This is a genomic window from Algoriphagus sp. AGSA1 (genome assembly GCF_021390545.1).
Lineage (GTDB): Bacteria > Bacteroidota > Bacteroidia > Cytophagales > Cyclobacteriaceae > Algoriphagus.
This window is the reverse complement of sequence record NZ_JAJUWR010000002.1, coordinates 1-57671: the sequence shown is the minus strand read 5'-3', so window position 1 is coordinate 57671 and position 57671 is coordinate 1. Positions and strand designations below refer to the sequence as shown.

General features: G+C 39.8%; 50 protein-coding genes (1 of these 50 running past the window's edge). 34 read left to right on the top strand and 16 right to left on the bottom strand.

The annotated features are described in order from the left end of the window. The 3 genes in view from porU to LZF95_RS01395 are tightly spaced (each overlapping or abutting the next) and all read left to right on the top strand, a layout consistent with a single transcriptional unit that may run on beyond the window. Positions 1–716, top strand: the final stretch of a protein-coding gene (porU, locus tag LZF95_RS01405) for a type IX secretion system sortase PorU (RefSeq protein ID WP_233753202.1). 2536 nt of this gene lie to the left of the window's left edge; the window shows 716 of its 3252 coding nt (coding positions 2537–3252); its start codon lies beyond the left edge, outside the window; its stop codon occupies positions 714–716. Beyond that, a complete protein-coding gene (gene porV, locus LZF95_RS01400; RefSeq protein WP_233753201.1) occupies positions 713–1933 on the top strand; it encodes a type IX secretion system outer membrane channel protein PorV in 1221 nt (406 codons plus the stop codon). Before porU ends, porV begins: the two co-directional genes overlap by 4 nt. Further along, entirely contained in the window at positions 1933–3204 is a 1272-nt protein-coding gene (locus tag LZF95_RS01395) for a pitrilysin family protein (protein ID WP_233753200.1), read from the top strand. Before porV ends, LZF95_RS01395 begins: the two co-directional genes overlap by 1 nt. Here LZF95_RS01395 and LZF95_RS01390 read toward each other — a convergent pair whose 3' ends face one another. From LZF95_RS01390 to LZF95_RS01380, 3 genes are read right to left on the bottom strand one after another with little or no spacing between them, the layout of a single operon-like run. After that, positions 3205–4155 (bottom strand): glycosyltransferase family A protein, encoded by a 951-nt coding sequence (locus LZF95_RS01390; RefSeq protein WP_233753199.1) that lies wholly within the window; start codon positions 4153–4155, stop codon positions 3205–3207. Position 4156: 1 nt separating this feature from the next. Next, positions 4157–5086, bottom strand: coding sequence for a hypothetical protein (locus LZF95_RS01385; RefSeq protein WP_233753198.1), 930 nt, complete (start codon positions 5084–5086; stop codon positions 4157–4159). Continuing rightward, complete coding sequence (locus LZF95_RS01380) at positions 5058–5483, bottom strand: FdtA/QdtA family cupin domain-containing protein (protein ID WP_233753197.1); 426 nt, start codon at positions 5481–5483, stop codon at positions 5058–5060. The genes LZF95_RS01385 and LZF95_RS01380 overlap by 29 nt, the downstream gene beginning before the upstream one ends. 104 nt (positions 5484–5587) lie before the next feature. On the opposite strand from LZF95_RS01380, the gene LZF95_RS01375 reads away from it, so the two are divergent. Beyond that, positions 5588–6214 carry a YigZ family protein gene (locus LZF95_RS01375; protein WP_233753196.1) on the top strand — a complete coding sequence of 209 codons (627 nt, stop codon included), beginning with the start codon at positions 5588–5590 and terminating at the stop codon, positions 6212–6214. Positions 6215–6326: 112 nt separating this feature from the next. Here the strand turns inward: LZF95_RS01375 and LZF95_RS01370 are convergent, their stop codons facing one another. The 3 genes from LZF95_RS01370 to LZF95_RS01360 are packed head-to-tail and all read right to left on the bottom strand — an operon-like array spanning position 6327 to position 9563. Further along, complete coding sequence (locus LZF95_RS01370; RefSeq protein WP_233753195.1) at positions 6327–6926, bottom strand: 3'-5' exonuclease; 600 nt, start codon at positions 6924–6926, stop codon at positions 6327–6329. Beyond that, entirely contained in the window at positions 6923–8386 is a 1464-nt protein-coding gene (gene nhaC, locus LZF95_RS01365; protein WP_233753194.1) for a Na+/H+ antiporter NhaC, read from the bottom strand. Before nhaC ends, LZF95_RS01370 begins: the two co-directional genes overlap by 4 nt. A 49-nt stretch (positions 8387–8435) precedes the next feature. Continuing rightward, a complete protein-coding gene (locus LZF95_RS01360) occupies positions 8436–9563 on the bottom strand; it encodes an FAD-binding oxidoreductase (RefSeq protein ID WP_233753193.1) in 1128 nt (375 codons plus the stop codon). Positions 9564–9638: 75 nt separating this feature from the next. Here LZF95_RS01360 and LZF95_RS01355 point away from each other — a divergent pair, with 75 nt between their 5' ends. Next, entirely contained in the window at positions 9639–10118 is a 480-nt protein-coding gene (locus LZF95_RS01355) for a DUF962 domain-containing protein (protein ID WP_233753192.1), read from the top strand. A 76-nt stretch (positions 10119–10194) separates the two neighbouring features. On the opposite strand, the gene LZF95_RS01350 is transcribed toward LZF95_RS01355, so the two are convergent. Beyond that, positions 10195–12483 carry a patatin-like phospholipase family protein gene (locus LZF95_RS01350; protein ID WP_233753191.1) on the bottom strand — a complete coding sequence of 763 codons (2289 nt, stop codon included), beginning with the start codon at positions 12481–12483 and terminating at the stop codon, positions 10195–10197. A 208-nt stretch (positions 12484–12691) separates the two neighbouring features. On the opposite strand from LZF95_RS01350, the gene LZF95_RS01345 reads away from it, so the two are divergent. Next, the gene (locus LZF95_RS01345) at positions 12692–13189 is read left to right on the top strand and encodes a DUF4494 domain-containing protein (protein WP_233753190.1); all 498 of its coding nucleotides are present in this window, start codon (positions 12692–12694) and stop codon (positions 13187–13189) included. A gap of 327 nt (positions 13190–13516) precedes the next feature. On the opposite strand, the gene LZF95_RS27725 is transcribed toward LZF95_RS01345, so the two are convergent. After that, positions 13517–13789, bottom strand: a complete 273-nt coding sequence (locus LZF95_RS27725; RefSeq protein WP_368670758.1) for a DUF6515 family protein — start codon at positions 13787–13789, stop codon at positions 13517–13519. Between the two features lie 131 nt (positions 13790–13920). On the opposite strand from LZF95_RS27725, the gene LZF95_RS01340 reads away from it, so the two are divergent. Next, the gene (locus LZF95_RS01340; RefSeq protein WP_233753189.1) at positions 13921–14982 is read left to right on the top strand and encodes a PAS domain-containing protein; all 1062 of its coding nucleotides are present in this window, start codon (positions 13921–13923) and stop codon (positions 14980–14982) included. A 95-nt stretch (positions 14983–15077) separates the two neighbouring features. Here the strand turns inward: LZF95_RS01340 and LZF95_RS01335 are convergent, their stop codons facing one another. Then, positions 15078–15950, bottom strand: coding sequence for an SDR family oxidoreductase (locus LZF95_RS01335; protein ID WP_233753188.1), 873 nt, complete (start codon positions 15948–15950; stop codon positions 15078–15080). 95 nt (positions 15951–16045) lie between these two features. Between LZF95_RS01335 and LZF95_RS01330 the strand changes: the two genes are divergently transcribed. Then, positions 16046–16912 (top strand): hypothetical protein, encoded by an 867-nt coding sequence (locus tag LZF95_RS01330; RefSeq protein WP_233753187.1) that lies wholly within the window; start codon positions 16046–16048, stop codon positions 16910–16912. Between the two features lie 122 nt (positions 16913–17034). Here LZF95_RS01330 and ahcY read toward each other — a convergent pair whose 3' ends face one another. After that, positions 17035–18354 carry an adenosylhomocysteinase gene (gene ahcY / locus LZF95_RS01325; protein WP_233753186.1) on the bottom strand — a complete coding sequence of 440 codons (1320 nt, stop codon included), beginning with the start codon at positions 18352–18354 and terminating at the stop codon, positions 17035–17037. 82 nt (positions 18355–18436) lie between these two features. After that, positions 18437–19195: a biotin--[acetyl-CoA-carboxylase] ligase gene (locus tag LZF95_RS01320; protein WP_233753185.1), complete on the bottom strand. Its 759-nt coding sequence runs from the start codon at positions 19193–19195 to the stop codon at positions 18437–18439. A gap of 63 nt (positions 19196–19258) precedes the next feature. On the opposite strand from LZF95_RS01320, the gene rsfS reads away from it, so the two are divergent. The 4 genes from rsfS to LZF95_RS01300 all read left to right on the top strand — a co-directional run bounded on the left by rsfS (position 19259) and on the right by LZF95_RS01300 (position 23410). Beyond that, positions 19259–19606 (top strand): ribosome silencing factor, encoded by a 348-nt coding sequence (gene rsfS, locus LZF95_RS01315; RefSeq protein WP_233753365.1) that lies wholly within the window; start codon positions 19259–19261, stop codon positions 19604–19606. 64 nt (positions 19607–19670) lie between these two features. Beyond that, a complete protein-coding gene (gene ftsH, locus LZF95_RS01310; RefSeq protein ID WP_233753184.1) occupies positions 19671–21749 on the top strand; it encodes an ATP-dependent zinc metalloprotease FtsH in 2079 nt (692 codons plus the stop codon). Between the two features lie 60 nt (positions 21750–21809). Further along, positions 21810–22583: a UDP-2,3-diacylglucosamine diphosphatase gene (locus LZF95_RS01305; RefSeq protein WP_233753183.1), complete on the top strand. Its 774-nt coding sequence runs from the start codon at positions 21810–21812 to the stop codon at positions 22581–22583. Continuing rightward, on the top strand, positions 22580–23410 hold the full coding sequence (locus LZF95_RS01300; RefSeq protein WP_233753182.1) for a hypothetical protein: 831 nt from the start codon (positions 22580–22582) through the stop codon (positions 23408–23410). Before LZF95_RS01305 ends, LZF95_RS01300 begins: the two co-directional genes overlap by 4 nt. A 286-nt stretch (positions 23411–23696) precedes the next feature. On the opposite strand, the gene LZF95_RS01295 is transcribed toward LZF95_RS01300, so the two are convergent. Continuing rightward, positions 23697–24122 carry a peptidylprolyl isomerase gene (locus tag LZF95_RS01295; protein ID WP_233753181.1) on the bottom strand — a complete coding sequence of 142 codons (426 nt, stop codon included), beginning with the start codon at positions 24120–24122 and terminating at the stop codon, positions 23697–23699. Positions 24123–24303: 181 nt separating this feature from the next. Between LZF95_RS01295 and LZF95_RS01290 the strand changes: the two genes are divergently transcribed. Together LZF95_RS01290 and LZF95_RS01285 are read left to right on the top strand one after the other, a co-directional pair. Then, positions 24304–25686: a sigma-54 dependent transcriptional regulator gene (locus LZF95_RS01290; protein ID WP_233753180.1), complete on the top strand. Its 1383-nt coding sequence runs from the start codon at positions 24304–24306 to the stop codon at positions 25684–25686. Continuing rightward, positions 25676–27019: a PAS domain-containing sensor histidine kinase gene (locus LZF95_RS01285; RefSeq protein ID WP_233753179.1), complete on the top strand. Its 1344-nt coding sequence runs from the start codon at positions 25676–25678 to the stop codon at positions 27017–27019. The genes LZF95_RS01290 and LZF95_RS01285 overlap by 11 nt, the downstream gene beginning before the upstream one ends. A gap of 24 nt (positions 27020–27043) precedes the next feature. On the opposite strand, the gene LZF95_RS01280 is transcribed toward LZF95_RS01285, so the two are convergent. After that, on the bottom strand, positions 27044–27730 hold the full coding sequence (locus LZF95_RS01280; RefSeq protein ID WP_233753178.1) for a sugar transferase: 687 nt from the start codon (positions 27728–27730) through the stop codon (positions 27044–27046). Positions 27731–28147: 417 nt separating this feature from the next. Here LZF95_RS01280 and LZF95_RS01275 point away from each other — a divergent pair, with 417 nt between their 5' ends. The 20 genes from LZF95_RS01275 to LZF95_RS01180 all read left to right on the top strand — a co-directional run bounded on the left by LZF95_RS01275 (position 28148) and on the right by LZF95_RS01180 (position 50558). Further along, on the top strand, positions 28148–29164 hold the full coding sequence (locus LZF95_RS01275; RefSeq protein WP_233753177.1) for a Gfo/Idh/MocA family protein: 1017 nt from the start codon (positions 28148–28150) through the stop codon (positions 29162–29164). Position 29165: 1 nt separating this feature from the next. Beyond that, positions 29166–30098, top strand: a complete 933-nt coding sequence (locus LZF95_RS01270; protein WP_233753176.1) for a hypothetical protein — start codon at positions 29166–29168, stop codon at positions 30096–30098. An 844-nt stretch (positions 30099–30942) separates the two neighbouring features. After that, positions 30943–31716: a polysaccharide biosynthesis/export family protein gene (locus tag LZF95_RS01265; protein ID WP_233753175.1), complete on the top strand. Its 774-nt coding sequence runs from the start codon at positions 30943–30945 to the stop codon at positions 31714–31716. A gap of 38 nt (positions 31717–31754) precedes the next feature. Further along, positions 31755–34133: a tyrosine-protein kinase gene (locus tag LZF95_RS01260; RefSeq protein ID WP_233753174.1), complete on the top strand. Its 2379-nt coding sequence runs from the start codon at positions 31755–31757 to the stop codon at positions 34131–34133. Positions 34134–34158: 25 nt separating this feature from the next. Further along, a complete protein-coding gene (gene pssD / locus LZF95_RS01255; RefSeq protein ID WP_233753173.1) occupies positions 34159–34641 on the top strand; it encodes a PssD/Cps14F family polysaccharide biosynthesis glycosyltransferase in 483 nt (160 codons plus the stop codon). An 80-nt stretch (positions 34642–34721) separates the two neighbouring features. Then, a complete protein-coding gene (gene pssE / locus LZF95_RS01250) occupies positions 34722–35201 on the top strand; it encodes a PssE/Cps14G family polysaccharide biosynthesis glycosyltransferase (RefSeq protein ID WP_233753172.1) in 480 nt (159 codons plus the stop codon). Between the two features lie 13 nt (positions 35202–35214). Continuing rightward, on the top strand, positions 35215–35997 hold the full coding sequence (rfbF, locus tag LZF95_RS01245; RefSeq protein WP_233753171.1) for a glucose-1-phosphate cytidylyltransferase: 783 nt from the start codon (positions 35215–35217) through the stop codon (positions 35995–35997). Between the two features lie 17 nt (positions 35998–36014). Next, positions 36015–37145, top strand: coding sequence for a CDP-glucose 4,6-dehydratase (gene rfbG / locus LZF95_RS01240; protein ID WP_233753170.1), 1131 nt, complete (start codon positions 36015–36017; stop codon positions 37143–37145). 10 nt (positions 37146–37155) lie between these two features. Continuing rightward, complete coding sequence (rfbC, locus tag LZF95_RS01235) at positions 37156–37695, top strand: dTDP-4-dehydrorhamnose 3,5-epimerase (protein ID WP_233753169.1); 540 nt, start codon at positions 37156–37158, stop codon at positions 37693–37695. 9 nt (positions 37696–37704) lie between these two features. After that, complete coding sequence (gene rfbC / locus LZF95_RS01230) at positions 37705–38247, top strand: dTDP-4-dehydrorhamnose 3,5-epimerase (protein WP_233753168.1); 543 nt, start codon at positions 37705–37707, stop codon at positions 38245–38247. Between the two features lie 8 nt (positions 38248–38255). Continuing rightward, a complete protein-coding gene (locus tag LZF95_RS01225) occupies positions 38256–39539 on the top strand; it encodes an NAD(P)H-dependent oxidoreductase (RefSeq protein WP_233753167.1) in 1284 nt (427 codons plus the stop codon). Between the two features lie 26 nt (positions 39540–39565). Beyond that, on the top strand, positions 39566–40492 hold the full coding sequence (locus LZF95_RS01220) for a glycosyltransferase family A protein (protein WP_233753166.1): 927 nt from the start codon (positions 39566–39568) through the stop codon (positions 40490–40492). A gap of 137 nt (positions 40493–40629) precedes the next feature. Then, complete coding sequence (locus tag LZF95_RS01215) at positions 40630–42042, top strand: oligosaccharide flippase family protein (protein ID WP_262912207.1); 1413 nt, start codon at positions 40630–40632, stop codon at positions 42040–42042. Further along, entirely contained in the window at positions 42035–43324 is a 1290-nt protein-coding gene (locus LZF95_RS01210; protein WP_233753164.1) for a hypothetical protein, read from the top strand. Before LZF95_RS01215 ends, LZF95_RS01210 begins: the two co-directional genes overlap by 8 nt. Positions 43325–43327: 3 nt before the next feature. Continuing rightward, positions 43328–44485, top strand: coding sequence for a glycosyltransferase family 4 protein (locus tag LZF95_RS01205; RefSeq protein ID WP_233753163.1), 1158 nt, complete (start codon positions 43328–43330; stop codon positions 44483–44485). A gap of 4 nt (positions 44486–44489) precedes the next feature. Then, complete coding sequence (locus tag LZF95_RS01200; protein ID WP_233753162.1) at positions 44490–45605, top strand: glycosyltransferase family 4 protein; 1116 nt, start codon at positions 44490–44492, stop codon at positions 45603–45605. 146 nt (positions 45606–45751) lie between these two features. After that, on the top strand, positions 45752–46714 hold the full coding sequence (locus tag LZF95_RS01195; RefSeq protein WP_233753161.1) for a glycosyltransferase: 963 nt from the start codon (positions 45752–45754) through the stop codon (positions 46712–46714). A gap of 3 nt (positions 46715–46717) precedes the next feature. Continuing rightward, positions 46718–47656 carry a polysaccharide deacetylase family protein gene (locus LZF95_RS01190; RefSeq protein ID WP_233753160.1) on the top strand — a complete coding sequence of 313 codons (939 nt, stop codon included), beginning with the start codon at positions 46718–46720 and terminating at the stop codon, positions 47654–47656. A 152-nt stretch (positions 47657–47808) separates the two neighbouring features. Continuing rightward, positions 47809–49368, top strand: coding sequence for an asparagine synthase-related protein (locus LZF95_RS01185; RefSeq protein ID WP_233753159.1), 1560 nt, complete (start codon positions 47809–47811; stop codon positions 49366–49368). A gap of 266 nt (positions 49369–49634) precedes the next feature. Beyond that, positions 49635–50558 carry a class I SAM-dependent methyltransferase gene (locus LZF95_RS01180; protein ID WP_233753158.1) on the top strand — a complete coding sequence of 308 codons (924 nt, stop codon included), beginning with the start codon at positions 49635–49637 and terminating at the stop codon, positions 50556–50558. A 116-nt stretch (positions 50559–50674) separates the two neighbouring features. On the opposite strand, the gene LZF95_RS01175 is transcribed toward LZF95_RS01180, so the two are convergent. The 3 genes from LZF95_RS01175 to LZF95_RS01165 all read right to left on the bottom strand — a co-directional run. Further along, entirely contained in the window at positions 50675–51826 is a 1152-nt protein-coding gene (locus LZF95_RS01175; RefSeq protein ID WP_233753157.1) for a polysaccharide lyase, read from the bottom strand. A 319-nt stretch (positions 51827–52145) separates the two neighbouring features. Further along, positions 52146–55136 (bottom strand): LamG-like jellyroll fold domain-containing protein, encoded by a 2991-nt coding sequence (locus tag LZF95_RS01170; RefSeq protein ID WP_233753156.1) that lies wholly within the window; start codon positions 55134–55136, stop codon positions 52146–52148. A 1031-nt stretch (positions 55137–56167) separates the two neighbouring features. Beyond that, a partial coding sequence (locus tag LZF95_RS01165) for an Ig-like domain-containing protein (protein WP_233753155.1) occupies positions 56168–57671 on the bottom strand: 1504 nt, incomplete at its 5' end.

The window sequence follows — 57671 nt, the reverse complement described above, 5'->3', positions numbered from 1 at the left end:
GGGAAGCCTACGGAATGAAGATATCTACTGTTGGCGGTATATCCGATCATATTCCACAAGACTCCGAAGGCCCCGTTATTTCTGCTATTTTTGGAGGGGAATCCACCCCCCCCTATAAATTCCCTTCTACTACGATTATTATGGAAGCCTCTTTGACTGATTCCAGTGGGATAAATATCTCGGGAATTCTACCCGAAGAGAACTTAACTGTACAAGTAAACGGGCATGACCCCATAGTTATAAATGAATTCTTCAAATCGGAAAACAATACATTTATAGCTGGAAAAGTGATGTTTGAACTAAGGCAATTAAAAGAAGGGAGGAATTTGGTAACTATCCGGGCTTGGGATATATTAGGAAACGGAAGTGATTTCACCCAAGAAATATGGGTAGAAGGAAGCGGGCGTCTTCAAATATTAAATCATAAGACATACCCCAATCCTGCGCATATTGTAAGTCACTTTGAGGTTGAACACAATCAGACTGGAGAAAATCTGAATCTTACGCTTGCCGTTTACCAAACAGACGGAAAGATACTATTTTCGGAAAGCAGGCGTTTAGTGAAAGCTAATGCCCGAATTGGGGATTTGTCATGGTTTTTTTTACAAAACCAAACCAAATATCCAGCAAAAGGAACTTATATTTACAAAATAACGCTTCAGTCAGAGCTTGATAATTCTACTGATACGGTGAGCGGATTAATCGTGATTCAATGAAAAAAATAGCCTCTAGAAATAGGAAAAACGTACTCATTGCAGTTTTTACCCTGGCTACTTTAACTGTGCAAGCTCAGAACAGCATAATTATATCCGGTCAGGATCCTGATCGTAGAGTGATCACCACCGCCGTACCCTTTTTGAATTTTGCTCCTGACTCAAGGCACTCCGGCATGGGAGATGTGGGCGTGGCACTCTCCCCTGACGCAAATTCAGCCCATTGGAATGCAGGGCAACTTGCCTTTATAGAAGATCAGATGGGGTTTTCGCTTTCCTATTCACCTTGGCTGGGAAAGCTTGTCAATGACATGTCTTTGAGTTACCTAACGGGATTTTTTAGGATTGATGAAGTCTCGGCCTTTGGATTTGACTTGAGATATTTCAATATGGGGAATATCCAGCTTACAGATGGAAGAGGAAATCCGCTCGGTGAATTCAACCCTAGAGATATAGCTATTGGCGGAACCTATTCCAGAAAACTTTCAACATATCTAGGACTGGGTATCTCCGCTCGGTTTATCTACTCCAATCTATCAGGAAATATATCTTCCGTAGGAGGCAGTGAGGCAAAACCCGGTATCAGTGTAGGTACTGATGTGGGGCTTTTCTATTCAAAACCTGTATTTGCCGGGGCAAAGGACGCAAACTTCTCATGGGGAGTCAGTATATCCAACATTGGCCCCAAAATAACATATAATTCCGCAGATGATCTGGATTACATCCCGACCAATTTAAAGGTAGGCACAGCCTACTCTATTGATTTGGATCCCGTAAACACCCTTACGTTTGCCTTGGATCTCAACAAGCTATTGGTACCAACGCCACCAATCTACAAAACGAATGAAGACGGCACCTTAGAGACTGACGAGAATGGCAACCTTATTATTGAACCAGGTAACGGAAAAGATCCAAACCGCCCATTAATATCCGGTATGTTCGGCTCCTTTGGTGATGCTCCGGGCGGGTTTTCGGAGGAAATGCAAGAAATAATGGTTTCGTTCGGTGTAGAATACATCTATAATGATCTGTTGGCTCTTCGAACAGGGTATTTCTATGAAAACAAAAACAAAGGAGGCAGAAAGTATTTCACCATGGGAGTAGGCTTTGACCATAAGCGGTTCGGATTTGACTTTTCCTATTTGGTTCCACAAAAGCAAAACCACCCATTGGCCGAGACCCTCAGGTTCACACTGATGTATAATATCCCCAACGAATAATGATTTTAGACAGGTCAAAAGCTCCAGAATTTAAAATTCCTGAAGATTTTGAACTTTTACCTCCCCTGGAACGCACCCTTTCCAATGGATCTAAGTTCTTCTATATACCCACACCTGGCTTGAATGCAGTCAAAATTGAGGTGATGGGAAAAGGCAGGCGCACATCTCTTCCCTTAGTCCAAACGCTGGTCCCGATGTTTACTTTGCAAATGTTACATGAAGGCACCAAGCAGAAAACTGCTCGTGAACTAGCGGAGTTCTTTGATTTCTATGCCACCCAGGTTTATTCAAACCCCTCCTTTTCCCATGAAGGACTGGGGCTTCTTTCTACAAAGAAACATATTTTCACTGTTCTGGACGTGTTTTTATCCATGTTTAGCGAAGCTACATTTCCCCCGGAAATGCTGGAAAAAAGAAAATCGCTGATGAAATTAAGCATCCAGGTAGAACACGAGAAAACCGCATCTAGGGCAAACCAGGTTTTCAAAAAATGTCTATTTGGAGCCACTCACCCCTATGGAGTCATAGTCCAAGAAACACATGTGGATGCCGTGTCCAGAGACCTCCTACTTGATTACTACAACCATATGCTATGGCAGGATTTGGAGGTTTTCGTGGTGGGGGATTTTGATTCCCAGGAACTTGACCGATTGCTCAGTCTATTCGGCCAGCTACCTAATCGGATCCCCACGGACTCTGTGTTGTTACCAAATATAGATACCCTTTTGGCAGTTAAGGAACCCAAGGAAAAATCTGTACAGAGCAGCGTTAGAATTGGTCATTGTTCTGTTTCCAAAAAACACGAGGATTTTATACCTCTAACGGTATTCAACACCATTTTAGGAGGATATTTTGGCTCTAGGCTTATAAAAAACATAAGAGAAGACAAAGGACATACCTACGGGATTTATTCCGCACTTGCGGAAGTCATTGATTCCAATTATTGGGTAATAGCTGCAGATGTGCAAAAGGCTTATTACCCTGAGGTAATCAAGGAAATTTATCATGAAATAAGACTATTGACTGAAGAGGAAATCAGCTCTGATGAATTGGAAGTAGTGAGAAACTATCTGATAGGAAAGATGCTGATGCAGTTCAGTACGCCTTTTGATCTGCTAGACGGGTTTCAAGCCGTGCATCGATCAGGGTTGGCATTAGATTATTATTCCCAAAAACTGGCTTATTTGAAGACATTCTCTGCCGAGGACATTCTGACTATAGGACGGAAATACTTTTCCAATCCTCCTTTTATAGAAGTAGTGGTGGGATGATCAGGTAAATCTGGCATACAACCAGGACATATCCACCTTCAGAAGAAGCCAACATTTATAGAAAAAAAACTCAAATCCATTCATTTTCAACTTCTTGCCCAACTCAACAAATCCTTTTGCAACTTCAAAATTAGCTGACCAAACCGCATGCTTGAGTTCATATAAAATGCGCACTTTCAAAGCAAGATTTTCCCTTTGGGAAGTATTCATGCTGGCTATTTTCCAGCAAACTTTCAGTGTACTTGGCAACATTTTGGATCTATAGACCTGGTACTGGCCCGCAGAAAGGGAATCGCCATGCTTCCTCTTCACTACTCCCACATGTCCTGAAAAAACTACCGGATTGTTTTTTGCAAGGCGCAACTGTATATCAAAATCTTCATAGGAAAGTGTGGCGTCATACCCTCCGTTTTCTTTGAGAATAGCAGTCCTGAACACTACAGAGGGCGCACATATATAATTCTTCCTGATTAGGGTCTCATAGAGTTCCCCATTTTGAATTATCTTCTCTATTTCCTTGTATTGCCCTGGCCGATAAAAGGAAGACGGGTCACCCGATTCCTCCAAAATAGTCGCATCAGAAAATAAAAACGCTGCATCAGGCTCTTTCTTCAATTTTTTGACTGACAAAAAAAGGTGATGTGGGTACAGAAAATCATCACCTGATAAATCTACCACATATTCGGTCTCCACTTGAGCCAACAACTCATTGAATAGCTGACAATAAGATTCAGACTTGCTTTTATAAATAACTGAAACAGGGAGCTTCTCGGCATTATTTCCCACCCAATTTTCGATGATTTTTGCAGACTGGTCACTACTGCCATTGTCCACGACTATCAGTCTCCTATTTTCATATTCCTGGAACAATACACTCACCAATGCCTTTTCGATCCACTTTTCGTGGTTAAAAGCAATACAGATTACGGTGACAGCGTCGGCAATATACATTTCAGATGGTTTTTATCCACGTGACTTTGTTGGAGACGTCATTTGAGAAACGAGACTTAAAGAACATCAGGCTATGATTGGCCACGGCTATCAGATCTGAGGAACCTAAATCGATGAAATTCACTTTCTGTTCCACAGCTACCTTAAACAAGTCATTAAGCATTAGTTCACCTCCATTCTTCACATTCACCTGAGGATTGAGTGCCGATAAATAGTAGTATATGGAATCACTCGTGAGTTTGACCCCAAGACAGTATCCGATGTCCTCTCCATTATTGGCAAGCGATGTAAGAAAATATCGATCCGGGTATTCCGAAACCTGCCGGACCAACCTATCCTCATCTACAGTGATTTCATAGCCTTTTCTCATGTTCCATTCCCTGATGCTCTTTAAAAACTTAAAGTTGGAGATATTGGAATGACTGATCCTCAAACCTACCTCCCTGCTTTTGGACTGAAGCCTAGCTGTTTCTTTCTGCAGCTGTTTCTTAATCTTTTTTCTACCTATGAAGAAATGATGACTTACTAGTTTTTTCTGGACGAAACCACTTTTAAACAATAAGTAATTTATCAAATCACTCTGAATTTCATATGGTTTAGGGGCTTGTGTGATAGTAACCGACCGGATCCCTCTATGGCCCAGTTCTTCTAAAACCGCTGAAATAAACGCTTCTATTGAAGACGAACTTAAGGTTTCCATTATCCAAAACCCGCCAAATGGAGATTCAGGAAGAGAAACCGCCTCACCGGATTCAGAGATTGCGAAAGATATGACTGCCTTGCACTTTTGGCTTTTTTCCCAGATAAAATCCAGCTGCTCCTGATAGGCTTCGCAGAGAAAATTGCTCAAAAAATAATCCCTTGTTGCCCTCCAGGCAGGAATCACCCGAAGATTATGGGGCTCATTTATAACTTTCTTGAAGTTTTTCAAAATAATCAAAGTCTCTGATGTAGTCATCTTCCGAAAATACCCGATCCGACATTCCCAGCAACACCGCCTCCGGGGAAAACCTAGCCACCAGCCAGTTTAACGGAGGAATAAACAATGCTTGTTCTGGAGAAGTTAGATCAAACTTAAAAACCTGAGCCTGCACAGAATGCACTTCCAACTGAAGTGATCCTGAAAGAGCCACCAAAACCTGTGACTCCCGTCTATGGGCATGATTGCCTCGTGTCTCTCCTTCCTTCACCTGCGAGATCCAAAAACATCGCTGAATTCCATTGGGAAAAAGATCCAGATCCTCCCAAAAATGAATGTTTCCAGATGCATTACTAGTGCCTGGGATGGTAAAAACAAATGGGGATTGTGCGACAAGAGATCCAGACATCATCAGATTTTTTCTTCTAGTTAAAATTAAGGTTTTTCAGATGGATATTCTGTTACCCATCTGTTATTTTTCTAATTTCGCTGCTCATCAATGCCAAGCAAAACATGTCGGACTTCAGGAATGGTTCAACATTTGAGGATACTTATTTTACAATTTCCCATACCAGCGAGGGACTCTTCAAGGATAGAGGCAGCAAATTCTATTATTTTGCATTTCCTGTAAGCAATGAAGAAGAGATCAAAGAACACTTAACCGAACTTAGGAAAAAGTATTTTGATGCCAGACATCATTGTTTTGCATGGATGCTGGGTATAGACGGGAATCATTTTAGGGCAAACGATGACGGGGAACCCAACCATTCAGCGGGAGACCCGATCTTGGGACAGATCCGGTCTAGTAATCTGACAGACATCCTTATAGTAGTCGTCCGGTACTTTGGTGGGATCAAATTGGGGATCAGTGGATTGATCCATGCTTATAAGACCTCAGCGGCTTTGGCTATTGAAGAAAATGAAATCATAGAGAAATATGTGACTTCTTCAGTTCAGCTTGTTTTTCCCTATGTCGCATTAAATGAGGTCATGAAATTAATAAAATCCCACAACTTAAAGATTCTGACTCAGGAGATGGCGATGGACTGCCAAATGCACATAGAATTCAGAAAAGGTATTGAACAGTTGGTCATTCATGCACTGCAGGAAATCGAAGGGTTGGAATTCAAAGTTATCTAATCGGGACTTCCTGAAATGCTATAAAACCTTTCGCATGAAAAATACAAAATGAAAGCTTTTAATCTATATCTGGCGTTTCTCAACAGGCCTTAACCAGTGTATTCCAAGGTACTTATTTGAACAACTCATCCAAATACCCCTCACTCTTTAGTTTTTTGAAAATTTCCAGACATCCCCAAGCATCTGTGGCAGCATAGCGCTGTTGCTTTATGGTTAGTGTTTCTGCTTCCCAATTAGAGACTTGCTCCGACTTAGAAATCCGAATCCCCAGCACCATAGCACATAGATTCCTTACGCCTATGTTAACAAAACCCACACGCTTCAATTCGTCATTTAGGTCAAAAAAAGAATTGGGGTAAAAAGAATCCGTAAGCTTTGCCAGTCCTTTGATGTCATCATGCACCGCTGCCCCTATTTTCACAATACTCTCTTTTTCCAAAATATTGCGGATAGGATCAGGAAAACCAATCTCATTGAGCCGAAAAAGAAAGGCCTGGGTAGAAGTAGAAAGCTGCAGCAAGGAAACCTGATTAATCACTCCTTTCCGAAAAGCAGGTTTGGTCTCCGTATCAAAGCCGATGAAGAGTTGCTGGGCAAGAAAACCAGCCACTTCTTCAACATCCTCAACTTTATCTATTAAAAACATCTCTCCCTCAAACTGTCCCAGCGGAAGGGCGTTCACTTCTTCTTTTGTAATCTTAAATGGTATCATGCCAGATTTTCTTCTTCTACTTCATCGTAATAAGTGATCCCAATTTTGAAATATCCATATAAAATGGTCATAAAGGGACTGATAATATTGAAAAAACAATAGGGGGCATAAACCAATGTGGCAACCCCTAAAACAGAAGCTTGTGTAGCTCCACAGGTATTCCAAGGCACCAAAACTGAAGTCACAGTACCCGAATCTTCCAATGTCCTACTCAGGTTTTCAGGAGCCAAGCCCCTTTTCTTATAAACATCTGCATACATTCTCCCAGGCACCAAAATAGCAAGGTACTGGTCAGAGGTAGTGATGTTAAAGAAAACACAGGTAGCCACCGTAGAAGCAATAAGTGCCCCTATGCTATGTACTTTCTTGATAATAGCTTGGGCAAGTACTTCCAGCATGCGGCTTTCTTCCATAATACCTCCAAAAACCATAGCGGCAATGATGAGCCATATCGTATTCATCATCCCTCCCATACCGCTGGTCACGAGCAGTTCATTGACTACATCATTGGTAGTGCTGACACTTATTTCCCCGTAGAGGGACATCATCACTGCCTTAAAGCTCTGATAAGCATACGATGCATCCTCATCAGCGATCAGACGGATGATTTCGGGTTGGAAAATGACTGCGAATACCCCTCCCAATATAGCACCGGTGAGAAGTGCTGGTATGGCGGACACTTTTCGGACTATCATTACTATTACCAATGCCGGTACAATGAACAGCCATCCTGTCACATTGAATTTTTGCATGATCACACCTGAAATTTCCTGTACATCATTTAGCGTACCATTTACATCATAGTTCAATCCTACCACCACAAAAATAACAAGTGTAATAGTAATGGATGGAACAGTGGTCCTGGCCATATAGCGGATATGGGTAAACAAATCCGTGCCGGCCATAGCGGGGGCCAGATTAGTGGTGTCAGACAAAGGGGACATCTTATCCCCAAAATATGCCCCCGAAATAATCGCTCCCGCAATAATACCCTCCTCGAAGCCTAGTGCCTTCCCTATCCCCAGCAAGGCAACCCCTACAGTGGCTACGGTAGTCCAGCTACTGCCCGTGGCTATGGAAACGATGGCACTCACAATACAAGCCGCAACCAAAAAAATGATGGGGTTCAAAATCTGCAGACCATAATATATCATAGCAGGTACGATCCCGCTGAGCAGCCAAGTACCCGCAAGAGCCCCGATCAAAAAAAGAATCAATATACTTGACATTGCCGCACTGATGCTTTTGAGTATTCCCTCCTGCAGCGTTTCCCACTTATATCCTAGGCGGAATATGGCTATCAATGCCGCAACCATTGATGAAAGTATGAGTACAATCTGGTTAGATCCAGACAGGCCATCTGTTCCAAAAACCTGGATATTCAGCACTAATAAGACTATCAAAAAAACCAGCGGAATCAGTGCATCAGTGACTTTCGGCATACGGGTAAAACCTTGCATTAATTGGGGTTTGGTGATTTAAGAATCTGAATCTAACAAAAAAAATCAATTACATACTGGACAATAGCTCAGAAAGCTCCTGTCCTACCTGCCATCCTATTGCCACACCCATTCCACCAAGTCGAACCCCCACCGCAGTTTTACCTCCTACTTGTCGGATTATAGGGGATTTTATTCCGCCAAAAGCCATAATTCCAGTCCATTCTGTCTCCCAAACCACTTTTTTATCCGGAAAGATCACTTCAGCCGCAAGCTGTGCCAAGTGTGATTTTATTTTAGTATTGACGACAAATTCAGTGCTTTCCTCATTTTTAAAATCCTTATTTCTGGCACCTCCAAGTAGAAGTCTTCCCTCCACCTGTCGGAAATAGACATATCCTTCATCCATGTGGAATGTTCCTTGCCAAGGTATAGGGAAACCCAATGGTCTAGATAATAGAATCAAGCCTCTGCCCGGCTGAATAGCAATATGTGGCAATAGATTTTTGGTAAAGGCATTGGTACAAATAGCAATTTTCTCAGATCTAAATCCCAAAATCACTTTACCTCCTCCATCCTCCGCCAAAACTGTGCCCTCGTTATGCCTAATTTCCTTAACCGTAACGCCAGTAAGTATCCTTATTTGCAATTGCTGGGCTAATATCCAAAGTGAGGCCATGTATTTACCAGGATCCAGTTCCCCCTCAAATTTATTTTTTACAATCCATTTTATCTGATTAGAAAACCCCATTGATCCGGTTCCTTTTAAAAGAGAAAAAACATCTTCTTTGAAAATTGGACTGAGAAGGTCATTTACAGTATCCATCTGATTTAGAGCCTCCTCCTGGGATCCCTCCAATAGTTCATACCCAAAGGATTGCGAAAAACCGAGCTCTGAGTCACCGAAATGCGTTCGTATTGAGTTCAAGCCCTGATACCTCCTCTCAACCAAAGCGACTACTTCCTCCTCTGCCATGGATTTGAGATCACTCAATATTTCCGTAAGGCTGCCGAAGCAGGCAAAACCCGCATTTTTAGTACTGCCCCCCGAAGGAAACACCCCCTGCTCCAACACCAGCACATTAGCTTTCGGGTGCTTTTTCTTATAATGGATCGCCGTGGAAAGCCCCACAAAGCCAGATCCCACCACAATTAATTCGTAATCGAAAAAGTGTTTTTTCTCCCAATAACTGAACATTTCTGATTTTAGAAAAAAGAATTAAAATAGATTTAGTATTTTGAATAAATCTAAGCGATATAATCCCAAAATACCATGAAAAAAATTGACGCGTTATTCCATGAATACGGGCTGAGTCATCAAAACATGACAAATAAGCTCATACACTGGTTCTGTGTTCCAGCTATTTTCTTCAGTATTGTTGGGCTGATATTCTGTATTCCACCCGGCCCGCTTCCGGAGTTGATGCCGTTTTTGGGGAATTTTGCCAATTGGGCCACCATAGTTCTGGCCTTGGTTTTGATTTATTACCTCATGCTTTCAATTCCGCTCACGCTAGGGATGTTTCTTTTCTCAGCGCTCTGTTTATCAGTGGCCAATTTCGTGGATTTAATTTTTCCCGGCAAGCTCTGGATGATAAGTCTGGGTATATTTATCCTGTCCTGGATTTTACAGTTTTACGGCCACCAGATTGAAGGCAAAAAGCCCACCTTCTTGCGCGACCTTCAGTTTCTCCTAATAGGGCCCGCATGGCTGATGCACTTTATCTATAAAAAGTGGGGGTTTGCCTATTAATTTGGGGTTTAATTATTAAATAATCCCCTTACCATTCAGTTCATGTTTTGTGGGGAAGTACAAGTTCCTGTAGTTCTTATTGCTGGATAGTTTCTTTTATCGGCGACTGATCTTTGGCAAACAACTCTTCAAGCCGCTTCAGGGAGCTTTGGTTTTTCAGCGTATAAATACTTTCAAGAATCGACTTTTTCTCCCGTGCCGTTAGTCTCCAGTTTAACGATGCTCTCTGCATAGTCTCTTGGCTTTCCGTCAATTCACCTACCTGCACCTTCTCAGGGGCATATTCAAACTCAATTCTTTCCAAAGCAAAAGGCATGGATTCAGACATGTAGTTGAAAAGAACTTCATTTTGTATGGTTTGCACATTATCCCAATTACCATATATGTTTTTCAATGGCATAAATATTTTTTCAAATATCCTGGGGGGAAAACTGGGTGCTATCTCTGTGGATTTCTCGGAATCACGGATAGTAACCAGCACTACCCCATCGGTATTTTCGTAGATCCATGACTGAAAAACATACATAAACCGCAGTGCATCCTGAATCCCGAAATTGTCCGAAAGGCCTGTATCCATCGTCTCCATGACAGGATCTGAGGGTAGCTCGATGTTTGGAGTGACAAAGGGAAACGTCGCACTCATCCTCAAAGCTGAAAGGAATCTCAGGTTTTTGGAATCGTGTGCTTCGAAAAACCTCAAAAAATCTATTGTTTGCTTCTTCTCGTTGATGCCCAGCTTCCCCTGCATTGAGGTACCAAAAAAAGACATGGAATGCGGAGAGATCACAAGCTTCCTGCCATCATTGGTGATCAGCGTTGTCACGGGCAAAAGTGGGATACGGCCAGAAAACTCAGGTTCTTTATAGGCAGAGATAGGCTTGTCCAAAACACCTCCTGTATTCAGGTTCAGCTGATTTTCAAATGCGAACCCTCTATCCTTGAGGTATTTTTTGCCGTTGTAATGGAAATTTTGATTCCTGATCAGCAAGTCATTCACTAATAATGTGAAAATGATTGGGTTAAGATTATCGGAAGATATTTGATCAAGGTACTTTGTATCCATAGGGTTCACCGTAGAATCCTCCAAGGATCTCAAATATATCTCCCTGAAAAAAGCCTCACCCAAAACGCCTCCGGACGCCCCGGTAAACAATTCGGTATGCTTGATCACTTCTCCTGACTCTACAGCATAAATACTTTGCAGGATCCGCACAGTCCATAGCGCAGCCCGCTGTCCACCACCACTGGCAGCTACCATCACCAGTTTTGGTTTACTTTCATCTGGGAATTTTGCTTTCCAATTATCGAGGATCTCCAGTACATTATCCCTGTCCTTTTTGACCAGTTCGGGTGTCAGAAGGGAGTCCATGCGAGCTAGGCTATAGTTCACTGGTGGTAAGGAATAATCAAGACCAAAGGCCTCATGTGGCCGATTCAGAAAATTGAAATTGCTGAAATAATTTAAAAGTATAAGGAAAGAAAACACCACAAAGGTGGACCATCTCCTGAGCCAGAAACTCGCTGCTCCCACCAACATGATCAATATTGCCAACAAGAGTGTAGAACTCATAGCCGCTGGCAACTGCAGGTAGGGGTTTTCCTTGAAAAGACCCAAAAACAGCACAAATAAGATCAAGAAAATCTGGATAATAAATAGGTTGAGGTGATTCTGGTCAAAAACCCTCAACAGCATTGTACCCTCAAACCTAGAGATATCAGGCCTCACTTTTTTGGGTTTAAGAGAAGTACCCAGATAGTAAAGTACCTTGTGTTTCTGAGTTTTCAAGTCTTTATACTGACTGAGTACATTGGCCCTGGTCAGTCGTACTTTACGCAGCCTTTTATCCACCGTGCCTGCAAAAAGTATAAAGAAATCCTTGTTTGTAAATGCTGAGTAGCCAAAAATGACGGAGAAGGCCAATACACTGCCTGCAAAGAATCCTGCAAAGTAAACCAATACCACCCAGTCATTAGGCAGGTCATTTTCTAACTGGAACACAACAAACTTAACTATATAAGCAATATAAAAAATCGCGGGTATGGCCCCATTGTTGATACAATAATGGATAAAGGGTCTATTCTCAACAGCCAGGAAAGAGAAAAGCCTCCCATCCATAATGTAAGTTGACATATGAAATGCCATGGTCAATATGGCAAACCCGACTCCCATCAGAAAAAAACTGATCCATGATACTTGGTGGAGATACTCCGGGTCCAGAAAAAGGAATGGGATGCCTAGTGTAACGCCAAAATGTTCTAGAATCACTCCCATCAAAAGAACCCACACCAAAATAAGCCCAAGGTTTTTTCTCAGGTGTAAAAAGAATAACTGTATAGGAAAGCTGTACCAGATTTTATCCCGCATGAACTTGGTTTTGGGATAATTTACTTCTTTTCTGTATCCCAACCCAAACTTTTATTTTCCTCAAAGAACTATTTAGGTTCCTGAAATAATTCCAATTGAAAGTCAGATACTTAATCCCCTTAAAGGTCTAAGTACAATTGCTATTTCTACAGATAGCCTTGTCCTTAACAGGATATATTTTACCTTCGAGGCTCAAACAGAAAGAATTATGAGAACTTGGTTTTTGTGCAAAGTCAAATACGCTAAAGAAAACGAGCAGGGCTTACTAAAGAATATCTCTGAGCAATATCTAGTGGATGCTGTATCTTTTACTGAAGCAGAAGCCATATTATATGATAGGCTTGCTTCCCAGATCCGGGGTGATTTTCAGGTGACTGGTATCAGTAAGAGCAATATAGTGGATGTATTCTTTTATGAGGATGCAGATGTCTGGCATAAATGTAAAATATCTTACATGGTAGCTGACGGGGAAAGCGGCAAAGAAAAGAAAGTAACCCAATATATGATTGTCACTGCCGGTGATGTCAAAGAAGCTTACGACAGGATTCAGGAAAGCTTAGGCAATATGCTCGTAAGTTTCAGGGTTCCTGATATAGTAGAAAGCCCAATTGTGGAAGTATTTCCTTTTGAAAAAGACGAAGTAGCTGAACAACTACCGGAAGGCAATTTCAGACCTGTGTCAGAAGTCACTCAAGATGAAGAATAGGGGGTTAACACCGTCAATAACAATAAAGGCCGCATTTGCGGCCTTTATTGTTTATTCATCTGCATATACTATTCACCTTCTTCCACTTGTGCTGTTTCGTAGGTGGTAGGCAGTTGGCATCTCCATATTTCACATAGGTCTGATCTCCTCTTTCACATCTATTATAGTTCCTCCTGGTAGCTTATCCACAATAGTCCTGCCCGGAGGAAGAACAACGGTATATTTCACCATTTTCCCTTTGTGCGTCCCACCCTAGTAATAATTTTTGACCGTTGTGTTTACCTCCACGGCCTGGACATCACTTGGGCTCACTTTTACAGTTGCGACTTAAGGGGCTGTCGCCCTCCTCCGGCTCCTCATAGTCCCCTGGTCATAGTGACACTGTTGGTCTTCCACTGAAACTACGTTAGCTGTGGTCGCAAGGCTAGCTATGAAGAAACCCGAGGGATACCACAGTGACCCCAGTAAAATTGTGTAAAAGAATGATAGTACTAAGATCCAACTAATAATTCTGATATATGGAAGGAATATCAGGTGCCACTGGGTATCTGCTTCCCTGTCTGTGGGAGTAGCCTTTGCAGGGCTGGGAGATGAGGACAATATATTCAAACACCAACTGTTTTATTGTCTTTATCTTAACTAGGATTGATTTATAAAATAATTTTTTATGTATTTCAAATAGTTTTTTATGTATTTGAAGGTTAATTGACAAGTTTTACTAGCTTTGAATCATGAATTATTTTGATGCTATCCAGTCCTTAAGTCACTTGGCAGTTATATCTGAATATTTCCTTCAGATCACATTGGACAAATCTGGACGGGTCATCTCATCCGATTCTGGCTTAGGCCCCCTCCCTACTTTCTTTGACCGCAAAGAGAAGCCAATTTTTTTTGCCGATTGTTTTGCAGCTGACAACTGGGGAAAGTATGAAAGCCAGAGATTAAAGGCCTGGAAAAATTCCCATCAATCCTTCACTGTAAATCTTCAAAAAATAGTTCACCCTCAAGGTGAATTAGTTGACACCAAATGGGAGTTCTTCTTCATAACTGAAGACTTTGGGACATGCCTGGGAATAGGCCACCCAGTCACACAGTCCTCGCCCTACAATCTGGGACTAGGTGATTTTTTTGATAGCACTTCCAGGGAGGGGAAGGAAATCATCGACAGTATATTGGAAAATAAACTACTTGGTTTTTGGGAATTTGACCTGACCAAAAAAGGGGATAAAATAAGCCAAGGCTTAGGACAAATGCTCGGCTACACCCAAGATGAACTTGCAGGAGCTACCCCGATATCCTGGCAGAAACATATCCATGCGGATGATTTCCCCTACCTCATACGAGATCTAAGAAGCCATTTTAAGGCCACAGGAAATCTTCCCTTCAAAAAAGAGTTTAGGATAAATCAAAAGAATAACCAAACTATCTGGGCTCTGGGATTTGGTAAAACAATAGAATGGGCGGCCACAGGACATCCCACTAAAGTACTGGGATGTATTCTGGATATATCAGACCGAAAAAAACAAGAAACATGGTTAAAAGAACATCATTACTTTCTAAAAGAACTTGCCTTTGAGCAGTCCCATACACTGAGAGCCAGAGTAGCCAATATTCTGGGCATACTGGAAATCATGGATAACGAACCGCAAAATGATGAATCCAAGCGGCTGTTGCGATTAATTAAGAATGAAACCATGCTATTGGACCAATCGCTCAGGAAAAGTATCAAAGAATCTGTTCAGAAAAACAAATCCATTGAAAACAATTTGATAAGTGGGGGAGAAACGGAATAACACTACTGCTCAATTAACACCAACACCCAAACACCCTGTCTATAGATCTCTCATTTTCCACTTAGCTTTCAGGTAGCTCCAAGCCACTTTGGGGCTCAAGCTTTTTTTCCTCTTGAGGCTTCCATCATATCCCACATCGTTCCCGGGATCTGATCCAGGTTATTGAACTCACCTGCCCCTTTTAGCCACTCTCCACCATCTATGGTCATTACTTCACCATTGACAAAGGATGAATAATCCGACACTAGATAAGCGGCTAGGTTTGCCAGCTCCTGGTGCTCTCCCACTCTTCCGACTGGCACTTTTTTAGCTGGATCAAATTTTTCGGCCATTTCGCCGGGCAACAATCTGCTCCAGGCTCCTTCGGTCGGGAATGGTCCTGGAGCTATGGCATTAGATCGGATACCGTATTTAGCCCATTCCACAGCCAAGGAGCGGGTCATCGCCAGTACTCCCGCTTTGGCGGCAGCAGAAGGCACCACGTAGCCCGATCCTGTCCAAGCATAAGTAGTTACAATATTCAGAAATATACCAGGCTGTTTTTGTGCTATCCAATACTTGCCTGCAGTAAGGGTGACATGTGATGTCCCCTTCAGCACAATATCCAAAATGGTGTTGAAGGCATTTGTAGAAAGACGTTCGGTGGGACTTATGAAATTTCCGGCGGCATTGTTCAAAACGACATGGATTTGTCCCAGCCGATCTATTGCAGCTTTCCACATAGCCTCCACCTCATCGATCTCCCTTACATCACATAGCAATGGAATTACACTTCCGCCATTTTCATCCATCATTTTCCTGGCTGTTTCTTCCAGCACATCCAGCTTGCGGGAAGTAATCACCAAGTTAGCTCCCAATTGCAAAAAATACACTCCCATTGATCTCCCAAGTCCTGTCCCACCTCCGGTTATTAATATATTTTTCCCTTTGAGCGCACCAGGTTTAAGCATTCCTTCCGCTAAAATCATAAATTTGTGGTTTATCGTAGATCTCTAAGATAAGGATTTCGGCTTGGTAATTGAAGTAAGCAAAGACAACCAACTTTAATTTTTAACAGTCACCCATGAGAAAATTAATTTTCCCGCTTATTTGTCTGATACCGCTCTTAGTTAGCTGTAAGGAAGATGAAGAGAAAGTAATCCATACAGATCTTCCCGCGGAAGCGGGGCAGTTGTTCGGCATTTCGCAGGATTGGAATGAGAGCCTGTATTTTGCGATGCTGCAGTGGGAGGACTATATGGAAATGGACTCTTTGGGATTGCCTAGCTGCCCTGATATCATATTGGACAGTATGACAAAAGAAGTTATCCTGGATTTCGTATCAGGCGTGGAATGTACGCAATCTGGAAGCTACACCAGAAGCGGAAAGTTGATTATCAAATACGATACAACCAATCAGTATTCTGATAAAAAATGGTCCATGGAATATGTCGATTATAAGTTCGATGCCAGATCCCTGGACGGTATCCGATATTTTTCGAATACAGATTCCATTCACGTTTCTGAAGAATTCACAGACCTGGTCGAAAGGACTGAAAATGGCTTAAGCACCGAATTTTCAGGAAAATTCCTACATACAAAATCAATAGTCATCGATTCACTAGCTGCTGATTCACTTTCATCAGACAGTGCAGCACACCGTCCTAAATTGACTAGTCTCTCTTCTAGCGGTAGAATTTCCGGTGTAAATGCCGTAGGACGGGATTTCGAAATCAGTATGGACACCCCTGTCACCCATTCGGCAGAATGTTATGGACAAAATGAAATCCTCCCCTCCATAGCAAAAGAAAGCTGGACAGTATCTCGAGGGGGGACTTCCCATGTCACATACTCAGTACAATATGAACAACTACCAGAGGCATGCCAGGTCACCGCGATCGCTACTTTGCCTGATGGCAAACAATTATTATTAAATCCTTCTGAGGAATAAACTGACAGGTTCCCAGCAAGTGAAAGTTCAGTTAAATCCCTCTGTTTTGCCACAGTGGTTTTGGGAAAATAACCCATAAACAAAAAAGCCCCGGGGTCACCGGGGCTCTCTGGATTAAATCATCAATATCTGTAATAATCAGGCTTGAAAGGACCTTCAACAGTTACTCCTATGTACTCAGCTTGATCCTGGGACAACACTTCCAGTTCCACACCCAGTTTGGCTAAGTGCAAAGCCGCAACTTTCTCGTCCAAGTGCTTTGGCAAAACATACACTCCCGGTTGGTACTGGTCAGTATTGTTCCATAGCTCTAGTTGCGCCAAAGTCTGATTGGTGAATGAGTTGGACATCACAAAAGATGGATGACCCGTGGCACAGCCCAAATTCACCAGCCGGCCTTCAGCCAACACGATGATCTCGTTCCCTTCTATATTGTAAAGATCCACTTGAGGCTTGATCTCAACTTTAGTATTGCCATAAGTACCATTTAGCCAAGCCATATCGATTTCATTATCGAAGTGCCCAATGTTACAAACAATGGTTTTGTCTCTCATAGACTTGAAATGCTCCTCAGTGATGATGTTTTTATTACCGGTAGCTGTCACTACTATATCTGCCTCCTTCACTGCATCAGTCATTTTCTTCACTGCATAGCCATCCATTGCAGCCTGCAAGGCACAGATAGGATCGATTTCTGTGACGATTACCCTGGCACCAGCACCTCGCAATGAGGCAGCCGAGCCTTTACCTACATCCCCATATCCGCCTACCACAGCCACTTTACCGGCCATCATTACGTCAGTGGCTCTTCTGATAGCATCTACCAATGATTCCTTACACCCGTATTTATTATCGAATTTTGACTTCGTCACCGAATCATTCACATTAATCGCAGGCATTGGAAGAGTACCGTTTTTCATTCTTTCATAAAGTCTGTGAACACCTGTTGTAGTCTCTTCCGACAGACCTTTGATCCCGGCGACCAATTCCGGATATTGATCCAAAACCATATTGGTGAGGTCACCTCCATCATCCAAGATCATATTCAAAGGCTTACGGTCTTCCCCGAAAAACAAGGTCTGTTCTATACACCAGTCAAAATCCTGCTCATTCAATCCCTTCCAGGCATACACTGATATACCGGCCGCGGCTATGGCAGCGGCAGCATGATCCTGGGTAGAAAAAATATTACAAGATGACCAGGTAACCTCTGCACCTAAAGCGACCAAAGTTTCGATCAAAACGGCAGTCTGTATAGTCATGTGAAGACATCCTGCGATTCTTGCACCTTTAAGCGGCTGAGATGCCCCATACTCTTCTCTTAGAGCCATCAAGCCTGGCATTTCAGCTTCAGCCAGTTTGATTTCTTTTCTACCCCATTCTGCCAAGGATATATCTTTTACCTTGTATTGAATAAATTTCTCAGATTTAGTTTCTGACATAATATTGATAGTTAACGTATTGATTTCACTAAAAACTTGTGCAAAGGTACCGCATAAAGTTTGGAATTTAAAACTGGCCCTGTTAGAGAAAAGCCACCTCTTTCATCCCGAAAGTAACGTTTTCTCCATTTGCCAATTCCATTTCAAGCTTTCCTTCCCTTGTGACACCAACAATCTTCCCCGAAAATTGTTCTCCTTTGGCTAAATAAGAATCCCAACGATCCCTTCTGTACAAGGAATGGAGGTATTCCGATTTAATTTCATCAAACTTTCTTTTTTTCAGCTGTATGTACCCCAGCTCCATCTGTGTGACCAACAACCGAAACAACTCTTTCAGGTCAAACCGACTTCCGGTGATGGAATGAAGGGATGCGGCATTGTTGCTGCCAAAATGAAGTTGATTTATATTGATGCCCACTCCCACTATGGAATATTCCCATTCTTTTCCTGAAAACATATTTTCAATCAATATGCCCCCTATTTTCCCAAACCCTGGAACAATAAGGTCATTGGGCCATTTGACTTCCAAATGTGGCAAATAGTCCACAAGAAGCTTCCTAATACTGTTAGAAACAGCCATATTTAGATAAAATTGCTCTGAAATATCCATAAAACCCGGGCTCAGCACCAAAGAAAACGTGAGATTTTGTCCTGCTTCGGACTCCCACGCATTTCCCCGCTGCCCCTTCCCTTTGGTCTGATTGTGGCAGATGATGACACTGCCCTCCTGAGCCAGTCCCAGCCTGACCAGATGCAACGCATTGTCATTGGTGGAATGACACTCTGGCAGAAAATGTACATCTTTCCCTAAAAAAATCGTGTTGGCAAGAATTTTATACATAAATTTTGAATTCGCTGAAAATGGATATTTTTATCCTACCCAATGCAAAATTAAATGAATAATATGACAGCAGAAGAGCTGAGTAAAGTAATCATCAAAGGAATGGAAGAAAAAAAAGCTTCAGACATTGTCTTGATGGATTTACGACATATAAAAAACACTGTCACGGATTTTTTTGTTATTTGCTCAGGAAATTCGGATTCCCAACTTGATGCCATCGCAGATTCAATAGAAGAGGAAGTGATTAAAACAGGAGAAGGGAACCCATGGAAAAGTGAGGGGAAAAGTGGCAGACAGTGGATTTTAGTGGATTATGTGAACGTTGTAGCACATATTTTCCTTAAAGATAGGAGAGCATTTTATGGATTGGAAGACCTATGGGGAGATGCCAAAGTCACCAGAATTGGATAAATAAACCAAACTTTCATTTTGACTCTCCGTTAACGTTAAGTTTATGAAATTACCCTAATAAGAAATGAGCGATACTACGAATAAAAACAAAAAATTTGTACCTAAGACACCTCAAAAGCCCAATTTCCCCAAATTTCAACTTTGGCTGATCATCGCTGCGGTGGCGGTTTTACTTGGACTCACATATGTTCAAAACCGAAATGCCGTAGTGGATATTACCCAAAAGAGATTTGAAGACATGTATCTGGCTGGGGACGTGTCTAAGGTGACCATGGTAAAAAACATGGAGCGAGTGGACGTCACATTGAAATCTACGGCTCTGTCCACCGAGAAATATAAAACAGAGCTTGAATCAAATTCCACTTTTTTCAATCCTCAAGGGCCTCACTACTCCTTCCAGGTAGCTTCTGTAGATAAATTTGCCAATGATTTTGATGCTTTAAAAGAGCAGGTTCCGCAGGAGGACAGAATAGAATTATCGGTAGCCACAGAAGAAAACTGGAGCAGTTATTTTGGCAGCTTTGGTTTTTTGATTCTACTGTTTGTACTCTTTTGGTTTATGATGCGCCGCATGGCCGGCCCATCAGGCCCAGGCGGGCAGATATTCAACGTAGGGAAATCCAAAGCGCAGCTCTTTGATGCAGAAAACAAGGTCAAGATTACCTTTGACAATGTGGCAGGACTTGATGAGGCCAAAGAGGAAGTCCAGGAAATAGTTGAATTCCTTAAAAACCCAGGAAAATTCACCAAACTGGGCGGCAAAATACCTAAAGGTGCCTTGCTGGTAGGCCCTCCGGGCACAGGTAAGACCCTGTTGGCCAAAGCAGTAGCCGGAGAAGCCGGAGTGCCTTTCTTCACACTTTCAGGATCTGATTTTGTAGAAATGTTTGTTGGCGTGGGAGCCGCTCGTGTCCGTGACTTATTCAAGCAGGCAAAAGAAAAAGCACCCTGCATCATCTTTATAGACGAGATCGATGCCATAGGTAGATCGAGAGGTAAAGGGCAGATGCCAGGATCCAACGACGAAAGAGAAAACACCCTCAACTCCTTGCTAGTGGAAATGGATGGATTTGGAACTGACACCGGTGTAATCGTAGTAGCGGCGACCAATAGACCGGACGTATTGGATAGTGCATTGCTCAGGCCAGGACGTTTTGACAGGCAGATATCTATTGACAAACCAGACATTAACGGTCGTGAGGCGATTTTCAAGGTCCACCTGAAGCCGATCAAGACGGCGGATGATGTAGATCCTAAAAAATGCGCTGCCCAGACTCCAGGCTTTGCAGGGGCGGAGATCGCAAACGTCTGTAATGAAGCAGCCTTAATTGCTGCCAGACGTAATAAAACAGCCGTGGATATGCAGGATTTCCAAGATGCGGTAGATCGGGTGATTGGTGGGTTGGAAAAGAAAAACAAGATTATTTCTCCTGAGGAAAAGAAAATCGTTGCATTCCACGAAGCAGGTCACGCGGTAGCGGGCTGGTTCCTGGAGCATGCTGATCCTTTGGTGAAAGTAAGTATAGTACCTCGCGGAGTGGCTGCTTTAGGCTATGCACAGTACCTACCCAAAGAGCAGTTCCTATATCAGACCGAACAGTTAATGGATGAGATGTGCATGACCTTAGGAGGCCGGGCTGCCGAAGAGATTATTTTCAAGAAAATATCCACAGGTGCACTGAGTGACCTGGAGCGTGTCACCAAGATGGCCTACTCTATTGTTTCTGTATATGGAATGAACGATAAAATCGGGAATGTGTCCTTCTATGACTCCAAGGGAGATGGCTACAAAATGACCAAGCCTTATTCGGAAACCACTGCGGAAGTGATCGATGAGGAGGTTAGGAAGCTGATCCAATCGGCCTATGACAAAACCAAGGAATTGCTCACACATCGCATGAAAGAGTTGGAGATTTTGGCAAAGGAGCTTCTGGAAAAGGAAATTCTCTTTCAGGCCGATCTGGAACGCCTGATAGGTAAAAGACCATTCGATAAGGAAACCACCTATCAAGCTTTCACAAATAAAAAAGAGGTGATAAAAGAACCTGAATTGCCTTCTCAAGACAATGAAGAAGGCTCTGAATCATCAGACCCGTTGAAAGATCCAATTCCGGAGCCAAATTCTGACAATCGAATCATTTAATAGTTGCCCCGATTTACTCGGGGCTTTTTTTATATTGTCTCTACACGTCTATCTTTAATCATGCAATCTACCCCCTTGGATTTTCCACTGCATGGAAAAAAGCTTTACTTCGCGTCCGACTTTCACTTGGGAGCTCCAAATGAATCTGACAGTAAAACCCGGGAAAAAAAGATCGTACGCTGGCTCGATTTCATCGCTGAAGATGCAGCTGCAATTTTTCTGGTCGGTGATATTTTTGACTTTTGGTTTGAGTATGGGCAGGTTATACCAAAAGGCTTCATCCCTTTTATTTCTAAAATCCACCAACTGAGAGATCGTGGACTCCCTGTCGTGTTTTTCACCGGCAATCACGATTTATGGATGGGGGATTATTTCACCCATGAACTGGGAATCCCTGTTTACACTCATCCCATCGAATTAAAAGTTGAGGGAAAATCTATCCTTGTAGGTCATGGGGATGGTTTGGGGCCGGGAGACTATTCTTATAAATTCCTGAAAAAGGTGTTTACAAACCCTCTTGCCCAATGGCTATTCCGCTGGTTTCACCCTGACCTGGGTATCAAGCTCGCCAAGAGTTGGTCTGCCCATAGCCGTATCACCAATATGGAGAAAGAAGAAAATCATTTCCTGGGTGAGGGTGAATGGCTTTGGGCCTATTGCAAGGAAATTGAAGAAAAGAAACACCACGATTTCTATATTTTTGGACACAGGCATCTTCCGCTTGAGCTCAAAGTAGGTTCTGGCTCTACCTATTTTAACCTGGGAGAATGGGTGTCCCAATTCACCTACCTATCATTTGACGCTAGGGAAGCAAAACTTCTTACCTTCGAATGAGATCTCTGGGAATATTTTTAGTGTTTATTTACTCCTACTCCGGAAACGCCCAAAATCAGGGGATACTTGGCTCCCCTATTGCTGAAATCAGGATTAATGAGCTGGATTTGATTTCTTTTGACACCAAGGATCAATTATTTGTCAGCAACACATCAGGGGATATTTACCTGTTTAATAAGGAAGGAAAGCAGCAGAACCTCTTTTCTCCGGCCAGGCAGGGAAGACTGGATCAGCTAGAGGCCGCACGCACAGTGAGTGTTTTCAGTTTTTCATCAGACCTGCAAGAATATAGGGTTCTCGATAGATTTCTAAACCCATTGGCAGAAAATGGATTTTCCTTTTCTGAAGTCAACTTGGCCAAGGCTGCAACACTTGGGAACAACCATGTGGTTTGGGTCTGGGATGAATCTGATATGACACTGAAATCACTGGATTACTTAAGGGGTGCCCTCATCCAGTCACAGCCTTTGAATTTAATTTCAGGCTCCGAAGCACTAGATGTTACGGAGATAAGGGAATTTAAAAACCGTCTATTTATGAATGTCCCTGCTTCAGGCGTTTTCATCTTTGACAACCAGGGAAATCTAATGCGCAAAATTGAGGTAAAAGGGATCAGAAAATTGTGTTACTACAAAGAACACCTCCTATGGCTGGACGGAACCGTACTAAAGGCAATTTCACTCACCTCCTACGATATCCTTGTGATTTTTGAATTAGGCACGGAAATGCCTGATTACCTACAAATAGGTCAGGAAAGAATCGCACTAGTGTCTGACGGACGAGTGGCTCTCTACCCTATCCCACAAGCGTTAAGATCTTTGGAGTGAAGGGAGACCTTAAAATATATGAGCCAGTCCAACTTCAAGAGAGAGATGGGCGCCCCTGTGGTGTGCAAATGTATCCTTGAAAAACAAGCCCTGGACTTCCTGCCACTACCAAGGAACCCTCAGTGTGACTTCATCATGACTTACTCTCTTGAAAAAACAGCCTATCACAAAATCATCTCTTACCTGCGACTTCTTTGAGAAATCCTTTGTCCATTGTGAGCAATTCGGTTGGAAAAAAGGCCATTTCATTTCTGAAACAGCCCTTTAAACTAAGGTACGCTTTTGATTAGTTGACCTTAACCAATTCTATATCAAAAATCAAGTCTTTACCGGCCAACTGATGATTGGCATCCAAGGTAATCTTCTTCTCGTCCAAATCAGTTACGACCACAGGCATAGGCTGTCCATTGCCTCCTTGTAGGGTCAATTGCATCCCTATCTCCGGCTTGATATCAGCAGGAACCTGCTCGATAGGCACCTCGATTATCATATCGTCTCTGCGTTCACCGTAGGCCTCTGCGGCAGGGATCGTAACAGTCACCTTTTCACCAAGCTCCATTCCATCCACCGCAGTGTCAAAACCTTTGATCATATTTCCATCGCCTAAGGTAAATCCTAGCGGCTCACGATTTGCTGAGGTATCAAATACGCTTCCATCTTCTAATTTACCGGTATAATGCACTTGAACTGCATCTCCTTTTTTAGCTTGCATAGTCTTTTGTTTTAGTAAACAACAAAGGTACAAAAATCTCTTAGGGATGAAAATCAAGGTTTTCTGTCCGATTCCGTTATAAAACCGTACATTTTTGGACACTACTAGTGCAAAATCCTCCTAAATAGGCTAATATTAGGGTTGGCATCATTTTGCACCTAGAAAGACCAAACAATTTACCATGGAAAATCAAGATTTAGGCAAGATCCTTATTATAGACGATAATGAAGATTTACTCTTTGCCGCCAAGATGCTGTTGAAAAAGCATGCAAAAGAAGTCATGATAGAAAAGGATCCTCGAAGGATTCCTTTTTTGATCAATAACAATAATTATGATGTAATTCTTCTAGATATGAATTTCCGCGAGGATACCACCTCCGGCAAAGAAGGGTTTCACTGGTTGAAACAAATCAAAGAAATAGACCCAAAGGCTGTTGTGATCCTAATCACTGCCTTCGGGGATGTGGAAATGGCCGTACAGGCTCTGAAGGAAGGAGCTACTGACTTCATCCTGAAACCATGGCAAAACGAGAAGCTGATCGCCACACTTTCAGCTGCTATCCGGCTCAAAGAAAGTTACAATGAAGTCGATAAGCTGCAAAAGAAACAAAAGCAGATGCAGTCCGACATGAAAAAACCCTATACTGACATCATAGGGCAGAGTGCTTCCATGAAAAACATTTTTTCTATCATAGACAAAGTAGCCCAGACAGATGCCAACGTGTTGATCTTAGGAGAAAATGGGACAGGTAAGGAACTGATAGCCCGTGCCATTCATGACAGATCACTTCGTAAGGATGAGATTTTTGTAGGGGTAGATATGGGCGCGATCACAGAAACCCTGTTCGAGTCAGAATTATTTGGACATAAAAAAGGAGCCTTTACAGACGCAAAAGATGACCGTGCGGGCAGGTTCGAAATAGCCGACAAAGGCTCCCTGTTTTTAGATGAAATAGGCAACCTGTCACTGCCGCTACAGTCCAAGCTATTAACCGTATTGCAAAGAAGAGAAGTGACCAGAATAGGCACCAATAAAGCCATTCCGGTGGACATCAGGTTGATCTGTGCCACTAACATGCCTTTACATGAAAGCATTGCGGACAATACATTCCGTCAGGATTTGTTATATAGGATCAACACTGTGGAGATATTTCTTCCACCATTGCGTGAAAGACAGGACGACATTCCAGTCTTGGCAAACCATTTCCTAAAAAGCTACAGCCAGAAATACCGTAAAAACTTCACGGGCTTTACCTCCTCTGGAATGGATTTACTTCAGCATTATGCCTGGCCTGGGAATATCCGGGAACTCCAGCATGCCATCGAGCGGGCCATCATCATGGCTGAAGGCGATGTGTTGGATTCCAGGGATTTCTTCTTTCTGTCGGCAAAACCGGCATCTGACAAAGCGCCAACCTCCGTCACGCTGAACCTCGATGATATGGAAAAAACCACTATACAACGTGCCATAGACAAGAACGGGGGAAACATCTCAAAAGCAGCCAAAGAGCTAGGTTTGACGAGAGCCAGCTTGTACAGAAGGCTGGAAAAATATGGATTATAAAGTCGGCTTATTAGGGAGAATTGCTTTTTTGGCGGCTTCTCTCTTTCTTCTTGCTTATGCTATCATCGATAGCTGGGGTGTCTTTATGATTTCCCTTTTACTTGTTTTGGTGGTATTCCAAATCATCTATTTGTTGAAGTATTCCGAAGGTTCATTTAAGAAAGTGCGGGTGTTTCTGGACAACATCAAACAGGACAAATACTCTCAGCTCTATCCCGTTAAATTTGACGGCACAGAAACGGATGATCTCCATATAGAATTCAATGCCATTCTAGCCAAATTAAAAGAAGACCAGGCAGAGAAAGAGGCTAATTATCAGTATTTTAGATCGGTATTCAAGCATCTTAGCATAGGGCTGATCACTTTCGGTGAAAATGGAGGCATACAAATCGTAAATACCGCCGCAAAGCGGATTCTCGATGTGGACCAACTCCAAAATATCGCTGAAGTTGAACATATAAATAAAGAACTTCATCTGGCGATCAATAACTTAAGAACAGGTGGAAGTGAGTTGATCAAGATTGCCCACCCAGACGGCATCATGCAGATTTCAGTTTATGTGATCGAATTGTTGATGCGTGGAGAAAAATTCAAATTGGTTTCCCTTCAGAATATCCAGTCCGAACTGGAGGAAAAAGAAATGGAAGCTTGGCAAAACCTGGTCAAAATCCTTACGCACGAAATCATGAATTCCATCGCTCCCATCTCATCTTTGGCAGGAACTATACAAAGTGAGATCGAAAGCAAACTAGAAAATGTGGAACAAATCACCCCGAATGACATGGAGGATTACCTCATGGGTATCAGCACTATAGAAAAGAGAAGTCAAGGATTGATCAGCTTTGTGTCTGATTTTAGAAGTCTAGCGCATATACCCGCGCCAAAATTCAGCAGTATTGCTATCGCAAACCTTTTTCACCAATTGGAAGTCTTGTTGCAACATCAACTTGAGAATTTTCAAATCGAACTGATCAAAGAAATCAATCCTAAAGAACTAATCCTGTTCGGAGACCAAACCCAGATCGAGCAGGTTCTGATCAACCTTACCCAAAATGCCATTCAGGCGGTGGAAGATTCTGAGGTAAAACGGATTATCCTAAGGGCATTTATAGACGAGGCTGGCAAAATAATCCTGGAAGTGGCTGATACAGGGAAAGGAATTGAGGAGGAGGCCCTTTCGAAGATTTTCATCCCATTCTTCACCACTAAGTCAAAAGGATCCGGAATCGGCTTGAGCCTATCGAAACAGATCATGCGTCGGCATAAAGGCAATATTCAGGTAAGGTCTGTGCTTGGTGAAGGGACAACTTTTAAGTTGATTTTTAACGGATAGCTTATGTGAACCTTTTACCTTGAATTAATACGCATTCTTGTTCATAAAAAACAAACTGTGAAAAGTCAAGAATATTATTTTTAAATCAAGTAAAAAACTCCAGTTCTTAATATAGAACAGGTCATATCTCAAACGGGCATTCATATCGAATGTATCCCGAATTTCGCCTCGATAGCCCTTTGCTTGTGCAAGACCTGTAATTCCCGGCTTAACCATATGCCTGAACATAAAATTCTCTATTTTTTCAGCAAATTCTTTATTCATGGGAATTGCATGAGGCCTAGGCCCGACTATCGCCATTTCTCCTACCAACACATTCAATAGCTGAGGTAATTCATCTAAACTGCTTTTTCTAAGAAAAGCCCCGACTTTTGTAACCCTGGCATCGCCTTTAGTAGCTTGTTTAAAATCACTTTCAGGTTCAAATTTCATACTTCTGAACTTCAGACAATAGAAGGGCACATTATTTTGACCATGTCTTAGTTGTTTGTAAAACACGGGGCCATTCGATTCCAACCTTATTATCAATGCGATTATTGGAAACAACCAGCTTGCAATTAGGATAAGGAAAACACTTACAAGCAAAATTTCAAGAATCCTTTTGGCGATTGTCTGTGAACTATCCAATAGATTGATTGAATAGCTGTTAACAAAAAAATCAGGACTTATCGAAAAGTTTTGAATCCTATTGAGTTTTGAAATTGTAGCCATGGCAAGAGCGGTTTTTTTTATGAAAAATCACCTTCAGCGACTTGTTAAAATTTTATAGTCATTTTTCGGTATAAAGCTAGGGAATAAATAAGTGAAACACCAAATGAAACACATTTTTTTTTATTTGAAATACATTTTTTGTAAAAAACTAAATTTTCATCAACCACAAATTATTGAAAACGTGACCGTTACAATCGGCACGAGAATCCCATATATCAGAATGACATCCAATGGGGCTTAAAAATCACTTTAAAAGTAGGGGTAAACTGATTGCCGTTTTCCAATAAAAAAGATGAAAAAATAATTTTTACATACATTTTCTTGCTTTTTAAATATTAATTAAAGTAATTTGATCGAAAATAAGCGGGGTTAGGCCCGCAATAAACGGTAGGCTTTAAAACACTAATACGTGAAAAAATGGTAAAAATCGCTTTGATCGGGGCAGGAAAAATGGGATTATCCCATCTTTCAATTTTAGGAGCTCATCCTAATGTGAAAATCGTTGGAGTCTGTGATACCTCAAAAATGGTGGTTCAGGTTCTTGAAAGATACAGTGGCTATAAATGTTTCTCTGACTACATAAAGATGGTAGAGGAAACTCAACCTGATGGCGTATTCGTTTCGGTACCTACCAAGTACCATTATCCGATGGTCAAGGAACTTTTAATGAGGGGGATCAATGTCTTCACTGAAAAACCCTTTTGTCTGAACCCTGAAGAAAGTATTGAACTGGCCCAGCTTGCCATGGCAGCAGGTGTCATAAATCAGGTAGGTTACCATAACAAATTTGTGGGGACTTTCCGGGAGGTCAAAAGACTTGTAAAAGCGGGAGCGATTGGAGAAATCACCCATTTTCAAGGTGAAGCTTACGGGCCTGTGGTAGTGAAGAAAAAGAGTGAAACATGGAGATCCGACCCATCTGAAGGAGGAGGATGTCTTATGGATTACGCCTCTCATGTAATCGACCTGATAAATGACATCATCTCTCCAATTGAATCGTGCAAGGGATCAATCCTTAAATCTATCTATTCAAAAAATGTAGATGACTCTGTTTATGCTTTAGTTGGTATTGAATCTGGAGCATCCGGGGTCATTTCGGTAAACTGGAGTGATGAAACCTATCGTAAAATGTCAACTTCCATCACGATTATCGGTACGGAAGGCAAAATTGAATCAGACGCAAACGAATTGAAAGTATATTTCAAAGGCAACAAATTCCCCAAAGGATATTCAAAAGGATGGAATGTCAAGTATGTGACCGACCTCACAGATGAAGTCTCCTTTTATCTCAGAGGAGAGGAATATTCAGCCCAAATAGATTATTTCATAAAATCCGTGGAAGGTGAAAACAGCCATGACATCAATACATTCGATAGTGCATGGAAAACTGATAAATCTATTTCATTAATCAAAAAACAATCAAGCTACATTTAATATGGAACGAATAATTTTTGGAGACAACCAGTTTTTTGCTGTTAATCATATTTCAGACGAAAAATCACGTGCGCAGTCCATTAAATTTAAAGATGATTCTACAATCATCAAAACACTGGATATAGCAATAGCATCGGGTATAAACACCTTCATGTGTACAACCCACGACAGGATTGCCAATATCTGTGAACTAATACGGCGAGATCCTGAAAAATACAAGAACTTTAAAATCTATCCTTGTATGCCCTATGCCCACAAATACGCCAATGCCGTAACCGAATTGGGCATAGCCGGAACGCTGAAGCAATATGTGCCTGGTAACTTTGTCAGCTCATTGTTCAAAGGTGGTATGGCGTATGTATCCAAGGATTTCATTTCAATTATGGAATTAATGGTTGATGCGGAAATGAAAATGTTCAAAGGGATAAATACACCGGTTATATTTCTTCAAAATGTAATCACAGATCTTTTGTTAGGACTTGGAATGAATGAATTCTTACTCGGATTTGCCAATTATGTAAAGCAGAAATACAACGCAGAGCCTGGGTTTATCACAATGAATTTGCCAAAGCTTTTGGATGTGCTGGAAAATGGAGGGGTTTATAACCCTATAATCTGCACTTCCATAAATAAAGTGAACTTTAGAATGTCAGGAGGAAAAGAGCTATACGAAAAAACCCTAAAGGAAGGAAGATGCAGAGTCATCGCAATGCAGGTCCTTGGCGGAGGGGCAATTCCTGCAAATGAGGCATTGGAATACGTAAGTAATTTACCCAATATCGAATCGATATTGTTTGGAGCATCATCCAAACAGAATATCGAAAACACGGTGGAAACCATAAGATTCCACGACCAAAAAAACAAAGAGCGTATTATCACCAAATACAATATAACTGATAATCAGTTCGCCACACCAGTTTCCGTAGCGAACTAAAACTAATACGTCCGTCTGCTTTAGCTTGCTTCCTCTAGTCTAAAGCAGGCGGGTGTTGAGTTTAATTGTAACGAATAATAATCCCTCACTATACACTTAGACTCCAAAAAGCTCCAAAATCATGATTTGTGAGAGCACATTTACCTTCAAATTCCAAGCTATTGATTTGTGATTCTTGGGCAGATACAATAAATGTTTCTGGCCTACTCATTATGTCAAAGCTCTAAATCCCTCTCTTCAATCCCACGAAAGTACTATAATGGCATAGAGAACTTCCCATGACGCATACTCCCAAAAGCTGTCCATAATCGACCCTATCGGCTCATCCACAGTCAAAGGAAACAATCCTTGTTCAATCCTTTAACAACCAATTTTTTTTTTTGATCTGGTAAGCCATTAGTAGCCAATAGCCCGAAAAGACCTCTGAAATACAGAGGGTCCGGTATAACCACCTCCGCGCTGTAAGATGTACAAAAAAATTTACTTCCGGTTTTCACCGCTGAACCCAGTAGCGACAAACAGCTAAACCAGAAATCAAATTCTTCTGGGCCGCATAAAGCCAAAGGAATATCCAATAAAAATTAAAATGCAAAAAATATAATTTCAAATTTTCTAAAATGCATTTTAAATACATATATTTGCAATACACATTGTATCTGCCGTATATATTTGGAAACAGGGGATCCAGATGTGGAACTAGTTTAACAGCATCAAAAAACCCGTCTTCTTGAGGATTTTAGAAGTTTTGGCCGCAACAGTTAAGTGCAGAAAAGTGTGACTGAAAGGGCGAAGCTTTAAAAGCACAAAAAATCAACCTGAAAAAGCAAGCGAAAACCATATTTCCATGAAAAATATCCTAACCCTCTTAGCCATCTCATTACTAAGTCTTTCCTGTTCAAAAAGAGACTTGGTGTATTTCAGTGACATTGGCACAGATACGATATACACAACTCCAATTGACTCTGTAGTCGAGCAAAGAATTCAAGAAGATGACCTATTAAGTATTACGGTCACAAGTTTGAACGCAGAATCAAACATGCTGTTCAATGCAGGGGTATTGATGCCTTCAGGGGGAAATGTAAACACAGTTGTCTCCACCCCAATTAACGAAAGCTATCTGGTGGATAAAAACGGTTTTATCAATTATCCTGTGATCGGACAGATCAACTTAAAAGGCTTAACCAAGCTGGAGGCAGTGAATAAAATGTCACTCCTATTAGACGAGTATGTCCAAGACCCAATTATCAACATCAGGATAATGAATTTTAAAGTAACTGTTATCGGGGAGGTACAAAAGCCATCCACATTTATTATTCCGACAGAAAAGGTAACAATATTGGAGGCATTGGGACTAGCGGGAGATATGACTGCGTTTGGCAGGAGGGAAAATGTATTGGTCATCCGTGAAAAAGAAGGAGTTAGAACCACAACCAGATTAAACCTCAACGCAAAAAATGTCTTAGCATCTCCTTATTATTACCTGCAACAAAATGATGTTATATATGTGGAGCCTTATAAAACCAAATCCATTCAGTCTGACTCCAATCCAAGAACCTTTGCAATATTTACAAGCATAGTAACTTTATTAACGATAGCATTATTTCAAATTGGCAATTAGTAAAACAACATTCAAAATTCCAATTCAAATCCCGAAATATGAAATTATCAGATCTATTGAATGAGTTAGAAGAGGAGGAGAACAACTCTTCAAACGAGCAATCAGTCAACTATAAAATGCTTTTTTTTAAATACTTCAGCAAATGGTATTGGTTTGCTATTGGTGTGTTTATTTGTTTAAGCATTGCTGTTGTTTACACTTATTTCTCCACTCCCCAGTATCTGATAACAAGTAAATTACTCCTAAAAGACGAGAAAAAAGGAGCGGATTTCACCTCTAACGCCGTGGTTTCAGATATGCTTGGATTTGGGTCTTCCTCTTCCGTAGAAAACGAAGCTGAAGTGTTAAAGGCAGAGAACCTAATGGTAAAAGTCTTTAAGGAATTAAATATTGCAAATGGATATTTTATACAAAATGGGAAATTTAGATATAAAGAGATATATGGATCTGAAGTTCCCATTCAGGTAGTGATACACAGGAAAAATGAGTATTATGACGTAGAGGACAATTCAGTTGTTATACATATCAAAAACAACAAAGAATATGAACTAGAAACCCCTAGTGGGACAAGGAATACGTATTCTTTTGGGCAAAAATTAGTTAATTTCTATGGTGAATTTTCAATTATAAAAAACCCATTGCTGAGAAATCCCGGAGATTCGTTGGCCCCTCCCCATATATCGGACAGCGAACCCATTAGAGTGGAATTTTATGATCCGGCGGTAGTTGCAAAATATTATGCAGAGAATCTCAGTGTGGACATAGTAAATAAATTGGCCAGTGTTGTTGTTTTAGGTTTGCCTGATGCACATCCTCAAAAGGGGAAAGATATCATGCAAAAATTAATTGAGGTTTACAATCAGGAAGCAGAAAATGAAAAAAACACGATAGCCAGAAATACGATTACTTTCATCGATGATCAGCTCGTAGGGCTTACTGAAGAACTGAAAACCATTGAACAGGAAGGTGAGCAATATAAACTCAACAACTCAATAACAGACGTCAATTCGGAAGCTCAGTTGTATTTAAGCAGTGCAACTGCTAACAGACAACAACTAAGTGAATTTTCCATACAGATTGATGTCCTGGAATCCATTGAATCCTACTTGAAAAACCAAGGGACTGATTATGAGATGGTTCCAAGTACCTTGAGTATTCAAGATCCCACACTTTCCGGATTGATCGCAAACTTTAACCAGCTGCAAAGGGAAAGGGAAAGAATGCTGAGAACTACACAGCCAAACAACCCGATTGTCCTGAATATCAACCAGCAATTGACCAGCCTGCGCTCCAGCATCATTGAAAATTTAAGAAATATCAAAAACGGTTTGATAATTTCAAGGGACAATTTGCAGGCAACTGCAAATCAATTCCAAAACAGAGCATCCCAGGTTCCTACCATGGAAAGGGAATTATTGGATATTAGCAGACAACAGGGGATAAAACAGCAACATTATCAATATTTAGTACAAAAGAGAGAAGAAGCAGTCTTAACGTTAGCTGCAACCACTGTAAGCAATACTAAAATAATCGACCCTCCTACTCCATCTGATTATCCTGTTTCACCGAAGAAGAAATTGATCTTTGCTTTTGGCTTAATGGTAGGATTGGCGGTACCATTTGGACTAATATTTATAAAAGATCTCTGGCAGGAAAAAATACAGCTCAAATCAGATGTTGAACGAATTACATCGACAAAAATTCTTGGTGAAATCTCCAGAAATAAAGGAAGTGAGGGTGTAGTTGCTATATCAAAAAGCAAGAAGACGCTGATTGCGGAGCAATTCAGATTCATTCGAAGTAATTTGGCATTCTCCACCTATAAGCAGTCCAACAAAGTAACCATGGTTACTTCAGGAATCAGCGGTGAGGGAAAAACTTTTTTTAGCATCAATCTGGCAATCAGTTTGGGCTTGGTCGGCAAAAAAGTGGCGGTTCTGGAGTTTGACCTTCGGAAACCTGCCATGCTATCTGCCCTTGGCATGAAAATTCCGGTTGGAATCTCAGATTACCTGGAAGATGACCAATACACATTGGACGACATCATTAACCCCTTACCACTAGGTGAGAATGTTTCAATTTTGGGATGTGGCAAGATACCTGAAAACCCAGCTGAATTGATGATGAGTGATAGGCTTCACCAAATGATAGCGGAATTATCAGAACGATTCGATCATGTCATTATAGATACAGCCCCAATCGGGCTTGTTTCAGATTCATTCATCTTATCTGAAATTGCAGATACAACTATTTTCATGTTGCGCTACAATTATTCCACCAAAGCACAGGTAAAAACCATCGAAGACATTCGTAAAAACAACAAATTCAAGATGCCATTGATCGTATTGAATGATGCCAAGCTGGAAATGACTTATGGCTATAGTGCCACTTACGGAAAAAATTACTACCAGAAATAATTTTTCGAATTATCCAGGAAACCGTATGAGAGATCAAAAAAGAAAAATCCTGTTAGTATGTTCGGATGGAGGTCATTTGGCGCAGATCCTTGAGCTTAAGGAACTATTCGAAAACTACGACTACTTGTTGGTCACTGAAAAAGCCCCTTCAACTCTTCCATTGGCCAAACATTACAATGTAAAGTTCGTCCATGCACGGCCAGAGGGGAAAAACAGAAAGTTAGGTTTTTATTTATCCCTTTTGATAAACTCATTTACATCCCTACGTATCTTTTTGTCCCATAGACCAAAAGTGATAATCACTACGGGAAGCCACACGGCAGTACCTTTTTGTCTGCTTGGCAAATTAATGGGCATAAAGGTCGTATGGATATTATCTTATGCCAGGATAAATTCAAAGGCTGCTTCTGCTAACTTGATCTACCCTATAGCAGATAGATTTTTAGTACAGTGGCCCACTATGAAAAATCTTTATAAAGATTCTATTTATATGGGCTCTATATACTGATGATTACATTAATCACGGAAGTCAGCCTTATTAAATACATACACGTTAAAAATCCCATTATCAAAGCAGCATATTAAGTTATGATACTTGTTTTATTAGGTACGTTCCCCCTTCGCTTCGACAGGCCACTTATTGCTTTGGAACAACTTCTCCAAGCAGGGAAAATCACTGATCAGGTCATTGTTCAAAATGGTCATACCGTTTTTGACAGTTCATATATGACCTTTGAGCCATTTCTGCCTTTAGATCAGTTATTGGGATTATACGAGAAAGCAGACTTAATCATAACACAAGCGGGTACAGGCTCTATAATCAAGGGCTTAAAAATGAATAAAAAAATAATTGCCATAGCACGATTAGCTAAATATAAAGAGTGCGTGGATGACCATCAATTAGAACTTGTAAAAGAATTTGCCAGCGCCCGATATATTCTTCCTTGGTACGAGGGAGATAACTTAGAGGAAATCATCTCATTGGCCAATCGATTTGACTTCCAACCTTATAAATCAAGTAACAAGGAAATCGTCAATTACCTGATAAATTATATTGATACTATTTAACAACCAAAATATTATGAAAGCAGTAATTCTAGCCGGAGGTTTTGGCACCCGAATCAGCGAAGAAAGTGGTGTAAGACCCAAACCCATGGTCGAGATAGGTGGTAAGCCCATTCTGTGGCACATTATGAAGATATATTCCTCTCATGGAATTAATGATTTTGTTATATGCTGTGGATACAAAGGACATATAATAAAAGAATATTTTTCAAATTATTTTTTACATACTACGGATATCACTTTTGATCTTCAACATAACCAAATGGAAGTACACCACAGAAAATCCGAGCCTTGGAAAGTGACATTAATCGACACAGGTGAAAATGTCATGACAGGTGGGCGGATCAAAAGAGTGGCTGACTATGTGAAAGATGAGACTTTTTGCCTTACTTATGGCGATGGGGTAAGTGATATTGACATCAAAAAAACCATTGACTTCCATAGAGATCAAAACGCAGTAGTAACGCTGACCGCAGTACAACAACCTGGAAGATTCGGAGCCTTTACACTTGATTCTGAAGACACTAAGGTCACCAATTTCCGGGAAAAGCCTAAAGGAGACGGGACAAACAACGCCTGGATCAATGGCGGCTTTTTTGTAGTTGAGCCAAAAGCATTGGATTTCATAAATGATGATCAGACTATTTGGGAAAAAGAGCCCTTAGAAGAATTGGCCAAAACCAATAAACTGGCTGCTTTTAGACATAATGGATTTTGGCAGCCAATGGATACACTTAGGGACAAAAATGTGCTTGAGGACTTTTGGAACAATGGATCCGCACCTTGGAAAACCTGGTAAGCTAACTATTTAATAAAATGTCAGATACAAATTCACTAGCAGTTTTTTCAGGAAAGAAAATCTTAATTACAGGGCACACTGGTTTCAAGGGGTCATGGTTATCCCTTTGGCTTAGCCAGAAAGGTGCTAAATTATTCGGCATCTCAAAAGATATCCCTACCCAACCTTCCTTATTTGAGTCGCTGGGTCTCGAAAAGGAAATGGAACATATTTTACTTGATATCAGAGACCTGGCTTCTTTGAAATCCGAAATAAGAAAAATAGAACCTGATTTTATTTTCCACATGGCAGCTCAGCCTATTGTTTCTTTGTCTTATCTGGATCCCCTAGAGACATTCACAACAAATGCCATAGGCACGGCCAATGTTCTGGAGGCCGTACGCGATCTTCAGAATAAATGTGTGGTCATATGCATTACCTCTGATAAATGTTACGAAAATGTGGAATGGGTCTGGGGATACAAGGAAACTGATATGCTAGGCGGAAAAGATATTTATAGCGGATCAAAAGCTGCTGCTGAAATCATCATCCATTCTTACTACCATTCCTTTATCAAGAAAATGCCAAATATTAAGCTTGCCTCTGTCAGAGCCGGCAACGTCATTGGAGGTGGGGATTGGGCTGCCGACAGAATTGTTCCCGACTGTGTACGGTCCTGGAGTAATCAGGAAAAGGTAGAGATCAGAAATCCAGGTGCCACCAGACCCTGGCAGCATGTGCTGGAGCCTTTAAGCGGATACCTTGCTGTTGCTGCCGAGCTTTGGGACGGCGGTGAGTTTAATGGGGAGAGTTATAATTTTGGCCCGCCTGCTGAAAATAATATTACCGTAATGGAGCTACTCCAAAAACTTGGGGAAAGCTGGGGACTGAAAAATTCTCAGGACATCTATGCCCAAACAGGGGAGCTCAAATTTTCTGAGGCAGGCCTGCTCAAATTAAATTGTGATAAGGCACTGTATGATTTCAAATGGCAACCCACTCTTACCATAGAAGAATTGATCCGCTTTACCGGAGACTGGTATTATATGTATTACCATAATCAGGGAAATGTAGTTGAGTTTACTAAAAATCAGATTTCTTCTTATGAGCAAAAAGCATCTGACAAGAAAATAAGATGGGCGCAACAATCACAATTTTCAACCCTCTAGAATAATCATCATGCTATTTAACGAGACTAGCATCAAAGACTTGTATGTAATTGATCTGGAAAAGAAATATGATGAAAGAGGATATTTTGCCAGGACTTTTTGCACCTATGAATTTGAGGCTCAAGGTGTCAAGTTCTCCCCTATCCAGTCCAACATGTCCTTTAGCAAATTAAAAGGAACGCTAAGAGGATTACATTACCAGGTACCAACTGAGGAAGCCAAATTAGTACGATGTCCGCGGGGAAAAATTTTTGACGTTGTCATAGATATGAGAGCCGATTCAGAGTCCTATTTGAAAATATCCTGCAATGAACTAGCTAGCACTACCAGCCAGTTACTATACGTTCCTCCTGGATGTGCCCATGGTTTTTTAACGTTGGAAAACAACACTGAAGTCAATTACTTGGTCAATGCGCTCTTCAATCCTGCACAGGAAAGAGGTATCAGATACAATGATCCGGCTTTTAACATTCCATGGCCTTCAGAAATAACCATAATCTCAGAAAAAGACAAATCCTTTGCTGACTATGACGTACAAAATAAAATTTGATAGACTAGTATGAATTTAACACAAACCAAAATTCCGGGATGCTTTGAAATCCATCACAAAGTGCGAAAAGACGACCGGGGTAAATTGGTCAAAACCTTTCATGAAAAAACTTTTCAGGAATTGGGACTTCATAAAGACTTCCCTGAGGTTTACTATTCAGTCTCCAAAAAGAACGTGATTAGGGGGCTGCACTTCCAGGTGCCGTCCCAGCATCATATCAAAATCGTCCTTTGCCTAGAAGGGAGCATATTGGACGCAGTGGTGGATCTTCGGGTAGGCTCACCGACCTATGGAGAGCATATCATCATTGAACTAAACCCGGCTAAGGCCAATATGCTATATATTCCTGAAGGGTGTGCCCATGGATTTTATTCCCTTTCTGAAAAATCAATCTTTTTAAACCAAACCTCCACCATGTACAGCCAGGAGCATGATATGGGAATCCGATGGGACAGCTGCGGAATTGACTGGCCGACCAAAGACCCAATCGTTTCTAAAAAGGACAAAAACCTTATAGAATTCAGTTCATTTGACTCACCTTTTAGTTACTAGGAAACACTATGATAATTGTTGACACATCACTCAAAAAGAGGGAAAAAGAAGGGAAAATCCTTAAAGTCGGGATGATAGGCTCTGGCGAGATGGCCAAAGGCATGATAAATCAAATCATGAAATATACTCCCGGAATGACTGTAGCGGCTACTTTTAATCGCACACCAGAGCGGGTTGTGGAAGTGTTCAAGGAGCTAAAAATTGACAACTACCTGCTAACTGACAATCTAGAACAGGCAAATCTGGCAATTTCAAACGGAAAATCCGTCATCACCGGAGATATTGATCTTTTTTTAAATTTGGGTGACGTGGAAGTTGTAGTGGAATCCACAGGAGCAATTGCCTTTGGGGCAGAAACGATCCTCAAAGCCTTTGAAAAAGGTAAGCATGTACTATCTTTTAATGCAGAACTGGACTCTACCCTCGGCCCGATATTATATAGTAAAGCAAAACAGGCTGGTGTAAAATATGCGCTAGGAGATGGAGATCAGCCCGGAGTGACCATGAACCTCTACAGGTATGTAAAGGGGATGGGATTTGATCCTCTTGTCTGTGGAAATATCAAAGGGATGTTGGACTATTACCGCACCCCGGCTACACAAAAAGGTTTTGCTGACTCTTGGGGAATGCTCCCGGAAATGGCAACCAATTTTGCTGATGGTACTAAGGTGGCATTCGAACAATCCTGTATTGCCAATGCGACAGGAATGCGAGTGTCAAAAAGAGGCATGTACGGTTATGAGTCCACTGAGCATGTAGATAACCTTACCCATTTTTACGATGTGGATCAATTAAGGGAATGGGGCGGAATCGTAGAATATATAGTTGGTGCAAAACCCGGGCCAGGCGTATTTGTGTATGCTGCGGCGAAAGATCCATATTCAATCAAATATTTAAAATATGGCAAGTTAGGAGAAGGCCCCTTATATAGCTTTTATCAGCCCTATCACCTATTGTTTTTTGATATTGCAAGTTCTATTGCAAGATTAGTGGATTTTGACGATCCCGTGATCGTGCCCATAGGCCCATCTCTAGTAGATGTGGTAGCTACTGCCAAAACAGACCTATTTCCAGGTGACAGCCTAGACGGAATCGGCGGGTTCAAATCATACGGACTCTGTGAAAATCATTCAGTCGTGGCCGATGAAAATTTATTGACAATGGGACTTGCAGAAGGTTGCAAAATGAAAAACTATGTCCCTAAGGATACTGTCATTACTTATGACGATGTAGAAATTCCACGGGGCAGATTGATTGACAAATTAATGCTGGAACAACACAATATAAAATAAGAATTATTTCATAAATCATTTTTATTATGAGATTCACAATAGGATTGCCCATCACAAAAACAAAATACTTAAAAGAATCATTGGCTAGCATTGAAGCTCAAACTTTTAAAGATTTTGAAGTTATCATTCGAAACAACGCCAATACACCTGAAGTAAAGGCAGAAATAAAGGATCTGTGCAAGGATTGGATAAACCGACCGAACGTGACCTATGAAGAAAGCACAGAGCAATTAAATATGCCGGCCAACTTCAATAAAATAGTAGAAAAATCAAGAGGGGATTTTTTCACAATCCTAAGTGATGATGATGTCATAGATAAAGAGTTTTTATCTGAGATCAATATGTTAGCACTAAAGTACCCGGATACTAAAGTTTTTCATTGTAGGGTAAAACTGATTGATGGACAAAGCAATTTCATTGGCATAACCGAAATATGCCCAGAATGGGAAAAACAGGAAGATTTCGTTTTCCAGAGAATATACGAGAAGCGCGACTTCTTTTTATCTGACTTCATTGTAGATACAAAAGCATTGAAAGAAATCGGAGGGTTTTCTGAAAAGACCTCTGGTTGGGGTGTAGATGAAGTCACTTGGTCAACGCTAGCCTATAATGGGGTAGGATTCTCCAATAAGTTACTGCTGAATTATAGAATTTTTCCCGGAAACTACAGTCTCTCCTTAGAGAATCTAAGAAAAAGATTCAAGGATATTGAAGTCATGCATGCTAATTTCGAAAGAATAATACGCGAAACATGTAATGGAACTGAATCAATATATCCTTTGGATTATATGCTGGAATTAAACAGAAAAAGAACCCAGGGACAAAATGATCTGGTCTTTAAATTCCATGCGAAATCCGGAAATCTAATTCAAAATCTCAAATTTTACTTTAAGAATAAATCATTACTGACTAAAAAAAGAGCCCTAAAAGATCTAATAAAGACCAGCTTCTAAGGACTTTTTATTTTCTTTAGTTTTGTACTCTTAAAACCAAACCCGCAGTTTTCTTTCTGGATATCAACTACTCACATGAAAATAAAAAAAAACAAATACTCCCCATATAATCGATACTATCAGTTAAATTAATTTTAATGGTCTCGATTACGAAAATCACTACTAATAAAGTCGTACAAAATTTTTCCTTTATGACGGTGGGAAATATGGTTTCCCAGGTTTTGGCGCTTATTACTGTTCTTAAAATAACACAACATTTTGCTCCGGATGATTATGGACTATATACATTTATTACATCACAGGGTTTACTATTGTTAAGTATCAGCGATTTAGGCATTCAGCCTATAATCGTCAGATCTATTGCCCGGGATTCCAATAAGACAAGTGATTTGATTTTGAACGGGCTATTGCTAAGGATATTGACAATAGTTATACTAACCGGACTTTATATTTTATACAATCATTTGTTCGGAACACTATCAATTCAAGAAGTTTTATTGGTAAGCTTATGTGGGTTTGTCAATGCCCTCTGGACAGTTTTGGAATATGCTTTTTTGGGGAATCAAAAAATGTTCTTTGCTTCAGCGATCAAAATCATCTATGGTCTTCTTTGGTTTGGATTTGTTTTCTTGCTCCCAGAAGAGTCCTTTACCGTATATAATCTAATATTCATATTTGTTACCCTCAATATTCTGCAGGGACTGGGTTTGGCCATTTACCTGAGGAAAAATGGAATGATGAAGGGTCAAAAATCGCCCTTCCTGACCTCCACGAAAAGTATCCTAATACAAAGCTGGCCTTATTTCAGTGTTATGCTTATTATGATTCCTGTTCAGCAATTCTACAACATCTACCTGGAATTAAATTCTACAGTTGATGAAATTGGTTTTTTCAACCTTGCCAGGAGATTATTAGCTCCCGTTCAAATGATCCTCAACTATGCTGTACTTGCTGCTTTCCCTAGCTTGTCAGCTCTCTGGGTAAGTGATCAAAAAAAATTATATAATCTACTGACCAATGGATTTCAATACTTCTTGATAAGTGGGATATCGCTGGCATTTATGTTTAATCTTTTCATAGAAGACATCGTGATACTTTTGTTTTCTGAAGAATATCTCCCTGCAGTACGAGTTACACAAATGCAGGTATGGTTCACTTTTCTAATGGCCGTTAACTACACCATTTCGACTGTATTGGGTGCTATAAACAAGGAAAAACTCATGTTTAACCTTGCAATAATGAACGGGCTTATCTCCATACCCATGATGTACTACGGCAGCCAATTTGGAGCTTATGGCCTTTCAGTTGCCTATGTGCTGTCCTTTGCGGTTTTTGAAATCATACTATGGATGACATTCAGAAAACAATTGAACATAAAAATAAAAAAAGAATTTATCTGCTGGACGGCGGCTTTAGCCTTGTTTCTAATCAGCACTTTTTTGATCAATGACCTAGATATACAACTAAAAATCAGCCTTTCAGTACTAATCTGCATTGTAGTAGGATTATATTTCATTAAAAACTATAAAAAGGATTACCAGAATGAATAAATACCTACAAGCTATTGTTGCTTTTGTGATCATTCTCCTATCCCTTAAATTTTTCGAAGTAAGATTTTTGGGGGATTTAATTGGTATCAAAATACCTTTCTTATTTGTTTTTGTACTTGTACTAATTTCGATAAGATATTTCTTCGCTTGTAAGGGCGCCTTTGTTCTACCCGTTCAGCTATTGACTTTTTCCATGCTTTTTTCCGTGGTAAGCGCTTACCTGATCTGGCAGCAAGGTCTCATGGATAGCCTTGTGAGGACTATTCCCCTCACCGTAGTTCCAGTTTTCTTCCTGTTACATGCATTCAAATTTCAGGTTAAGGTATTAGAGAACGTTATTATTATTTTCGGATATTTCTATTTTGTGCTCAGTATATTTCAGCTTCTAAATCCCGAAACAGCCTATTTCGGTCATGCACTGGTAGATGAAACCGGAGGATATGCCGAAAGCAGAGGAGTTACCAGGGTTATATTTCCAGGCGGGGGAATATTCTGGCTTGCTTGTTTTATCTCTCTGAGTAAATTGATTTCAAACCGAGGAAATAAATATGTTCTGATACCACTTGCAATTTATGGACTGGTAGTACCGGTACTACAAGCGACCAGGCAATTAATCGCATTTATTATGCTCTTATATTTCCTGCATTTTGGATTCCAGCTGTCTGTAGTAAAAAAAGTAGTCATCTCCATTTTAATTATAATTTCGGCCATTTATATAGGCACCTTAAACTTACCTGTTTTTGAAGGGATCTATCAACAGACCATGGATTCAAAAAGCGAAGGAACCAAGTACATCAGGTTCATTACGGGTGCTTACTATCTGACTGAATTTTCCGATACTGTTTTTTCCAAAATTATGGGTAATGGAGTACCAAGTGAAAAAAGTTATTACGGAACAGTCACTATGCGATTGATAGACAAGGGAATGTACCTTGAAGATGTAGGTATTATTGGGCTATATTCCCAGGCAGGAATATTTGCCGTGATTGCCTGGATAATAATCTGGTACAAATCCTTCACAGTCAGACTTCCTAAGGAATATTATTATTGCAAATATTATCTTTGGATGATTTTATTTACCTCCCTCACATCAGGAAGTATTTATAATGTAAGTTATGCTATCAGTACAGCCTTAGTTCTATTTATTTTCAACCAAGTAGAATTGAATAAAAAAAATCAGCTAAAGAGAATAGTAAAATTGCTTTTAAAGAAAAAACTTCTTGAAAAACTACTCAAAAACAAAGAGCTCAATAAACAGCCCGATATCGTATCCCCTGCATAAGACATGAAAATAGCATATATATCAAATCCCTCGTTTTTTGACATGGACTTATCTCTTACTAGGGAACTGTTTAAACAAGCAGACTTACACTATTTCCTGGATCTTCCCACCTATTCCAGAAGTTCCACTGCACTAAAATTTAAAACCACTTTAAAAAAAGCTGGAATCTATCCTGCTATAATCTTTGACGAGCTAAAAGAATTTGATGAATATATTGACCTGAACAGAACTTCAATCATATATAGAACTTCAGAAAAAAGTTACTCAGCTTCAAATTTATTACTTCAATATAAGCTTGCTAAGGCGATCCGAAAAATAACCCCAGATATAATCCACTCAAACAATTTTCTTAATTTCAATTTTTCATATTTTCTGGCTACAGACAATACGCCCAGAGTCTTAACAGTGCATGATCCTTTACCTCATTCAGGGGAAACCTCAAAAAAAGACAATGCGATTCGAAAATTTAACTATAAATTATTCAATAATATTATTCTGTTAAACAAAAGCCAAACAAATGTATTTCTCACAAGTTCTGGAAAAAAAACGGAAAACGTATATTTTTCACGTCTTGGCTCCTATACTTATTTAAAAAAATACACACCTGAGAAAGAATTCATAACAAACAGCCAACAACTACTGATATTTGGAAGAGTCTCTCCCTATAAAGGAATTGAAGAACTCTGCAAAGCGTTTAAACTTGTTATAAGTGAATTCCCAAATGCAAAATTAATCATAGCAGGTAGCGGTGAATATAACTTTGACATTACCCCCTATGACATCCATTCAAATTATATATTCATAAACAGGTATATTACAAACAAAGAGTTAATTCAACTTATACAGGAGTCTGAATTTATAGTTTGCCCTTATAAAGACGCTACTCAAAGTGGCGTTATAATGACATCATTTGCATTAAACAAACCTGTAATAGCAACAAATGTGGGAGGGTTAAAAGAAATGATAATTAATAATTATACCGGAATACTAATAGAGCCAAACAACATAACTACCTTAGCCGATAGCATAAAGTGGATGTTTCAAAATCCAGCTACTGTGAAAAAAATGAGAAACAACATTAAAGACCTAAATTCCAAGGGAAATTTAAGTTGGAGTATTATAGCCAAAGATCTGATAACTGTATATTCAAAATTAAAGTAAGGCAATGGGAGGAAAAAAACTAAAAATTGTACAGGTAATATATGCACTTATACAGGGAGGCGCAGAAAAATTTGTTGTCGATTTATCCAATAAATTATCTGAAAATCATGAAGTATATATCATTACACTTAGAGGAAGCTCATCAGACCTTTTCACAAACGAATTAAGCGGTAATGTTAAGTACATTAATTTTCCAATAGGAAATGGATTTAGAATCAGAGACATCTATAGATTAAACAAATTCATCGACAAACTAGAACCTGACATAATCCACACACATCTCCAGGTTGTTTTTTACTTTCTATTTCGTACACTTTCTAACAAAAAAAACACCATTTTCCATACAATTCACAATGATGCCTCATTTGACGGAAAAATAAAACATCAATTTTTAATAAGAAAATTCTTCTATAAAAGAAATCTAATAATCCCAATCACCATATCAGATGATAGTAAAAGGTCATATGAAAACTACTATAAAATCAATGATCCAGAACTAATTTACAATGGATGCTTAAAACCCCATAAAACAGAAAAGTTCGACGATGTTAAAGAAGAGATAAAATCCTTAAAATCAAATCCAGAAGACCTAGTTTTTATTCATCTATCAAGATTCAATGAGAACCAAAAACAACATAGTGTCTTAATAAACGCATTCAATCGAATCAGAAGTGATTACAAGAATGTCATCCTTTTGATTGTTGGCAGAGATTATGAATCAGAAGAAGCAGTATTTTTAAAAGAAATTGCCGGAGATGGAATATACTTTTTAGGTGAAACAATAAATATCGGTGATTATCTTTACCAGAGTGATGTCTTTTGTTTAAGCTCTCGATTTGAAGGACTTCCGATCTCCTTATTGGAAGCTATTGCATGTGGCTGCACTCCCATATGCACACCGGTGGGGGGAATAAAAGACATTATTCAACCCAATAAAACAGGATACTTGTCCAGCGACATATCTGAAGACAGTTATTACCAAGTGATGCACAAATACCTACGGAGACCTGATAAGATCAAAAAAAGCGAGCTAGTTGAATATTTCCTAGAAAACTACTCTATAGACAAATGCAGCAAAAAACACGAACAAATTTATCATAAGTATATTAACAAAAATTAAAAAACACTAAAATTAAACCTACTAAAAATATATAAATAAATGTGATGTATAAGACCCTCAATCATCCCATTAAATATGAAAAATCCGAATCTGACAAGCAAAATTCATATATCCTATACAGTAAATTTAAATCCTTACAAGGCTGAATGAAAAAAATACTATTCATAACAAACATGTATCCCACGGATAGTAATCCTGCTGATGGAATTTTTATAAAAGAACAAATAGATCATTTAACTAAATATTATAAATTCAGCTATGAAATATTTCTAATCAATTCCGTACATAAGACTAAATTTGAATATTTCAAAAGTATATTTTCAATTTCCAGGTGTATTAACAGGTACATTCCCGATATAATCCATATCCATTACGGACTTTCAGGTTTTTTTTTACTCTTCTTTAAGCCTAAAGTCAAGACTTTCTTGACACTGCACGGCAGTGATTTTAATAACCGAGGCAGCAACTACCTTCAGGTATGGTTAAGTAGAAGAATAATCTCTAGAGTGGATACCGTATTTGTTCAAAACCCCACCATGCGGGACAACGCCTTAAAATATAATAAAAGTGTGGAAATACTTACCTGTGGAGTAGATACTGACTTTTTCACACCTGAAGAAAAAGAGAAAGAAAGAGATGAAAAAATAATCCTGTTTCCTAGCAGCCCATTAAGAAGTGTCAAAAATTACCCTCTGTTTCTTCAGGTAATTAAAGAATTGAAAGAACAATATCATCACAAAATAGCTATCCAGACGTTAGAAAACGTCAACCGGTTTCAGGTAAAGCAACTACTCAATGGATCGGATTGTTTGTTGCTTACCTCAACGACAGAAGGATCGCCCCAGGTTATAAAAGAATCGCTATCCTGTGGTTTACCTGTAATCTCAGTTCCTGTTGGAGATGTAGCTGAAATGGTAAAAGAAGTGCCCAACTGTTACGTATCCACTTCCCATAACGCTAAAGAATTGGCAAAATTGGTAGATAAAAGTCTTAACAATGGAACAACGGGAATAAGAGAAACATTTTTACGGAAAAAGCACTTTAGCAGCAGAGCAATCACAAATAGGCTGGCTAATTATTACGGGATAGATTTCACAAAAAGTATTTAAACCATGATTGCGTTGGTATATAGAATCCTGCGTTATTCAGGACTTCCAATTATAATGAGAATGCTTTTTCAAAGAAACAAAGTGACTATACTTGTATTCCATGAAATGACCCCGGAAGTTGGCGAGACAAACTTCACTTATCTTAAAAAACATTATAACATTATATCCTTACAAACTTTTTACAAAGCAATTGAAAACAACGATTCAAATCTACTACCTAAAAAATCACTGATCATCACCTTTGATGATGGCAGGATAAGTAACTTTGAGCTCTTGCCAGTTATTAAAAAGCTCAAAATACCAGTGACTATATTCTTAAATTCAGGGATCATCAACACCAATAGACACTATTGGTTTAGATATAACAGAGAACTTTTTTCAAATGAAAGTTTAAAAAAAATATCCAATAAAGATCGACTGGCATTAATGCACAGGCACGGTTTCAAACAAGATCAAGAATATGATTACCCACAGGCTTTGAGCAAAGCCCAGATTGTTGAAATGAGTGAATATGTTGATATGCAATCCCATACTTCTTTTCATCCCTGCCTTCCAAAATGTGACTATAGTGAAGCTAAATTTGAAATTGAAAATTGCAAAAAAACCTTAGAAAAAGAATATGGCTTCACAATAAATACTCTGGCTTATCCTAACGGAGATTACACTGAAAGGGAAATCGAAATAGCGAAGCAAGCAGGCTATAAATACTGCCTCAGCATTGATAAAGGTTATAATTCCATTTTTTCAGATATTTATAGATTAAAAAGACTGGATCCAAACGATACCGATAATTTAGATGAATTTATTGTTAAAACGTCCGGTCTTCATATTCTACCAATGCTTATAAAACTTCAGTTTCAAAATCTTTTTAAACATAGAGCTCAAAGAAAGATCTCAAAAAAACAGATTAAAAAAACAGAACCAACAATTCAAACATGGTAGGCATCTCCATTTGTTCTTATAGTCCCAATTATTCATCCATCTTAGAAGATCAAGATGTGATCTATAAAAATAATAATTTTATTGTATTAAATTCTTCAAACCATGACTATCCGGTTTCCACGTTAAGGATTAATCAAGATATCATTCTTATTATGGAAGGCAAGATTTATGGAAAAGCCTTTGAATCTATTGTAACTGAGCTTAAAACGCTAAGTACAGAGAAAATTGATGAAAAACTGAGTTCATATGCCTTTGACCTTGATGGGGAATTTTACTTTTACAAAATTGATATCACAAAAAATCAAATAGCTGTTTTCGGAGACCATCTTAACAGATTACCTCTATACTTTGGAAGCAAGGATCAACGGTGGGTTATTTCCCGGCAGATTAAAACTGCATATTTTTTCCTACAACCCGAAATAAGCAGATTGAACTTAGCTGAGTTCATGGTATTCGATTATAATCTAGCTGACAGAACTTGGTTCGAAAATATATTCTGCTTACAACTGGACGATTATATTCAAATTGATGCACTGAACAATAATCTGCAGGTCAAGAAAAAAAAGACAACCTATAATTTCGAAGATAAAACAAAGATTAAAAACACCAAAGTCTTGCTAGAGGACATGGCTGAAGTTTTTACAAAGGCCTGTACTGATAGAGCGGAGACTACCAACGTTCTATCCATGAGTGGCGGTATGGACTCTAGATCAGTGGCCGCAGGACTTGTTAAAGGCAAAAAACCTCTTTTAGGCGTGACATTTGAAAATGCGGAAAAAACCGCTCTTTATGACGGGATTATTGCTAAAGAAATCGCCGATGCTCTAACTATAAACTGGCAAAAAATATCGCTGACCAAAGAGTCATTCAACTACGACATAGCCAGTTTAATGAAAGTAAAAATGAGTATTCAACCTTGTAGGTTCTATTTTCTATATCAATTCTGCAATGAAGTAAGCAAAAAATTCGGCAGCAATATAATTTTTTTCACCGGTGATGGGGGAGATAAAGTCTTCCCTGATTTAAGCAAAAATCTAAAATTCAATAGTGATCTGAAATTATTCAGATTAATAATGAAGGAAAACCATGAATTTACGATTAACCTAGCCGCAAAAATAACTGGAGTATCCGAAAAAGAATTAGAAAAACAAATATTCTCCTACATAAAGGAATTGCCAGCAGCAACAAGTGCGGGTAAATTGGAGCAATTTACTTTAAGGGCACGGATGAAGAGATATATATTTGAAGGAGAGGATAGAAACAGAAATTATTTTTGGTCCACCACTCCTTTCTTAAGTAAGAAATTTTTCTCATTAATGATGCACCTTGATCCAGAAATAAAGAAGCAGAAAAACTTCTATTCCGATTTTATAGCTCATATTAACCATGATGTTGCATCTATTAGAAACGAGAATTTTTCAAAGGGTAAGCTTCAAATAGGTAAAGGATTGTACTCTTTCATAAAAAAACTATCTAATCGATATCTTTCAAGAAAATCAAAAGAACATTTGAAATCTATTTTCAAAAGTAGTTCTTCACCTAATAACAGTGCAAAACAATATATTACGGAAATAAAAAGACTACTTCCAATCAACACGCTGTTAGAAGAAAAAACTATTTCGAGAAGCTTGAACAACTACTCAACTGGGCAATTATCGTTGTTACTAACTTACTTAAAAGCATATGAAATAATGAGCACAAATAGGAATTAATAAAAACCTACAATAATTTCAAAACACGAATAAGTCACTCAAACGTCAACCAGTAATCAAGTAGGCATAGCAATAAAACCTATACTCTTTATGGAGAAAACACAGTCAATTTTACTTATTAAATAGAGTAATATGAAATCGAGCATGCCGAAGGCTACACACAAAGGGATGATTATTCCCCGTGCGACCTGCCGGCAGGTAGGGATTCCATGTGACCATTGAAAAACAATTATAAACACATGAAAAAGGAACTCAGAAAAAGTCTATTGACATTAGGATTGCCAATAACCTATCTTTCAACATTATGGTTAAGATATATCAGCAGTGGACAGCGGCTTCAATCAAATGAAAAAATATTCTCAGAATTGGGATTACTGCCAGTTTTAGATCATTACTATCAACCACTCACGAATCCCAGGAAACACCTTAAGAAATCTTTGAGAGAAGATAGGAATCTAAAAGGAATTGATTGGAATATCCAGCAGCAACTTGAAATATTGAATCAATTTCATTTTTCTGAAGAATTGAAAAAGTTTCCATTGGAAAAACGGAAAGACACAGAGTACTATTATAACAACACTATGTATGCTTCGGGGGATTCCGAATATCTCTATAGTATGGTCAGGCTAGTTAAACCAACTAAAATTATTGAGATCGGAAGCGGAAATTCCACCTTGATGGTCATCAATGCCATTAAAAAAAACAAAGTAGAACATCCAGAGTACCAATGTAAGCATATTTGCGTAGAGCCTTACGAACAGCCGTGGCTTGAGAAAGTAGATGTGGAGCTGAAAAGAACGAAAGTTGAAGAAATTGACCTTTCTTTCTTCACAACGCTAGAAGAAAATGACATTCTCTTTATAGACTCTTCTCATGTGATAAGACCACAGGGAGATGTCCTATTTGAAATACTTGAAGTTCTACCTATACTTAACCCTGGCGTATTTATCCATATCCATGATATCTTCTCCCCAAAAGATTACTTGGATGAATGGATATACGAAGATAAAAAGCTTTGGAACGAACAATATCTCCTAGAAGCATTTCTTTCATTCAATCCGAACTTCGAAATTACAGGAGCAGTAAATTACCTCAGCCATAACCATAGGCAGCTACTCGCAGAAAAATGTCCGGTTTTCAACTCCCAACCGGGACGGGAACCGGGGGCTTTCTGGATCAGAAGGATTTAACCTCTGCCTATTGCAGCGGAATAGTCAAAAGCCCCACAGCCGTTGTTTTTTCACAAAATATTGCTTTTTAATCTACCTATTCAGTCCCTTCGCCCACAAAGACTACCCCGCCCTTATTACTTATTATCTGAGGATTTTATAGACACTTTCCCTCCTTCGGGTGGAGTTGCGGAAATCTCTATTTTATATTTTGACGGTTCGGCAACAATTGGATCTAACGGCGTGATAAGTTTGTGGCTGGAGGGATGAACTTGTAATCCCTTCGCAACTGAGGGATTTCTACTTAAATATTCAGGACTGTACTTCCATGTATAGAAATCATCCATATACATGGATTGGTTTTTCCTCACGGGAACATCCCAATCCATAGCCGTAATAACAACCTGTTGATTCAAATGCTGAACACTCGTTTTAGTTCTTAGCAATACACCGGTCGCCGTATTTTTCAATTCCCCATTTATCCATACCTGTAGTATGCCGTCAGCTACACCAGGAGTATTTAATACTACCCGATAGGTCACATCCGTCCATTTGCCAGTTTCAATAGTATGGAAATTATAGGGTGATCCCATCCTTTCACCATATCGACTCGTCATTCGGTGATGATAGACATTCCAGTTCATCCGGCCAAATGCATCCACCTGTAGATATACTACCCCCCCACCATCTCCAGGATTCAGCCCTGATCCAGCCTTAATGGAAGGCCACATCCGGAAACCAGGTAATTTCCCAGAAATATAAAAATCAAACCCAGGTTCATAATACATTCTAAAACTATAATAAACTTCTTCTGAAGGATTTTTTATTTTTGCACCATAGTCAGCTCCATTTTGGCCATTGCTACTTCCCTGTGGAAAGTAATGTTTAGCCCTTTTCCCTCCGTCAAAATTCACGATTTGTGGGAACCCTGGACGGTTATCATAATCAAGTGCCCCCCAATCTCTTATTTTTTCTTCTTTGTTATAACTCCCTATAGTATTATTCTCAAAATCATGGCTTTGTATAATAATGAAATTATCCAAATTTGTCTGAGGACTATGCTGCTTCAGCTTTTCATTCTTATTTAATCTATAAAGTTTTTCGACGAATTCCATTGGTAAATATTTTAACAATCCTGGCCTGCCATCATTTTCAGGAGACAAGTCCATGGGCACTGCCCCAACACTAAAAATGCATGCCCAAAATAAAGTAAACATTGGAAGATTGGCCATGCCTCTTATAAATTTCCTCATTACTCTGAAATCCCCATTCTTCGCTACTAACTTCATGATAATTTATTGTTAAATTTTTATACCTTCTGATTTTTGAACTAGTTCGTGTGTCTAACGACAATTACCCGCTAGACACACAACTTTATTTTTGATTAGAATAAATTTTGAATTCATTAAAATGAACAATCTTCTATTCAGGTTTTATTAATTTGCAATTAAATGAAATTATATTTCATAACCAGCTACCTATCCACAAACTATTGGAAAATTTTACCATCTTGATCACAACCACATCCACAAGTAGATATTTCCCTTCGCTTTCAGGAGACCCTGCCACTGTATAGGCTGTTTTTTGTCAATACTAAAGTCTATGGACTTACTTTTTAATGAACTTTTTACTTGAAATATCATGACCATTTGCAGTTAGTTGTAGAATATATACACCGTTTACCAAATCAGAAACGTCAATAGTCACTTTGTCCCCCTCAGGCCTTGCCTCGAAAGTTTTTTGCACTGTACCGTTCATTGAAACCACGTGGAATTCAAAATCATAACTTCGATCCAAATTTGTAAAGATTACATTGAGATATTCTCTACTTGGATTTGGCCCTATTACATATTCCAGGAGCACATTAGGGAGATCCCTTGACTGATAACCAACTGCCTTCAACACCACAGGATTAGAGAAATAAGTGTTACCACCTGTATCAGTGATCCTGCCCACAAGCTGATGGTTCCCCGCAGGTATGTTTTTCCAGTCAAACCCTGAGGAATCTTGGGCAATTTGCCCCACTACTTCACTCCCGTTTAAAAGTTCAATTTTCTCGATTTCAGAATCGTTACTTTTTATTTCAAACCCGATATGAACTTCACTCGATGCATCAAATTCATACCTGTCATCAGGCAAAACCAGATTGATTTCAGGAGCAGCAAACTTTCTGAAGTGCTGGGTGACAACTAGGTCTTTATCAGGAACATCGAGTTCATAAAAGACTGAGGAACTCATCTGAACCTCATCCACACTCCAATGATCAAATACAGCCCCTTCCTCTTCTTCAACCAAGAGAATCAGTTTTTCACCTACTTCTGCATGGATAGAATCCGCTACAAAAGTTCTTTCTCCAGATATATCCTCAGTAGCTTTAACTAAAGTAATTCTGTAGGACTCATTTCCCTTAAAATCAGGGTAAGTTATCTTAGTTGTAATCAGTTCTGTGATTTCTTCTTGTGAAAGCTTCCTATTCCAGATCCCGACATTGTCCAACACACCTTCAAATCTTCGGGTATATGCCGCATTCCTTAGCAGTGATGCCGAGCCTATCGTCAATTTCAGATCCGACCTGGTGATGGCCCCGGAAAACTGAGGGGATTTTTCCGGAACAACTGCATCCAGATACAACCTATATCCTTCACCCGATTTATAGGTGGCTATCACCCTCACCCATTTTCCAAAAGGAACTGTCTGGGTGGAAACCCAATCCCGGAGCCCAGAACTGTTTGTCCGGATCCTAAGTCTGTTGTCCGCTGTAATCGCCAGGGAATAAGTCTGGTTCTCAGGCCAAGCACTGGAAAATGTTTTACCCACAAGAATGCTGCTATTCCTTTGCCCATTCCCCTCTCTGAAAACATCAGCCATCAAGGTAAACTCTGTGGCTAAGTTTAGACTGTTACTATGAGGCACACTTGAAATCGACGATTTCGGGTCGTACCTGTTCCCTTTTTCATTGAACCCCGGGACGTGGCTGATCTGTTCGTTCACTCCGTGATTTTGTCCATGCGAATCCCTCAATACTGAAGACAGGTTGGTATTCATCTCATAAAATGCCACCAATCCCTCAAGCAATCCCTTCCCGGTTCCTGGCTTGGAAACTATGTTCTCCCTCTCAACTACACTGATGGATACAGGAACCGATTCAGTGAATGTGCCATTGCCGTGGAACGCCTTTGCCTTAATATTGTATTGTCCGGTCGGAACAGCCTTCCAGGTAAAGGTGGACACACGTTCCGCCAGAGTGGCAATCAACGTGTTACCATTGTAAAGCTCAACTTTATTGAATTCCCCATTTTTGCTTTCTGGTTCAATTTCAATCTGAATGTCACTCATTGCGTCAAATTCAGCATTTTGGATCGGGGAAATAACCCTGACTTTCGACACCTCCTGTACACCTCCAAAATCAGGATAAGTTATCTTAGTGGTAATCAGTTCTGCGATTTCTTCCTGCGAAAGCTTCCTATTCCAGATCCCGACATTGTCCAACACTCCTTCAAGCCTTCTGGCATATGCCGCATTCCTTAGCAGTGATGCCGAGCCTATAGTCAATTTCAGATCCGATTTGCTGATCGCCCCGGAAAACTGAGGGGATTTTTCCGGAACCACTGTATCCAGATACAACCTATATCCTTCACCCGATTTATAGGTGGCTATCACCCTCACCCATTTCCTCAGGGGAACCGTCTGGGTGGAAAACCAATCCCGAAGTCCAGAACTGTTTGTTCGGATCCTTAGTCTGTTGTCGGCTGTAATCGCTAGGGAATAAGTCTGGTTCTCAGGCCAAGCGCTAGAATATGTTTTGCCAATAATAACTGAGCCATCAGGTTTACCGTTTCCCTCCCTGAATATATCGGCCATCAGAGTAAACTCCGTGGCAAGGTTCAGACTGTTGCTATGAGGCACACTTGAAATCGACGATTTCGGGTCGTACCTGTTCCCTTTTTCATTGAACCCCTGAACATGGCTGATTTGTGCGTTCACTCCGTGGTTTTGGCCATGCGAATCTTTCAGTACTGAAGACAGGTTGGTATTCATCTCGTAAAAGGATACTAATCCATTCAGTAATCCCGTTTCCGCTTCCGGTTTGGAAGGAACTTCTACTTCCGGTTTGGAAGGAACTTCCACTTCCTTTATAAAATTTGCCTGAATGTTTATATTTCTCGAAGGCATTACAAATTCATAAACGAGCATTTTGCTTACCTCTTTCCCATCAATTGTCCAATTGACAAATTTGAATCCTGGATTGACTTCCGCAGTTACGGTTATTTTTTCGCCTGATGAATAATCTGTTTCAATGCTTTCAGATCCTATCTCGCCCAAACTAGAATCATATATAGGATTAACTATCAAATAACTATCACTGTAATTCATTGGTCCAATCTCTAGAAGATAAATAGGTTTCTTCTCAAGCAGAATATCCTCCCCAGCTTTGACATCATGTAAAACATCAACTTCGCTAAGACAATTTACAGATGTATATCCTTCTCCAACAAGATTGTAATTCGAATTTAAAAGCGAAAAACTAAAAGAATAATTTTCAATAATCAACACGGAAAAAATGTTTAACAATAATTGGACAGTAACTATTTTTTTCATGAATACCTTATTTTAAAACCCAATAATTTTAGATCCTGTAAATTTTATTTTTGACGAAAGATGAATGATGTGCAAATATAAACTATAAGCAAACATACAATGAAGTAAAATCAAGACGATATATAAATTTAATAGATAAAATAAAAATAATACAGTCTTAATTTTTAACTATAAAATCGGTAAAATAAAATCTACTTTCCCCCAATTATTTTCAATCATCATGCCGAATTCCAGCACCTAAAAATAACAACAAAAAAAAATAATTTAAACTATAAATACTATTATCTAATTAGACTTGAAATTATGTATAAATCTGAAAACTAATTTCCCTACCTGAATTTAACCATGGTATCAAAATTGAAAAACAGCTAATCAACAGGCAAATAAAGCATGTGGGCGGTATTTTTCACGCCTCTCAAAGTCTAGTACTATTGATTTAAATATAGTTTTAATGTCTTCATATAGGAGATACTGCACAATATAGTTAGAAGTCAAATCCCTACATAGAATCACTATCTCATTAAGGACACACCCTGCATATCCACATAATGCTGAGTAAATCCGTGGAAAATAGCCACAGTTGCAACTTAATATTCTACCCAACAATAAAACTCTTGCTTGCTTTAAGAGTCCGCATAGTTTTGAACCTGAAGACTAAGCTAGGGCTTGCTGAAAAACCACTCACATAAAAATAGGTTAATCATTCAATATGACAGCTTTTTATCTACTAATGGCGTTTTTCAGCATGTCTCAGGCTAATATTATGGTCAAAATTTCTATGCCCTTAAACACCAATATGCCACCCCTACCCCTAAACTGACATCACCTCCGATTCGTAATTGGATTTTGTTAATAAACACTTAGGTTTATCATGCTGTTTATGGAGCCATAGATAAGAGCGAGGATATTATTAGACCATTTAAATTTCTTACAGGATTAATCCATCTACCGTGCCGTCACTGGTAAAAAAAACCTGCCAAACCGAATATACACAAAAGATCTTATGTTAAACACCCTCTTCTTTAATAGAATCACCTCTTGATAAACTTCTTACTTGAAAGTTGATTTCCATTAGAAGTTAAGTATAACACATAAACTCCTGCCACTAGGTCCGAAACATCCATTGTATAGGTTGATTGCCCTGAGTTGAGTTCAAATATTTTCTCAACTAGTCCATTCATGGCTATTACTCTAAATTCAAAATCATAAACTCCATCTAAATTAGTAAAAAACACATTGATGTATTGTGAAGTAGGATTAGGCCCGATTTCATATTCTAATTGCGGATCAGGAACGTCCTTAACATTCAAAGTAACAGGCTCTGAGTAATAAGATTTACCCTTGATATCAGTAGCCCTTGCGACTATCCTGTGAATTCCCCCTGGGATATTTTTCCACTGGAAACCATAAGGATCCTCCTCCGACTGCCCTAACTTTTTACTTTCTAATATGTACTCAACAACTTTTATCTCATTATCAAATTCAACAAGTTCAACATTGAGATCAATGCTCCCCCCTGAATGTACCTCTACGATATTACTAGGAACAACTAATTTCACGATCGCTCGTTTTTTATTCACCACCTCCATAGCAATAGGGGGAGATAGTATTTGGCTTCCGTCGATAAAAAGTAAATGTGCTTCCAAAATATGTCCCCCCTCTTCTGCATTCTCCCACTTATAGTCGAATGGGGCAGCATTCGAACTACCTATCTTTTTATTTCCGCTATAATAATCTACCCCCTTAATAGGATTATTGACCTCCGGTATTTCTACCTTTATAGGTATAAGTTCTCCCAAACTAAAAACAGCATTCTTAATTGGGTCTATTATTCTTATATAGTCATCGGTTTTTTCTCTTATAGTTATTAATACCGGATCAGATACTTTGAAATTTCCTTCATCTTCGCCAAAGGCCTTTGCAATTATTATATGCATAGTAGCTGGCGGATTCTCCCAAACAACAACAAAGGGACTTATAGTTGAAACCCCAATAAGGCGATTTCCACTATAATATTCCACTTTCTTGACATGTTCGTCAGAGCCCTGAAACATCACCATTAGCTCTATAGCTTCATCACTACTAAATTCTTGATTACTAAAAGGAGCAAGAATACTGACTTCTGGGATGTTGACTCCAATAAGATTGTTATCATCCTCCTTCTCCGACACGGTGATGCTTACGGCCGAAGAGACCGCTGTGGCACCTTTGTCATCCGTGGCCTTGGCGGTAAGGACGTGGTTCCCCTTGGGAAGATCCCCCCAGGTTATGCTGTAGGGGTAAGCGATGTCCGTCCCCAGCAGCGTGCCGTCCCGGTAAAAATCGACTTTGGCAATCTCCCCGTCCGCATCAGATGCGTCTGCGGCGATCGTCACGCTCTCGCCAACCGTAAACCCCTCTCCCTGTCTAGGGCTGCTTATACTGACTCGCGGGGCGGAATTCTCCTTCTCCGACACGGTGATGCTTACGGCCGAAGAGACCGCTGTGGCACCTTTGTCATCCGTGGCCTTGGCGGTAAGGACGTGGCTTCCCTTG

Bases quoted from the DNA above. Each gene is read 5' to 3' on its own strand.
- porV (WP_233753201.1), top strand. From the start codon at position 713: ATGAAAAAAATAGCCTCTAGAAATAGGAAAAACGTACTCATTGCAGTT.
- LZF95_RS01395 (WP_233753200.1), top strand. From the start codon at position 1,933: ATGATTTTAGACAGGTCAAAAGCTCCAGAATTTAAAATTCCTGAAGAT.
- LZF95_RS01390 (WP_233753199.1), bottom strand. From the start codon at position 4,155: ATGTATATTGCCGACGCTGTCACCGTAATCTGTATTGCTTTTAACCAC.
- LZF95_RS01380 (WP_233753197.1), bottom strand. From the start codon at position 5,483: ATGTCTGGATCTCTTGTCGCACAATCCCCATTTGTTTTTACCATCCCA.
- LZF95_RS01375 (WP_233753196.1), top strand. From the start codon at position 5,588: ATGTCGGACTTCAGGAATGGTTCAACATTTGAGGATACTTATTTTACA.
- LZF95_RS01370 (WP_233753195.1), bottom strand. From the start codon at position 6,926: ATGATACCATTTAAGATTACAAAAGAAGAAGTGAACGCCCTTCCGCTG.
- nhaC (WP_233753194.1), bottom strand. From the start codon at position 8,386: ATGCAAGGTTTTACCCGTATGCCGAAAGTCACTGATGCACTGATTCCG.
- LZF95_RS01360 (WP_233753193.1), bottom strand. From the start codon at position 9,563: ATGTTCAGTTATTGGGAGAAAAAACACTTTTTCGATTACGAATTAATT.
- LZF95_RS01355 (WP_233753192.1), top strand. From the start codon at position 9,639: ATGAAAAAAATTGACGCGTTATTCCATGAATACGGGCTGAGTCATCAA.
- LZF95_RS01350 (WP_233753191.1), bottom strand. From the start codon at position 12,483: ATGCGGGATAAAATCTGGTACAGCTTTCCTATACAGTTATTCTTTTTA.
- LZF95_RS01345 (WP_233753190.1), top strand. From the start codon at position 12,692: ATGAGAACTTGGTTTTTGTGCAAAGTCAAATACGCTAAAGAAAACGAG.
- LZF95_RS01340 (WP_233753189.1), top strand. From the start codon at position 13,921: ATGAATTATTTTGATGCTATCCAGTCCTTAAGTCACTTGGCAGTTATA.
- LZF95_RS01335 (WP_233753188.1), bottom strand. From the start codon at position 15,950: ATGATTTTAGCGGAAGGAATGCTTAAACCTGGTGCGCTCAAAGGGAAA.
- LZF95_RS01330 (WP_233753187.1), top strand. From the start codon at position 16,046: ATGAGAAAATTAATTTTCCCGCTTATTTGTCTGATACCGCTCTTAGTT.
- ahcY (WP_233753186.1), bottom strand. From the start codon at position 18,354: ATGTCAGAAACTAAATCTGAGAAATTTATTCAATACAAGGTAAAAGAT.
- LZF95_RS01320 (WP_233753185.1), bottom strand. From the start codon at position 19,195: ATGTATAAAATTCTTGCCAACACGATTTTTTTAGGGAAAGATGTACAT.
- rsfS (WP_233753365.1), top strand. From the start codon at position 19,259: ATGACAGCAGAAGAGCTGAGTAAAGTAATCATCAAAGGAATGGAAGAA.
- ftsH (WP_233753184.1), top strand. From the start codon at position 19,671: ATGAGCGATACTACGAATAAAAACAAAAAATTTGTACCTAAGACACCT.
- LZF95_RS01305 (WP_233753183.1), top strand. From the start codon at position 21,810: ATGCAATCTACCCCCTTGGATTTTCCACTGCATGGAAAAAAGCTTTAC.
- LZF95_RS01300 (WP_233753182.1), top strand. From the start codon at position 22,580: ATGAGATCTCTGGGAATATTTTTAGTGTTTATTTACTCCTACTCCGGA.
- LZF95_RS01295 (WP_233753181.1), bottom strand. From the start codon at position 24,122: ATGCAAGCTAAAAAAGGAGATGCAGTTCAAGTGCATTATACCGGTAAA.
- LZF95_RS01290 (WP_233753180.1), top strand. From the start codon at position 24,304: ATGGAAAATCAAGATTTAGGCAAGATCCTTATTATAGACGATAATGAA.
- LZF95_RS01285 (WP_233753179.1), top strand. From the start codon at position 25,676: ATGGATTATAAAGTCGGCTTATTAGGGAGAATTGCTTTTTTGGCGGCT.
- LZF95_RS01280 (WP_233753178.1), bottom strand. From the start codon at position 27,730: ATGGCTACAATTTCAAAACTCAATAGGATTCAAAACTTTTCGATAAGT.
- LZF95_RS01275 (WP_233753177.1), top strand. From the start codon at position 28,148: ATGGTAAAAATCGCTTTGATCGGGGCAGGAAAAATGGGATTATCCCAT.
- LZF95_RS01270 (WP_233753176.1), top strand. From the start codon at position 29,166: ATGGAACGAATAATTTTTGGAGACAACCAGTTTTTTGCTGTTAATCAT.
- LZF95_RS01265 (WP_233753175.1), top strand. From the start codon at position 30,943: ATGAAAAATATCCTAACCCTCTTAGCCATCTCATTACTAAGTCTTTCC.
- LZF95_RS01260 (WP_233753174.1), top strand. From the start codon at position 31,755: ATGAAATTATCAGATCTATTGAATGAGTTAGAAGAGGAGGAGAACAAC.
- pssD (WP_233753173.1), top strand. From the start codon at position 34,159: ATGAGAGATCAAAAAAGAAAAATCCTGTTAGTATGTTCGGATGGAGGT.
- pssE (WP_233753172.1), top strand. From the start codon at position 34,722: ATGATACTTGTTTTATTAGGTACGTTCCCCCTTCGCTTCGACAGGCCA.
- rfbF (WP_233753171.1), top strand. From the start codon at position 35,215: ATGAAAGCAGTAATTCTAGCCGGAGGTTTTGGCACCCGAATCAGCGAA.
- rfbG (WP_233753170.1), top strand. From the start codon at position 36,015: ATGTCAGATACAAATTCACTAGCAGTTTTTTCAGGAAAGAAAATCTTA.
- rfbC (WP_233753169.1), top strand. From the start codon at position 37,156: ATGCTATTTAACGAGACTAGCATCAAAGACTTGTATGTAATTGATCTG.
- rfbC (WP_233753168.1), top strand. From the start codon at position 37,705: ATGAATTTAACACAAACCAAAATTCCGGGATGCTTTGAAATCCATCAC.
- LZF95_RS01225 (WP_233753167.1), top strand. From the start codon at position 38,256: ATGATAATTGTTGACACATCACTCAAAAAGAGGGAAAAAGAAGGGAAA.
- LZF95_RS01220 (WP_233753166.1), top strand. From the start codon at position 39,566: ATGAGATTCACAATAGGATTGCCCATCACAAAAACAAAATACTTAAAA.
- LZF95_RS01215 (WP_262912207.1), top strand. From the start codon at position 40,630: ATGGTCTCGATTACGAAAATCACTACTAATAAAGTCGTACAAAATTTT.
- LZF95_RS01210 (WP_233753164.1), top strand. From the start codon at position 42,035: ATGAATAAATACCTACAAGCTATTGTTGCTTTTGTGATCATTCTCCTA.
- LZF95_RS01205 (WP_233753163.1), top strand. From the start codon at position 43,328: ATGAAAATAGCATATATATCAAATCCCTCGTTTTTTGACATGGACTTA.
- LZF95_RS01200 (WP_233753162.1), top strand. From the start codon at position 44,490: ATGGGAGGAAAAAAACTAAAAATTGTACAGGTAATATATGCACTTATA.
- LZF95_RS01195 (WP_233753161.1), top strand. From the start codon at position 45,752: ATGAAAAAAATACTATTCATAACAAACATGTATCCCACGGATAGTAAT.
- LZF95_RS01190 (WP_233753160.1), top strand. From the start codon at position 46,718: ATGATTGCGTTGGTATATAGAATCCTGCGTTATTCAGGACTTCCAATT.
- LZF95_RS01185 (WP_233753159.1), top strand. From the start codon at position 47,809: ATGGAAGGCAAGATTTATGGAAAAGCCTTTGAATCTATTGTAACTGAG.
- LZF95_RS01175 (WP_233753157.1), bottom strand. From the start codon at position 51,826: ATGAAGTTAGTAGCGAAGAATGGGGATTTCAGAGTAATGAGGAAATTT.
- LZF95_RS01170 (WP_233753156.1), bottom strand. From the start codon at position 55,136: ATGAAAAAAATAGTTACTGTCCAATTATTGTTAAACATTTTTTCCGTG.